This window comes from Serratia sp. JKS296, from assembly GCF_900215445.1.
Taxonomy (GTDB): domain Bacteria; phylum Pseudomonadota; class Gammaproteobacteria; order Enterobacterales; family Enterobacteriaceae; genus Serratia; species Serratia marcescens.
In genome coordinates, this window is sequence record NZ_OCMX01000001.1 from 1,989,485 (window position 1) to 2,047,155 (window position 57,671).

The 57,671-nt window shown below is 57.9% G+C and carries 46 protein-coding genes and 1 pseudogene (2 of these 47 running past the window's edge); 36 read left to right on the top strand and 11 right to left on the bottom strand.

The annotated features are described in order from the left end of the window. Positions 1-524, top strand: the 3' portion of a protein-coding gene (locus tag CRO23_RS09435) for a LysR family transcriptional regulator (protein ID WP_079449840.1). It extends 394 nt beyond the left edge of the window; 524 of the gene's 918 nt are visible here — the last part of the coding sequence; its start codon lies off the left edge, out of view; the stop codon is at positions 522-524. Between the two features lie 43 nt (positions 525-567). Here the strand turns inward: CRO23_RS09435 and CRO23_RS09440 are convergent, their stop codons facing one another. The 5 genes from CRO23_RS09440 to fliD form a co-directional block, all read right to left on the bottom strand. Beyond that, positions 568-1,863: a hypothetical protein gene (locus CRO23_RS09440; protein WP_016927316.1), complete on the bottom strand. Its 1,296-nt coding sequence runs from the start codon at positions 1,861-1,863 to the stop codon at positions 568-570. 706 nt (positions 1,864-2,569) lie between these two features. Beyond that, positions 2,570-3,418, bottom strand: coding sequence for a helix-turn-helix transcriptional regulator (locus tag CRO23_RS09450; RefSeq protein WP_028128106.1), 849 nt, complete (start codon positions 3,416-3,418; stop codon positions 2,570-2,572). A gap of 308 nt (positions 3,419-3,726) precedes the next feature. Further along, complete coding sequence (gene fliT / locus CRO23_RS09455; RefSeq protein WP_016927319.1) at positions 3,727-4,095, bottom strand: flagella biosynthesis regulatory protein FliT; 369 nt, start codon at positions 4,093-4,095, stop codon at positions 3,727-3,729. Beyond that, positions 4,095-4,505, bottom strand: coding sequence for a flagellar export chaperone FliS (gene fliS / locus CRO23_RS09460; protein WP_004934758.1), 411 nt, complete (start codon positions 4,503-4,505; stop codon positions 4,095-4,097). The genes fliT and fliS overlap by 1 nt, the downstream gene beginning before the upstream one ends. Positions 4,506-4,531: 26 nt before the next feature. Continuing rightward, the gene (gene fliD, locus CRO23_RS09465; RefSeq protein WP_097101841.1) at positions 4,532-5,932 is read right to left on the bottom strand and encodes a flagellar filament capping protein FliD; all 1,401 of its coding nucleotides are present in this window, start codon (positions 5,930-5,932) and stop codon (positions 4,532-4,534) included. A gap of 281 nt (positions 5,933-6,213) precedes the next feature. On the opposite strand from fliD, the gene CRO23_RS09475 reads away from it, so the two are divergent. From CRO23_RS09475 to tcyN, 7 genes are all read left to right on the top strand, one after another. Further along, positions 6,214-7,269: a flagellin N-terminal helical domain-containing protein gene (locus CRO23_RS09475; RefSeq protein ID WP_079451512.1), complete on the top strand. Its 1,056-nt coding sequence runs from the start codon at positions 6,214-6,216 to the stop codon at positions 7,267-7,269. 182 nt (positions 7,270-7,451) lie between these two features. Then, complete coding sequence (locus tag CRO23_RS09480) at positions 7,452-8,174, top strand: RNA polymerase sigma factor FliA (RefSeq protein ID WP_016927322.1); 723 nt, start codon at positions 7,452-7,454, stop codon at positions 8,172-8,174. A gap of 54 nt (positions 8,175-8,228) precedes the next feature. Further along, positions 8,229-8,738 (top strand): flagella biosynthesis regulatory protein FliZ, encoded by a 510-nt coding sequence (gene fliZ, locus CRO23_RS09485; RefSeq protein WP_004934751.1) that lies wholly within the window; start codon positions 8,229-8,231, stop codon positions 8,736-8,738. A 124-nt stretch (positions 8,739-8,862) separates the two neighbouring features. Further along, complete coding sequence (locus CRO23_RS09490; protein ID WP_016927324.1) at positions 8,863-9,855, top strand: D-cysteine desulfhydrase; 993 nt, start codon at positions 8,863-8,865, stop codon at positions 9,853-9,855. 115 nt (positions 9,856-9,970) lie between these two features. Continuing rightward, the gene (gene tcyJ / locus CRO23_RS09495) at positions 9,971-10,771 is read left to right on the top strand and encodes a cystine ABC transporter substrate-binding protein (RefSeq protein WP_016927325.1); all 801 of its coding nucleotides are present in this window, start codon (positions 9,971-9,973) and stop codon (positions 10,769-10,771) included. Beyond that, positions 10,771-11,433: a cystine ABC transporter permease gene (gene tcyL, locus CRO23_RS09500; RefSeq protein ID WP_016927326.1), complete on the top strand. Its 663-nt coding sequence runs from the start codon at positions 10,771-10,773 to the stop codon at positions 11,431-11,433. The genes tcyJ and tcyL overlap by 1 nt, the downstream gene beginning before the upstream one ends. Positions 11,434-11,436: 3 nt before the next feature. Next, entirely contained in the window at positions 11,437-12,189 is a 753-nt protein-coding gene (gene tcyN / locus CRO23_RS09505; RefSeq protein WP_016927327.1) for an L-cystine ABC transporter ATP-binding protein TcyN, read from the top strand. 326 nt (positions 12,190-12,515) lie between these two features. Here the strand turns inward: tcyN and putA are convergent, their stop codons facing one another. Next, positions 12,516-16,487 carry a trifunctional transcriptional regulator/proline dehydrogenase/L-glutamate gamma-semialdehyde dehydrogenase gene (gene putA, locus CRO23_RS09510; RefSeq protein WP_049299138.1) on the bottom strand — a complete coding sequence of 1,324 codons (3,972 nt, stop codon included), beginning with the start codon at positions 16,485-16,487 and terminating at the stop codon, positions 12,516-12,518. Positions 16,488-17,057: 570 nt separating this feature from the next. Between putA and putP the strand changes: the two genes are divergently transcribed. From putP to lpxO, 6 genes are all read left to right on the top strand, one after another. Further along, entirely contained in the window at positions 17,058-18,542 is a 1,485-nt protein-coding gene (putP, locus tag CRO23_RS09515; RefSeq protein WP_015378228.1) for a sodium/proline symporter PutP, read from the top strand. Positions 18,543-18,785: 243 nt separating this feature from the next. After that, positions 18,786-19,631 (top strand): iron uptake transporter permease EfeU, encoded by an 846-nt coding sequence (gene efeU, locus CRO23_RS09520; RefSeq protein ID WP_016927330.1) that lies wholly within the window; start codon positions 18,786-18,788, stop codon positions 19,629-19,631. Positions 19,632-19,651: 20 nt separating this feature from the next. Beyond that, positions 19,652-20,788, top strand: coding sequence for an iron uptake system protein EfeO (efeO, locus tag CRO23_RS09525; protein WP_016927331.1), 1,137 nt, complete (start codon positions 19,652-19,654; stop codon positions 20,786-20,788). 11 nt (positions 20,789-20,799) lie between these two features. Beyond that, complete coding sequence (efeB, locus tag CRO23_RS09530) at positions 20,800-22,098, top strand: iron uptake transporter deferrochelatase/peroxidase subunit (RefSeq protein ID WP_033640038.1); 1,299 nt, start codon at positions 20,800-20,802, stop codon at positions 22,096-22,098. 718 nt (positions 22,099-22,816) lie between these two features. Then, a complete protein-coding gene (gene phoH / locus CRO23_RS09535) occupies positions 22,817-23,605 on the top strand; it encodes a phosphate starvation-inducible protein PhoH (RefSeq protein ID WP_015378226.1) in 789 nt (262 codons plus the stop codon). 234 nt (positions 23,606-23,839) lie between these two features. After that, positions 23,840-24,742 (top strand): lipid A hydroxylase LpxO, encoded by a 903-nt coding sequence (gene lpxO / locus CRO23_RS09540; protein WP_097101843.1) that lies wholly within the window; start codon positions 23,840-23,842, stop codon positions 24,740-24,742. 36 nt (positions 24,743-24,778) lie between these two features. On the opposite strand, the gene chaA is transcribed toward lpxO, so the two are convergent. Together chaA and CRO23_RS09550 are read right to left on the bottom strand one after the other, a co-directional pair. Further along, positions 24,779-25,882, bottom strand: coding sequence for a sodium-potassium/proton antiporter ChaA (chaA, locus tag CRO23_RS09545; RefSeq protein WP_004934723.1), 1,104 nt, complete (start codon positions 25,880-25,882; stop codon positions 24,779-24,781). A 294-nt stretch (positions 25,883-26,176) separates the two neighbouring features. Beyond that, positions 26,177-26,995 (bottom strand): siderophore-interacting protein, encoded by an 819-nt coding sequence (locus tag CRO23_RS09550; protein ID WP_097101844.1) that lies wholly within the window; start codon positions 26,993-26,995, stop codon positions 26,177-26,179. Between the two features lie 130 nt (positions 26,996-27,125). On the opposite strand from CRO23_RS09550, the gene chaB reads away from it, so the two are divergent. The 10 genes and pseudogenes from chaB (at position 27,126) to CRO23_RS09600 (ending at position 38,266) form a co-directional block, all read left to right on the top strand. Further along, positions 27,126-27,353, top strand: coding sequence for a putative cation transport regulator ChaB (gene chaB, locus CRO23_RS09555; protein WP_016927335.1), 228 nt, complete (start codon positions 27,126-27,128; stop codon positions 27,351-27,353). Between the two features lie 252 nt (positions 27,354-27,605). After that, positions 27,606-28,301 carry a gamma-glutamylcyclotransferase gene (locus CRO23_RS09560; protein WP_016927336.1) on the top strand — a complete coding sequence of 232 codons (696 nt, stop codon included), beginning with the start codon at positions 27,606-27,608 and terminating at the stop codon, positions 28,299-28,301. Positions 28,302-28,601: 300 nt separating this feature from the next. Further along, a complete protein-coding gene (gene cbl / locus CRO23_RS09565; RefSeq protein WP_004934716.1) occupies positions 28,602-29,555 on the top strand; it encodes an HTH-type transcriptional regulator Cbl in 954 nt (317 codons plus the stop codon). Between the two features lie 174 nt (positions 29,556-29,729). After that, on the top strand, positions 29,730-31,298 hold the full coding sequence (locus tag CRO23_RS09570; RefSeq protein ID WP_097101846.1) for an ABC transporter substrate-binding protein: 1,569 nt from the start codon (positions 29,730-29,732) through the stop codon (positions 31,296-31,298). Then, positions 31,298-32,353, top strand: a complete 1,056-nt coding sequence (locus CRO23_RS09575; protein ID WP_004934713.1) for an ABC transporter permease — start codon at positions 31,298-31,300, stop codon at positions 32,351-32,353. Before CRO23_RS09570 ends, CRO23_RS09575 begins: the two co-directional genes overlap by 1 nt. Then, positions 32,350-33,219 (top strand): ABC transporter permease, encoded by an 870-nt coding sequence (locus CRO23_RS09580; protein ID WP_016927339.1) that lies wholly within the window; start codon positions 32,350-32,352, stop codon positions 33,217-33,219. The genes CRO23_RS09575 and CRO23_RS09580 overlap by 4 nt, the downstream gene beginning before the upstream one ends. Further along, positions 33,209-34,049 (top strand): annotated as a pseudogene (locus CRO23_RS09585) (ABC transporter ATP-binding protein). The gene CRO23_RS09580 and the pseudogene CRO23_RS09585 overlap by 11 nt, the downstream one beginning before the upstream one ends. Beyond that, positions 34,046-34,717, top strand: coding sequence for an ABC transporter ATP-binding protein (locus CRO23_RS09590; protein ID WP_097101848.1), 672 nt, complete (start codon positions 34,046-34,048; stop codon positions 34,715-34,717). Before CRO23_RS09585 ends, CRO23_RS09590 begins: the two are co-directional and overlap by 4 nt. A gap of 132 nt (positions 34,718-34,849) precedes the next feature. Further along, positions 34,850-36,424, top strand: a complete 1,575-nt coding sequence (locus CRO23_RS09595) for an ABC transporter substrate-binding protein (protein WP_079451508.1) — start codon at positions 34,850-34,852, stop codon at positions 36,422-36,424. Between the two features lie 231 nt (positions 36,425-36,655). After that, positions 36,656-38,266 (top strand): hypothetical protein, encoded by a 1,611-nt coding sequence (locus tag CRO23_RS09600; protein WP_097101850.1) that lies wholly within the window; start codon positions 36,656-36,658, stop codon positions 38,264-38,266. Here the strand turns inward: CRO23_RS09600 and CRO23_RS09605 are convergent. Continuing rightward, entirely contained in the window at positions 38,263-38,931 is a 669-nt protein-coding gene (locus CRO23_RS09605) for a prepilin peptidase (RefSeq protein ID WP_097101852.1), read from the bottom strand. The genes CRO23_RS09600 and CRO23_RS09605 overlap by 4 nt on opposite strands. Positions 38,932-39,360: 429 nt before the next feature. Between CRO23_RS09605 and CRO23_RS09610 the strand changes: the two genes are divergently transcribed. After that, the gene (locus CRO23_RS09610; protein WP_097103087.1) at positions 39,361-40,869 is read left to right on the top strand and encodes a YchO/YchP family invasin; all 1,509 of its coding nucleotides are present in this window, start codon (positions 39,361-39,363) and stop codon (positions 40,867-40,869) included. On the opposite strand, the gene narL is transcribed toward CRO23_RS09610, so the two are convergent. Both narL and narX read right to left on the bottom strand, forming a co-directional pair. Continuing rightward, positions 40,866-41,516: a two-component system response regulator NarL gene (gene narL / locus CRO23_RS09615; RefSeq protein WP_016927346.1), complete on the bottom strand. Its 651-nt coding sequence runs from the start codon at positions 41,514-41,516 to the stop codon at positions 40,866-40,868. The two genes, CRO23_RS09610 and narL, sit on opposite strands and share 4 nt — an antisense overlap. Positions 41,517-41,526: 10 nt before the next feature. Then, positions 41,527-43,311 (bottom strand): nitrate/nitrite two-component system sensor histidine kinase NarX, encoded by a 1,785-nt coding sequence (gene narX, locus CRO23_RS09620; RefSeq protein ID WP_097101854.1) that lies wholly within the window; start codon positions 43,309-43,311, stop codon positions 41,527-41,529. 349 nt (positions 43,312-43,660) lie between these two features. Here narX and CRO23_RS09625 point away from each other — a divergent pair, with 349 nt between their 5' ends. The 11 genes from CRO23_RS09625 to CRO23_RS09675 form a co-directional block, all read left to right on the top strand. Then, the gene (locus CRO23_RS09625; RefSeq protein ID WP_016927348.1) at positions 43,661-45,055 is read left to right on the top strand and encodes a NarK family nitrate/nitrite MFS transporter; all 1,395 of its coding nucleotides are present in this window, start codon (positions 43,661-43,663) and stop codon (positions 45,053-45,055) included. Between the two features lie 771 nt (positions 45,056-45,826). Then, complete coding sequence (locus CRO23_RS09630) at positions 45,827-46,726, top strand: winged helix-turn-helix domain-containing protein (protein WP_028127498.1); 900 nt, start codon at positions 45,827-45,829, stop codon at positions 46,724-46,726. 179 nt (positions 46,727-46,905) lie between these two features. Further along, positions 46,906-47,868, top strand: a complete 963-nt coding sequence (locus CRO23_RS09635) for an NAD-dependent epimerase/dehydratase family protein (RefSeq protein WP_016927350.1) — start codon at positions 46,906-46,908, stop codon at positions 47,866-47,868. Positions 47,869-48,042: 174 nt separating this feature from the next. Continuing rightward, positions 48,043-49,092, top strand: coding sequence for a UDP-N-acetylglucosamine--undecaprenyl-phosphate N-acetylglucosaminephosphotransferase (gene wecA / locus CRO23_RS09640; RefSeq protein WP_097101856.1), 1,050 nt, complete (start codon positions 48,043-48,045; stop codon positions 49,090-49,092). Positions 49,093-49,137: 45 nt separating this feature from the next. After that, the gene (locus CRO23_RS09645) at positions 49,138-50,271 is read left to right on the top strand and encodes a polysaccharide export protein (RefSeq protein WP_049299147.1); all 1,134 of its coding nucleotides are present in this window, start codon (positions 49,138-49,140) and stop codon (positions 50,269-50,271) included. 27 nt (positions 50,272-50,298) lie between these two features. After that, entirely contained in the window at positions 50,299-52,479 is a 2,181-nt protein-coding gene (locus CRO23_RS09650) for a polysaccharide biosynthesis tyrosine autokinase (RefSeq protein ID WP_097101858.1), read from the top strand. A gap of 4 nt (positions 52,480-52,483) precedes the next feature. After that, positions 52,484-53,782, top strand: coding sequence for a flippase (locus CRO23_RS09655; RefSeq protein WP_048795031.1), 1,299 nt, complete (start codon positions 52,484-52,486; stop codon positions 53,780-53,782). Further along, complete coding sequence (locus tag CRO23_RS09660) at positions 53,763-54,611, top strand: ATP-grasp fold amidoligase family protein (protein WP_028127496.1); 849 nt, start codon at positions 53,763-53,765, stop codon at positions 54,609-54,611. The genes CRO23_RS09655 and CRO23_RS09660 overlap by 20 nt, the downstream gene beginning before the upstream one ends. 6 nt (positions 54,612-54,617) lie before the next feature. Further along, on the top strand, positions 54,618-55,772 hold the full coding sequence (locus tag CRO23_RS09665) for a hypothetical protein (protein ID WP_028127495.1): 1,155 nt from the start codon (positions 54,618-54,620) through the stop codon (positions 55,770-55,772). Between the two features lie 3 nt (positions 55,773-55,775). Next, entirely contained in the window at positions 55,776-56,681 is a 906-nt protein-coding gene (locus CRO23_RS09670) for a glycosyltransferase family 2 protein (protein ID WP_033640053.1), read from the top strand. Position 56,682: 1 nt separating this feature from the next. Beyond that, positions 56,683-57,671, top strand: the 5' portion of a protein-coding gene (locus CRO23_RS09675; RefSeq protein WP_097101861.1) for a glycosyltransferase family 4 protein. The gene runs 67 nt beyond the window's last position; the window shows 989 of its 1,056 coding nt (coding positions 1-989); its start codon is at positions 56,683-56,685; the stop codon falls past the right edge of the window.

The following is a 57,671-nucleotide window of genomic DNA, read 5'->3' on the forward strand; positions in this document are numbered from 1 at the left end:
GGATCGATCTGATCGACGAGGGGTTCGATCTGGCGGTTCGCATTGGCGAGCTGGCGGACAGCGGCAGCCTGGTTGCCCGGCGCTTGGGCGAACACGGCATGCTGCTGTGCGCCTCGCCCGATTATCTGCAGCGCTGCGGCGAGCCGAGAACGGTAGAGGCGTTAAGCCGACATCAGGCGGTGGGGTATCTGCACGCCGGCGCCGTGCTGCCCTGGCAGCTTCGCGGCGAAAACGGCGAGCTGCGGCCTTTCAGGCCACCGGCCAAGATGATGATGGATGACATGCAGGGGATCGTCGATGCGGTGTCCGCCGGCGCCGGTATTGCCTGGCTGCCGGAGTGGCTGGTGCGCGAGCGCTTGATGGCGGGGACGTTGGTGGAGATCATGCGCGGTGAGTCCAGCCTCAGTTTCCCGGTGAACGTCGTGTGGCCCTATATGCCTTACCAGCCGCTCAAGGTGCGGCTGGCGGTAGACAAACTGGTGGCGGAGTTGCCTGGCAGGCTGACGCGGTTCGCGTCGGCCTGAGCGTGTATGTGGTGGCAAGCGGTCCAAGGGACGCTTGCCGATGTCAGAGCGCGCGCTGTTGCGTTGATCGTGGCATTGACGGCTGTGTTTTCCCTGTCAACAGGCAACTGAAAATAAGAACCCAAATGAACCCGTAAGAGTAATCGGGGTTGGCGGCGCAGGAGCCCAAAAATGCGGAGAAAAGCATAAATTTAAGCATGGAATGGGCTTCGTTGCCGGCGACGTTATATTGCGAACGAATAAGCTTGGATACGATAAAACCGACTAACAGTATCGTCCCCAATATTCCGAAGTTAGCAAGTAGGGACAGAGGCAGAGAAGATATTCTTGCGCTACCGATACCGACGCCCAAGCCAAAGGTATTATACATAATTTCAAGGGCATTGTAGTTGGAGGCGGAGCGCACGAGGTGAGAGATCGTTTGCGCTTTTTTATCCGCGTAATCGGTTATTTTCTCCAGGAAAAAGATGAATGTGAGCTTTGATACGATGACCAAAGCCAGAGAAAATAGAGCTTTTTGTATCAGGCTAAAACGCGTACTGAAAATGAATGTGCCGCACAGCGACGTAAGCAGGGTAAAATAGCCCGATGTAGAGCCGTTTTTAACCAAGAGCAGCACCATCAATAGAGCCACTAGCTTCAGTCGCAACCCCTTGGCAACCAAAAGAGGCACGATGGTTGCGCCGATAAAGATACCGGCGAATGACGGTTCACCGAAGGTACCGCTCAGTCTGGATTCAAAAATGGCATTGGCGTTATGCATGCTGTTATACATCAAAATCTGAATCGCATTCGCCAGCGGCCTGGCAAGGAGCCAAATCAGACAGTAAGCGGAGAAAACCAGCGTCGTGAAAATGATGGTTTTCAGTGCGTATTCAGGCGTGATTTCACGCCGCTTGACGTAAATGACATACAGCGTTATCAGGTTCAGCGTGATTAGAATCAGTTGCTTGATGTTGTTATTGCCCCACACAAGCGAGATACCTTTTTTGGCGTAATTATTTTCAAAGCTATAAGCCGGTGAATAAACTCTTACTCCTTCAAATAGGTGGGTTAACGCATAGGTGAAGAACCAAAAAAGAACAATTATTACCAGCGATTGCAGTAATACCCGGTGTTTTAAGTTCCAGACGGACGTGCTGTTTTTTGAAGTGAAAAAAAACCGGGTTATTAAAACCAGTTCGATAAAGTAAAATATAGGTAGGCTATTACTCCCTGTGTTAATAATAGCGCTTGATTGAAAGATGGATGCAAGAATCAACAGGGCGAAAATGGTTCTGTGGTGTAGGAAAAAAGTGGCGAAAGCAAGAGCCAGCCAAACAAAACTTAATATATTCACATTATATTCCCTAAGTTACTTATCCTATATGGCATCGTCTGGCTTCAGATTAAAGTAGTTATAAAAACCAGCGTATTTCCGCGCGCTATCATACAATAAGAAGGTGGGACGGTCTAGCTGCAAGGGTAGTATATTCAGGGGGTTATAGAATTAGACTGCAAGTATATGTCATTCTTATAATTAACGAGCTAATCAAGTCGCGCGGGTTTTGCGCTTGGGATAGTGACGATTGGCCCTCGGAATTTGCCGTGGCAGCAGGAAACAGGCCACCGGTGCAATTAATTCAGTAATAAAATAAATAAATAAAATTAATTAAAAATCACCGAGGAGCAACGACCATTGCAATGCGTAATAAAGCAGCAACAAGAGACAGCTGGCAAGCACCAGCTTTTCACCAGCTTGCTTAAGCTTGGCTTTAACGTTGTTCCTTTGTCGCATTTTTACGTTCTCGCTTTAGACAGTCAGATAGAAAAGCAGTATAGCAAGCAAATTTTAGGCGTCGGTCAAAATAGGAAAATACTTAATGCTTTGGTGGAGAACCGAGCAGTGGGTTGTGCGGGATAAATAGCCAGCGGCAAGAAGAGAACAACCAGGAAAAGGTGCCAGCGGTCGCTGGCGGATACGTCAAGATAGGTTGCTCGGCACGCCCACATCATGGCGATGCCATCGTTTATCCGGGCTAAATTGCCGTGTTTGCCGCCATTGATTAGCCGGAACCGTAATGCTGTTCAAAGGCAGGTTCCATTATTCTCTGATGACCGCGAATGGCGGTAGGGGCGAAACCGAAGCGTTTGCGAAAACGTTCGGCGAAACGCGAGGCGCTTTCATAACCCACATGTTGCGCGATGGCGGAGATCGGCCAGTCGGTCGACTGCAGCAGGGCCAGCGCGCTACTCATGCGCACGTCAATCATCAGGTTGCGCAACGCGGTGTTTTCCATCGACAGTTTGCGGCGCAACATCACTTCACTCATCGACAGGCTCTCCGCGACTTTGGCCGCCGTCCAAATGCTGTGCGGATCGGTCGCCAGGCAGCGGCGCACGCGCTGCGTCAGATCCTTGGCTTCGTTGTGAATAAAGCGAATGCCGAATTGGGCCAGCCACAACAGAATTTCCAGCATTTTGTGCCGCACGATGATGGTAGGAAAGCGTTGCCGCAGCGTCAGCGCCAGGCCGGTGGTTTCAAAGCTGTGCTTTAGGGCGCAGGGCAGGTTGCGCAGCGCCAGGACGGCATCGAACGGCATCGGCGCCGGCGTTTCCTCGGCCGGAGGTTGGACGGTGAGCAACAGGGGATCGCAGGTCAGCAGTTGGCAACTGAATACGCCGTCTTCGGACGGGCCGTTAATAATGTCCACCGTTTGCCCGCCATCGATAATCAACAGCTCGCCGGGATGAGCGACCACTTCGTGTTGTTGCCAGCGTACGCGCTTATGGCCTTGTTGTATCAGATACAGATGTGGTTGCTCAAAATAGACTGAAGGGAATAATAATTCAGTATACTGAATGATGTGCGCTGAGGCGCCAATTCCAGGACAGAGATTAATTGTACGTTCCATCGATATTCATTTCGCAGCCATTATCTGGGAATATCTTTACGCTTTGATCCGCGCTGGAGCAACATTTTTCCATGGGCCGTGAAACACAGCGGCGAGTTTTATCTATCAAAAATCAATTTCCTGCTGAACAGAAAACGTCCGTGTCGGGATGATGTTTATCCATTAAAGTGAGAGCCAGGCTCGAAGCGCGCATTTTACCAATTACCCATAAGCTGAATAATTCAAATGCCATAGATTAATATCCTAACGTAACCCGAGAGTAATAGCGCATAGTGCTATTTAATCCATTTTCGTCAGTATTGTCGATCTTATCGGACCTGTGGTTCCCCCAGCAACAGCGCACGATCATGAAACTGGCCGTAGGCATTGTTGACCACGTTCTGGCGCGTGGACTGTTCGATCAACATTTTCAGCTCATCCATACGCTGCTGTAACAGACGTTTGAGTTCGGTTTCGTTGTCGAGGATCTGTTGCAGCTTATTGCGCAACATCTCCTGCAGCGCCATGGACGGGCCGGCTTGCCCGGTAAAGGCGGCGGTTTTTTCCACCGCCGTCACGTAAGCGAATTCGAGCTCGACGAGCTCCTCCCAGCGCCCGGTTTGCGCCAGCGCGATCATCTGGCTGCTCAGGCTGTAAATTTGTTGATAAGCGGCTAACAGCTGCTGTTGACGTTCCATTACACGGCGTCCTGCGAAGGTTGGTAGTTAGGGCCAATCTGGCGCCAGGCGTCGGCGATGTTTTCCAGCAGTTTAACCACTTCGGCGATCGCCGCTTCGTCGTTGTGCAGATTGGCCTGCATCAGCCGACGCTTCATGTAGTCGTACAATGCCGCCAGATTTTCGGCGATCTCGCCGCCCTGTTGAGGGTCGAGGCCGCTTTTCAGGCCGTTGTCGATGATATTGATGGCTTTGGACAGCGCCATGCCTTTGCCGGCGATATCGCCCTGGTTCATCAGGATGCGTGCGCGAAGCAGGGCGCTGAGCGCCCCGTCGAACAACATCACGATTAACTGGTGCGGGCTGGCGCTCATGGCGCCGCTTTCCAGACTGACCTGTGCATAGGCCTGAGTGCCGCTACGGTTATACATGCTGTTTTCTTTACCTTGTTAAAGGGTTACTTGAACTGTTGAGCCAAATAGTTACTGGTGCCGTTCATTTTCGACATCATGGTATCCAGCTGAACGAACTGTTGTTTATAACGATCGATGGTGTTCTGAATGCTGGCGGTGACCGTCGTGATCTGGCTGTTCAGGCGATCGAGGTTGGTGTTGATGCTTTTGGTCGAGTTTTCGATGATGCCGCCGGATTTGATGTAGCTCTGGATCTCGTTGTGGATCTCGGTGGCCATGCCGGTGTCTTTGCCGTTACCGACGAAGAAGTTGCTGACTTGATCCGGCTTCTCATCCATCGCTTTCTTCAGCTTGGCGCTGTCGATTTCCAACTTGCCGGTTTTGGTGTTGGTGGAAATGCCGAGGTTGCCCAGGCCTTTCAACTCCGGGTTGTCCTGGGCTGCGCTCAGCGCGCTTTTGATCGACGACTGAACGCCGCGCAGGGTGTTGTCGCCCAGCAGCGGGCCGTTGGTTGGGTTTGGCGCTTCGCCGGTTTTCACCGGGGTGAACTTGGACAATGCGTTGAAGGTGTCCAGCAGGGAGTTATAGCTGTCGACCCACTCTTTGATCTTGTCGGTGGTGCCGGCGGTGTTGGTGCTGATCACCAGATGCTGTGGTTCATCGGTTTTGGTTTTGGTTTTCAGATCGATGGTGACGCCCTGCAGGGCATCGCTGATCGAGTTGGTGCTGCGTTTGATGGCCGTGCCGTTCACCATCAGCTCCGCATCCTGCGGCGCGACCGTCTGCTTCATGGCGGTGGAGGTGCCGCGCGTGGCGTTGTAGTTCAGGATATCGCCCAGTTTGTCGTCATTGTCGACCTGGAGGGAAATCTTGTTGTTTTCGCCGGTGGTGGAGGAACTGACCGCCAATTGATAATCGTTGTCGCCAACGCGCATGATGCTGGCGGTGACGCCGGCTTTGGCGCCGTTGATGGCGTCACGCAGCTCAACCAGCGAGGTTTGATCGTCACTGAGCGGGATTTTGGTTTCTTTCGGCGGGTTGCCGGCGGTGATGGTCAGGGAGCGGTCGGTGACGCCTTCAGCGCCTAATTTAGCGCCTTGATCGCTGACTTTCGCCTGCGTGGTCAGCGTTTGCGCCTGCGCCAGGTTTTTCACTTCCACCACGTAGTTGCCCGGCACCGCCTTGGCGTTGGTGGTGATCTTGAAGGCGTCGTGTTCGGTGGCGGTGGTGGCCTTGAAGAAATCTTCTTTCGCCATCTCTTTGCTGAGATTGTCGAATTTTTCCAGCGCGCCTTTCAACGTGCCGTAACCGGTCAGCTGGGCGTTGTAGCTGGATTGCTTGGTGGTGTAAGGGGTCAGACGCTGTTGTTCCGCTTTGGTCAGCTTATCCAGCAAGCCATTGAGGTCGAGCCCTGAGCCGAGACCTAATGAACTGATCGTTGCCATGAGTAATTCTCCTTGATGATGACTTTATTCGCTTTACGCGTTATCGGCCCAGTGGTGAAAAAGTTTACCGAAAAAAACAAAAAAACGATGGCGCAATAGAGGAGGGAAAAACCGCGTTATTTCCGCCATTGCAGCGGGCGCAAAAAATTTTAAAAAATTGCTAAAGGTTGTTAGGGGAGGGCCGATACCTGAGGGGACGGTGGTTGACGCCGTGGGCAAACAAGCCCGAACCTTTTAACCGTGTTGCGAAGAACGCAACTGACTCGTAAGGAAAGCAAACAATGGCACAAGTAATCAACACTAACAGCCTGTCTCTGATGGCGCAGAACAACCTGAACAAATCTCAGTCTTCTCTGGGCACTGCGATTGAGCGTCTGTCTTCCGGTCTGCGTATCAACAGCGCGAAAGACGATGCTGCGGGTCAGGCGATCTCCAACCGTTTCACCGCTAACATCAAAGGCCTGACTCAGGCTTCCCGCAACGCCAACGACGGTATCTCTCTGGCGCAGACCACTGAAGGCGCACTGAACGAAGTTAACGACAACCTGCAGAACATCCGTCGTCTGACCGTACAGGCGCAGAACGGTTCCAACTCTTCCAGCGACCTGAAATCCATCCAGGACGAAATCACTCAGCGTCTGTCTGAAATCAACCGTATCTCCGAGCAGACTGACTTCAACGGCGTGAAAGTGCTGAGCAGCGATCAGAAACTGACCATCCAGGTTGGCGCTAACGACGGTGAAACCATCGATATCGACCTGAAAAAAATCGATGCTAAGCAACTGGGCATGGATACTTTCGACGTTACTACTAAATCTGCAAAAGCGGGCGCTGAAATCGCTACTGGTACCAAGATCACTGTTGATAGTGATGCAACAAAACAGGCTGACGCTGATGTGACCGGCTTGGCTAAAGGCCAGACTCTGGTTTCAGGTACCGACGCAGACGGTAAATCAGCTTACTTCATCGCAACCAAAGATGACGCAACGGGTGATGTTGCTTACACCAAAGCTAAAGTTGCTGATGACGGTAAAGTGACTGATTCCGGTACTGACGCTGGTGTTAAAAACCCACTGGCTACCCTGGACAAAGCGCTGGCACAGGTTGACGGCCTGCGTTCTTCCCTGGGTGCGGTACAGAACCGTTTCGATTCTGTTATCAACAACCTGAACAGCACCGTGAACAACCTGTCCGCTTCTCAGTCCCGTATCCAGGATGCTGACTACGCGACCGAAGTGTCCAACATGAGCCGTGCCAACATCCTGCAACAGGCTGGCACCTCTGTCCTGGCACAGGCTAACCAGTCTACTCAGAACGTTCTGTCCCTGCTGCGTTAATCGTCTCTCCCGATTAACTGTCGCAAAGAAACCCCGCTTCGGCGGGGTTTTTTTATGCTCGCGCACCGCGCGGTTATTACATGGCGCAAATAAAGCCCGTTTTGTGCGACTGTTCTGCCGATTGGCATTTCGCCCCCTACGCATAATAGCGCTGACTCTCTTATCCGCAGGTTTAAGACATAGTGAGCGATCTGTATACCGCCGAAGGCGTGATGGACAAAAATTCTCTCTGGTTGCGCTACGTGCCGTTAGTGCGCCACGAGGCATTGCGCCTGCAGGTCAGGCTGCCCGCCAGCGTGGAGCTTGACGACCTGCTGCAGGCCGGGGGAATCGGGCTATTAAACGCCGTTGAGCGTTATGACGCCCTACAGGGAACCGCCTTTACCACCTATGCGGTGCAGCGCATTCGCGGCGCGATGCTCGACGAGTTGCGCAGCCGCGACTGGGTGCCGCGCAGCGTGCGGCGCCACGCGCGCGAGGTCGCGCAGGTGATGCGGCAACTGGAACAGCGTTACGGCCGCCCGGCGAGCGAAACGGAAGTGGCGCAGACGCTGAACATCTCGCTGGATGAGTACCGTCAAATTCTGTTGGACACCAATAACAGCCAGCTTTTCTCCTACGACGAATGGCGCGAGGAGCATGGCGAGAGCGCGGAACCGATGCTGGAAGGGCATGAGGAGGCCAACCCGCTGCATCACCTGTTGGAAGGCAGCCTGCGCCAGCGGGTGATCGACGCCATCGAGGCGTTGCCGGAGCGCGAAAAAATGGTGCTGACGCTGTATTACCAGGAAGAGTTGAATCTCAAAGAGATCGGCGCCGTGCTGGACGTCGGGGAATCCCGGGTCAGCCAACTGCACAGTCAGGCGATCAAACGGCTGCGTGCGCGGCTGGCGAACGATACCTGATGGCGGAGCGCCGCCCCCAACTCGATGACTCATGCGACAATCGGACTGCCCCTTATGCCAGGAATACTGTTGAAGAAACGGCCGCTTAGCCGTTACCTGAAAGATTACAAGCACAGCCAGACCCATTGCTCCCAGTGCGGCAAACTGTTGGACCGCATGGCGCTGGTGTTTCGCGGCAAGATAATCAATAAAGAAGCCATCGCGCGCATGGATCAGCCGATCGACGATGCGGTCTGGCAAAACGTGCAGCACGAACTGACCGCGCTGTGCCGCTTTTGCAGCGAGATTTCCTGCAACAGCCACCCGAGTTATTTCGACATTATGGCGTTCAAGCAGTATCTGTTCGAACAGACCGAGATGAGCCACAGCACCATTCGCGAGTATGTGGTGCGGTTGCGCCGACTGGACGAAATGCTGGTGGCGCGTAATTACCCGGCGGACAAATTCGCCAACAGCGCCAGTCATCAGCGCATCATCGACGATCTGCCTACCGCGGCGCACAACAACTACCGCATTGCGCTGCGCAAATACGATCAGTATCTCGCCTGGCAGCGCAGCTACTGAGATTTTCCCCGGCCGCTGGGCCGGGGTCTGCGGATCCCCCCGTGATAAAGGATGATTATTCAGTTCACATCTGCTAAATCTATCGGTTATCAGATGTTGATACTCGATTCCCTGGGGGGAAGTAGTGAACCTGCAACAACAACTGGCGCAATTTCCGCGTCTGGATCTGGTTGGCGTCGCCACGCCGCTGGAAAAACTGTCCCGTCTCTCCGATTATCTCGGCCGTGAAATTTACCTTAAACGTGACGATGTCACCCCTATGGCGATGGGCGGCAACAAGCTGAGAAAGCTTGAGTTTTTGGCTGCCGATGCGCTGAGGCAAGGCGCCGATACGCTGGTTACCGCCGGCGCCATTCAATCCAACCACGTGCGCCAGACGGCGGCGGTGGCGGCGAAACTGGGCCTGCACTGCGTCGCACTGCTGGAAAACCCTATCGATACCCGCGCGGAAAACTACCTGACCAACGGCAACCGCCTGTTGCTCGGCCTGTTCAACGCCGAGGTGGTGATGTGTGAAGCGCTGCACGATCCGCAGCAGCAACTGGCGGAACTGGCGACGCGCCTCGAGGCGCAGGGCTTCCGGCCTTACGTGGTGCCGGTGGGCGGCTCCAATGCCCTGGGCGCGCTGGGATACGTGCAGTGCGCATTGGAAATCGCCGAACAGAGCCGGCGCAGCAACGTGGCGTTCAGTTCGGTGGTGGTGGCGTCCGGCAGCGCCGGCACTCACGCTGGGCTGGCGGTGGGGCTGCAACAGCTGCTGCCTGAAACCGAGCTGATTGGCGTGACGGTCTCGCGCACCGTGATCGATCAACTGCCGAAGGTGGAGCAGATCCAGAAAGCCCTGGCCTGTTCGCTGAATATCGACGAACTGGCGCCGATCGCGCTGTGGGACGATTATTTCGCGCCGCAGTACGGCATGCCGAACGAAGAGGGCATGGCGGCGGTGCAGCTGCTGGCGCAGCAGGAGGGCGTGTTGCTGGATCCGGTATACACCGGCAAAGCGATGGCCGGTTTGATCGACGGCATTGCCCAGCGGCGTTTCCGCGACGAAGGGCCCATCCTGTTCGTTCACACCGGCGGTGCGCCGGCGCTGTTCGCCTACCATCCGCAGGTGTAAATACCGCTTGTTATTCCATTTTGAACTATATTTATAAGGTTATATTCCTTTATGCGGGCGGTTGCACTGTTAAAGTGCTGATATCAAAAAAGATAAACAACATACAGGGGTGTTTATGATGTTTGCAAAAGTTCGTCGCCAATGGTTGTTGGGCGTGGTGGGCGTTGCGTTGGCCGCCGGTTTGACGACTCAAACCTACGCCGCCGACAATCTGCTGCAGCAGGTGAAGCAGCGCGGCACGCTGATCGTCGGGCTGGAAGGCACCTATCCGCCGTTCAGTTTCCAGGGGGAAGACGGTAAATTGACCGGTTTCGAAGTGGATTTCGCCAACGCGCTGGCGGAACATCTGGGCGTGAAAGCCAAGCTGAACCCGACCAAGTGGGACGGTATGCTGGCTTCGCTGGATTCGAAGCGCATCGACGTGGTCATCAATCAGGTGACGCTCTCCGATGAGCGCAAGAAGAAATATGACTTCTCCACCCCTTACACCGTTTCCGGTATTCAGGCGCTGGTGAAAAAAGGCAACGAAGGCACCATTACCAAGCCGGAAGACCTGAAGGGCAAAAAGGTCGGCGTTGGCCTGGGCACCAACTATGAGCAATGGCTGCGCGAGAATGTGCAGGGCGTGGACGTGCGTACCTACGACGACGACCCGACAAAGTATCAGGATCTGCGCGTCGGCCGCATCAACGCTATCCTGGTGGATCGCCTGGCGGCGTTGGATCTGGTGAAGAAAACCGGCGATACGCTGGCGGTGGCCGGCCCGGCATTCTCCCGCCAGGAGTCCGGTGTGGCGCTGCGCAAAAATAACCCAGAACTGCTGGCCGCGATTGACCAGGCGATCGCCGAGATGCAAAAAGACGGCACGCTGGCGAAGATCTCCGAAAAATGGTTTGGCGCGGACGTAACTAAATAATGCACGAAAGTATTCAACTGGCGCTGGATTCAGCGCCATTTTTATTGAAGGGCGCCATACTGACGCTGCAGCTTAGCCTGGGCGGTATGGCGCTAGGCTTGTTGCTCGGTTTTCTGTTGGCGCTGATGCGCCTTTCGCCGCTGTGGCCGCTGTCGTGGCTGTCGCGCATTTACGTGTCGCTGTTCCGCGGCACGCCGTTGATCGCCCAGCTGTTTATGATCTACTACGGTCTGCCGCAGTTCGGCGTTGAATTCGATCCCTTCCCGGCGGCGCTGATTGGCCTGTCGCTCAATACCGCCGCCTACACCTCAGAAACGCTGCGCGCGGCGATTTCGTCGATCGACAAAGGGCAGTGGGAAGCCGCCGCCAGCATCGGCATGACCCGTTGGCAAACCCTGCGCCGGGTGATCCTGCCGCAGGCGGCGCGCACCGCCTTGCCGCCGCTGGGCAACAGTTTTATCGGCCTGGTGAAGGACACCTCGCTGGCCGCCACCATTCAGGTGCCGGAACTGTTCCGCCAGGCGCAGCTCATCACCTCGCGCACGCTGGAAGTGTTCACCATGTACCTGGCGGCATCGCTGATTTACTGGGTGATGGCGACCCTGCTTTCCGCACTGCAAAACCGTCTGGAAGCCCACGTTAATCGCCAGGATCAGGAGTAACGCATGAGTGCCATTGAAGTTAAGCAATTGACCAAGCAGTTCAAAGGTCAGACGGTGCTGCATGGGATCGATCTGGCGGTGGACGCCGGTGAAGTGGTGGCGATCATCGGCCCGAGCGGTTCCGGGAAAACCACCTTGTTGCGCTGCATCAACCTGCTGGAGGAGCCGGATTCCGGCACCATTCGCGTCGGCGATATCCTGATCGACGGCAGCAAGCCGCTGAGCAAACAGAAAAATCAGGTGCGCGCGCTGCGCCAGCAGGTCGGTTTCGTGTTCCAGAACTTCAACCTGTTTCCGCACCGTTCGGTGCTGGAAAACATCATCGAAGGGCCGGTTATCGTTAAAGGCGAGGCGAAAGCCATCGCCGAACAGCGCGCTCGTGCGTTGCTGGCCAAGGTGGGGCTGAGCGGCAAAGAGGCGGCTTATCCGCGTCGGCTGTCCGGCGGGCAGCAGCAGCGGGTGGCGATCGCGCGCGCGCTGGCGATGCAGCCGGAGGTGATTTTGTTCGATGAGCCGACGTCGGCGCTCGATCCCGAGCTGGTGGGGGAAGTGCTCAATACCATGCGTTCACTGGCGGAAGAGAAACGCACCATGGTGATCGTCACCCATGAGATGAGCTTCGCTCGCGACGTGGCCGATCGGGTTATCTTTATGGATCACGGCCGCATCGTCGAACAGGGCCCGGCCAAAGCGCTGTTCGCCAATCCGCAGCATCAGCGTACCCAGCAATTCCTCGATAAGTTCCGGAATCAATAAGGCGTCGGGGGCGTTTCCCCCGACCGCATTCACTGCGCTTTCAACCATTCATTGCGCGCGGCGGCGGCGAGAAATCCGCTGCGGCTGCCGTATCCCGGATATTACCGAACCCGAAAGTCAATACGTCTCGTAGCGCTCTGACGCGGCTTTCAAGCAGAGTAATCCGTCTATGTTGTTATCGTCCATGAGCGACGCCCCACCCTGTAAGGATAATAAGGCGCTAACGGCAGGTCGGCCTGCGGACAATAAAAAAACCCTGCACTCGTGCAGGGTTTGCGTAGCGGCGAGCAAATCAGGCGGCAATGGATTGCCGCCTTGAGGATGCGTTAACCGATGGTCATCAGGCTGGCGTTACCGCCGGCGGCGGCGGTGTTGACGCTCAGCGAACGTTCGATCAGCAGGCGTTCCAACAGGATGTTGGTTTCACCGTGGGCGAAGCCCTGCACCGAGACGATGGCGCCGCCGCGCTGCGCGATCTGCTCGCACAGGGTGCGCAACTGGTCGGCATCGCCGTGGTAGATGGCGGCGTCGAACTCGACCTTGTCCTGCTGCCAGTCTTTGCTGAAGGCGATGCGCGCCTGCACATCGTTCGGCAAGCGGCGGAACAGATTGCGTTGCAGTTCCGCTTCCGGCCACAGCGCGCAGCTGCCAACCGCCAGCACGGCGGCCAGCTGGATCAGCGCGTCGGTTTCGTTATCCGCCAGGCACAGCACGCGTTCACGCGGCAGCAGGGCATAGGTGTTGCGCTCGCCGGTCGGACCCGGCAGCGGACGTACGGTGCCGCCCTGGCCCAATTCCGCATAACGTTGCGCCAATGCCGCCAGTTCGCCGTGCTGGCTGGTGACCGCCCACTTCTCCAGCGATTGCAGCGCGCCCAGCAGCTGCGGCCGCGCGGTGGCTTCCATCGGGCGCTCTTCGTCCTGGCGGTGCAGCGTACGTTGCAGCGCGTCGTCCGGACGGTTGGCCAGCAGACGGTACAGGTACAGCGGGCCGCCGGCTTTCGGGCCGGTGCCCGACAGGCCTTCGCCGCCGAACGGCTGCACGCCGACCACTGCGCCGACCATGTTGCGGTTGACGTACAGGTTGCCGACCTTGGCGCGTTCGGTCACCCGGGCGATGGTTTCATCGATACGGGTGTGAATGCCCAGCGTCAGGCCGTAACCGGCGGCGTTGATCTGATCGACCAGCGCGTCCAGATTGTTGCGCTGGAAGCGCACCACGTGCAGCACCGGCCCGAAGATCTCTTTCTGCAGCTCGTCGAAGCTGTCGAGCTCGATCAGCGTCGGCTTGATGAAGGTGCCGCGCGCCCACTCTTTTTCATCCTGCGCGCTGCCTTTGGCGGCCTGGTACACCTTGCGGCCTTTGGCGCGCATTGCCTGGATGTGGCGTTCGATGCCGGTTTTGGCTTCGGCGTCGATCACCGGGCCCACGTCGGTGGAAAGGCGCTCCGGGTTGCCCATGCGGCATTCGGCCATCGCGCCGCGCAGCATTTGCAGCGTGTGCTCGGCCACGTCTTCCTGAATGCACAGGATACGCAGCGCGGAGCAACGCTGCCCGGCGCTGTCGAAGGCGGAAGCCACCACATCGGTCACCACCTGTTCGGTCAGGGCGGAAGAGTCGACGATCATGGCGTTCAGGCCGCCGGTTTCGGCGATCAGCGGCGTCGGCCGGCCTTGCGGATCGAGACGACCGGCGATGCTGCGCTGCAGAATGCCGGCGACGTCGGTGGAGCCGGTGAACATCACGCCGCGGACGCGGGCGTCGTTGACCAGCGTCGAGCCGACGGTTTCACCCTGGCCCGGCAGCAGCTGCAGCACGCCTTGCGGAATGCCGGCCTCCAGCAGGATGCGCACCGCCTGCGCGGCCACCAGCGGCGTTTGCTCGGCGGGTTTGGCCAGCACGCTGTTGCCCGCCGCCAGCGCGGCGGCGATTTGGCCGGTGAAGATCGCCAGCGGGAAGTTCCACGGGCTGATGCAGACCACCGGGCCCAGCGGGCGGTGGCTGTCGTTGGCGAAGTCGTCGCGCACCTGGCCGGCGTAGTAGTGCAGGAAGTCGACCGCTTCACGCACTTCGGCGATGGCGTTGTTGAAGGTTTTACCCGCTTCACGCACCAGAATGCCCAGCAGGCTTTGCAGCTGGCTTTCCATCAGTTCGGCGGCGCGTTCGAGGATCGCGGCGCGTTCCGTCGGTGGCGTAGCGAACCAAATTGGGCCGGCGGCCGCGGCGGCGTCGAGCGCGCGGCTGACTTCGCCTTCGGTGGCTTCACGCACGTAGCCGACCACATCGCCCGGCTCGGCCGGGTTGATCACCGGCTGCTCCACGCCCTGATCCAATTCGGCGTCGATAATCGGTTCCGCGCGCCACGGATGGCTGGCGCTGGTGAGCAGGGCGCTGGAGAGCGAGGCCAGACGCTGTTCGTTGGACAGATCCAGACCGCTGGAGTTAACGCGTTTCTCGCCGTACAGCTCGCGCGGCAGCGGGATGCGCGGATGCGGCAGGCCAATCTGGCCTTCGTTGGCCGCCAGCGCTTCCACGGCGCTGACCGGATCGGCCACCAGTTCGTCGAGCGGCAGGGTGGCGTCGGCGATGCGGTTGACGAACGAGGTGTTGGCGCCGTTTTCCAGCAGGCGGCGCACCAGGTAAGCCAGCAGCGTTTCATGGGTGCCGACCGGTGCGTAGATGCGGCAAGGGCGGTTCAGTTTGCCGTCGGCCACTTTACCCACCACCTGTTCGTACAACGGCTCACCCATGCCGTGCAGGCACTGGAATTCATACTGGCCAGGGTAGTAGTTGTTGCCGGCCAGGTGATAGATGGCGCTCAGGGTATGGGCGTTGTGGGTCGCGAACTGCGGATAGATCAGGTTCGGCACCGACAGCAGTTTGCGGGCGCAGGCCAGGTAGGAAACGTCGGTGTACACCTTGCGGGTGTAAACCGGATAACCTTCCAGGCCGTCCATCTGGGCGCGTTTGATTTCGCTGTCCCAGTAGGCGCCTTTCACCAGACGGATCATCAGGCGGCGGCGGCTGCGTTGCGCCATGTCGATCACCGCGTCGATGGCGAACGGGCAACGTTTCTGATAGGCCTGGATCACGAAGCCGATGCCGTTCCAGCCGGCCAACTGCGGCTCGAAGCACAGCTTCTCCAGCAGATCGAGCGAGATTTCCAGGCGGTCGGCCTCTTCGGCGTCGATGTTGATGCCGATATCATACTGACGTGCTTGCAGGGTCAGCGACAGCAGGCGCGGATAAAGCTCTTCCATCACGCGTTCGTACTGCGCGCGGCTGTAGCGCGGGTGCAGGGCGGACAGCTTGATGGAGATGCCGGGGCCTTCATAGATGCCGCGGCCGTTGGAGGCTTTGCCGATGGCGTGGATCGCCTGCTGGTAGGAAACCAGGTAGGCCTGCGCGTCGGCTTCGGTCAGGGCGGCTTCGCCCAGCATGTCGTAGGAATAGCGGAAACCTTTTTCTTCCAGCTTGCGCGCGTTGGCCAGCGCTTCGGCGATGGTTTCGCCGGTCACGAACTGCTCGCCCATCAGGCGCATCGCCATGTCCACGCCTTTGCGGATCAGCGGTTCGCCGCTCTTGCTGATAATGCGGTTCAGCGAACGGGACAGATTGGCTTCGTTATGCGTGGACACCAGCTTGCCGGTAAACAGCAGACCCCAGGTCGCGGCGTTGACGAACAGCGACGGGCTGCGCCCCAGGTGCGAATGCCAGTTGCCGTTGCTGATCTTGTCGCGGATCAGGGCATCGCGGGTCGGTTTGTCCGGAATGCGCAGCAGCGCTTCCGCCAGGCACATCAGCGCCACGCCTTCCTGCGAGGAGAGGGAGAACTCTTGCAGCAGGCCTTGCACCATGCCGGCGCGGCCGTTTGCACTTTTTTGGTTACGCAATTTCTCGGCGATGCCATAGGCCATTTTGTGAGTGGCCTGCGCAAGATCGGCGGGTAATCGCGCCTGTTCGAGCAACATCGGCACCGCTTCGGTCTCTGGGCGGCGATAGGCGGCGGTGATGGCGGCGCGGGTCACCGACTGAGGCAGAATTTGTTCGGCGAAATCGAGGAATGGCTGGTGTGACTCTTCCTGCGCTTGCGGCATAATGTCGTCCGCTTCAGGCTGGCCCGCTGCGGCCAGAGCTGGAATTTCAGGAATATCGGTACCGCTCTCGAGACGCTCGAGGTAATTAAAGATGGCCTGCTTGATGAGCCAGTGCGGCGTGCGATCGATGCGCTGCGCGGCGCTCTTGATCCGGTCGCGTGTTGCCTCGTCGAGTTTCACGCCCATTGTGGTAGTGCCCATGCCTGTCCAACTCCTGTGTTTAGAACCTATCCCATCAGGCTAGACAAACAGCAGGCCGGAAAGCCTGTTGGGATAGGTTCGTGAGATGTGTGGGTTAAGAATGCAGACAATATCCTGCATGTTGCAACTTTGTGCAACCTTGTTAAATCAGGCTGATGAGCGAAGTGTGAGTTTCATCGATTTTTTAACACGGGCAGTTGGCATGAATGTTGCGTTATTGAGCGAATGCGGCGGGGTTTATGATGCCGCAGGCGCTTTACCTTGCGGTATATAAGGGTAATAGCAAGGTGCAACTCATTTTGCTTGTCGTGAGTGCAACCTTTGAGCCCGGTAAATGTGACGCAGGGTAAACTTTGTGTAACTTTGTTGTTAAATATCTTGTTGGTTGATGAAAGGCTCATCTAGGATAACCGACGGTCAACAATTACGGGCAGAAACTATTTTACCTGCACTTGCTCGCAGGCTGCGCCACGTTCCGGCGCGGCGGCCAGTGAAATGCATTGCGCGTGGGTTTACCGGCGCCGGCATGGCCGGAGCGAAACGCGAATAATAATGAAAGTGGAGAATTAAATGACAATGAGCACACCTATGCTGGTGACCTTCCTGGTGTACATTTTCGGGATGGTGCTGATCGGCCTGCTTGCCTACCGGGCAACCAATAACTTTGATGACTATATTCTCGGCGGCCGCAGTTTGGGCAGCGTGGTGACCGCGCTGTCCGCCGGCGCTTCCGACATGAGCGGCTGGTTGCTGATGGGCCTTCCGGGCGCCATCTTCCTCTCCGGCATCTCTGAAAGCTGGATCGCCATCGGCCTGACCATTGGCGCTTACCTGAACTGGAAGCTGGTGGCAGGAAGGCTGCGCGTGCATACCGAAGCCAACAATAACGCCCTGACGCTGCCGGACTATTTCACCAGCCGTTTTGAAGACAACAGCAAGCTGCTGCGGGTGATCTCGGCCATCGTCATTCTGGTGTTCTTCACCATTTACTGCGCCTCCGGCATCGTGGCCGGCGCGCGCCTGTTCGAAAGCACCTTCGGCATGAGCTACGAAACCGCCCTGTGGGCCGGCGCCGCGGCGACCATCCTGTATACCTTTATCGGCGGTTTCCTGGCGGTGAGCTGGACCGACACCGTACAGGCCAGCCTGATGATTTTCGCGCTGATCCTGACGCCGGTGATCGTGATCTTCGCCGTCGGCGGCATCGATACGTCGATGCTGGTGATCCAGGCGAAGAACCCGGCCAACCTCGATATGCTGAAGGGGCTGAACTTCGTCGCCATCCTGTCGCTGCTGGGTTGGGGCCTGGGCTACTTCGGCCAGCCGCACATCCTGGCGCGCTTCATGGCGGCTGATTCTCACCGCACCATCCGCAGCGCGCGCCGCATCAGCATGACCTGGATGATCCTGTGTCTGGCCGGGACCATCGCCGTCGGTTTCTTCGGCATCGCTTACTTCGCCAATAACCCGGATCAGGCCGGCAACGTGTCGCAGAACGGCGAACGCGTGTTCATCGAACTGGCGATGTTGCTGTTCAACCCATGGGTGGCGGGCGTGCTGCTGTCGGCGATTCTGGCGGCGGTCATGAGCACCCTGAGCTGCCAACTGCTGGTGTGCTCCAGCGCGATCACCGAAGACCTGTACAAGGCGTTCCTGCGCAAGGGCGCCAGCCAGCGTGAGCTGGTGTGGGTCGGCCGCGTGATGGTGCTGGTGGTGGCGTTGATCGCCATCGCCTTGGCGGCCAACCCGGAGAACCGCGTACTGGGCCTGGTGAGCTATGCCTGGGCCGGTTTCGGCGCCGCCTTCGGCCCGGTTGTGCTGATCTCGGTAATGTGGTCGCGCATGACCCGCAACGGCGCGTTGGCCGGTATGCTGGTCGGTGCGGTGACGGTGATCGTCTGGAAACAGTACGAATGGTTGGGCCTGTACGAAATCATCCCTGGCTTCATCCTGGGTTGCCTGGCTATCGTGGTGGTGAGCCTGATGGGCCGCCAGCCATCCTCAACCATGACCGAACGTTTCGATCAGGCGGAAGCCGAATACAAAACGGTATAACGCCGTTCGATGTCAGTCGGCAAGGGGCGCGCAGAGCGCCCCTTCTTTTTGCCTGTTTGCCCGTCATTCAGCTGTAACACCTGGCGACATTTGATTAGAAAAAATCACGCTTGCGCCTCTTGTATTTCTTTTTGCCAGAATGATAATCACTCTCGTTGTATTTTACGTTTCTTTACATACTCGCCGCGGCTCATTTCGAGCCGGTTTGCTCTGCCGCCGCGGTCTTTTCAGGGGTGATTAGTTATGTTCGTTCCCTTTCTTATCATGTTCCGTGAGGGGCTGGAGGCCGCGCTGATCGTCAGCCTGATCGCCAGCTACCTGAAGCGCACGCAGCGCAGCCAATGGCTGGGCGCGGTGTGGATCGGCGTAATTGTCGCTGCGGCGCTGTGTCTGGCGCTCGGCATCTTCATCAATGAAACCACCGGCGAGTTCCCGCAGAAGCAGCAGGAGCTGTTCGAAGGCATCGTGGCGGTGGTGGCGGTGCTGATCCTCACCTATATGGTGTTCTGGATGCGTAAGGTGTCCAAATCGGTCAAGGTGCATCTGGAAGGGGCTATCGATCAGGCGCTCAGCGCCGGTAAAGGGCAGGGATGGGCGCTGGTGGCGATGGTGTTCTTCGCCGTGGCGCGCGAAGGGCTGGAGTCGGTGTTCTTCCTGCTGGCGGCGTTTCAGCAAGACGTGGGCGCCGCGGCGCCGATCGGCGCGGTGCTCGGCCTGGTGGCCGCCATCGTGCTGGGCATGATGATTTACTGGGGCGGGGTGAAGCTGCACCTGGCCAAATTCTTCAAATGGACCAGCCTGTTCATTCTGTTCGTCGCCGCCGGCCTGGCCGCCGGGGCGATCCGCGCCTTCCACGAAGCCGGTCTATGGAACCACTTCCAGGACATCGCCTTCGATTTCAGCAGCACCCTGTCGACCCATTCGCTGTTCGGCACCCTGCTGGAAGGCATTCTCGGTTACCAGGAAGCGCCGACGGTCAGCGAAGTGGCGGTCTACTTCCTGTATCTGATCCCGGCGCTGATTTTCTTTTTCCTGCCGCAGCGCGCGGAGCCGGCAGCGGCCCCGGCGCAACGTAAAATCAATCATTAATGTTTAATAGGGAATCTCGTATGTCTACTCCGTTATTTCGCCGCAAGGCGTTGCACGCAGCATTACTGGCTATCCCGGCGTTTGCGCTGAGCCTCGACGCCTTGGCGGCGGACGTGCCGCAGGTCAAGGTTACGGTTAACGACAAGCAGTGCGAACCGATGCAGCTGACGGTCCCGGCCGGCAAGACGCAGTTTGTGGTGCACAACACCAGCCAGAAAAACGTCGAATGGGAAATCCTGAAAGGGGTGATGGTGGTGGAAGAGCGCGAGAACATCGCGCCGGGCTTTACTCAGAAAATGACCGCCACGCTGGAAGCGGGCGAATATGACATGACCTGCGGGCTGCTGAGCAATCCGAAAGGCAAACTGATCGTCACCGCAGCGGCCAACGGCGCCACCGACGGCAAGCCGAACGCGCTGGACTTGGTTGGCCCGATCGCCGAATACAAGGTTTACGTCACCAAAGAAGTCGATGGGTTGGTGAAACAGACCAAGCTGTTTACCGACGCGGTGAAGGCCGGCAACGTGGAGCAGGCGCGCAAGCTGTATGCGCCGACCCGCCAGCACTATGAGCGCATCGAGCCGATCGCCGAGCTGTTCTCCGATCTGGACGGCAGCATCGACGCCCGCGAAGACGACTACGAGAAGAAAGCGGCGGACCCGAACTTCACCGGCTTCCACCGTCTGGAGAAGGCGCTGTTTGCCGACAACTCGACCAAAGACATGGGCAAATATGCCGATCGTCTGTATCACGACACCGTTGAGTTGCAAAAACGCGTGAGTGAACTGACCTTCCCGCCGAGCAAGGTGGTGGGCGGCGCAGCTGGGCTGATCGAAGAAGTGGCGGCCAGCAAGATCAGCGGTGAAGAAGACCGTTACAGCCGCACCGATTTGTGGGACTTCCAGGCCAACGTCGACGGCGCGCAAAAGATAGTCAATCTGCTGCGCCCGCTGCTGGTTAAGGCCAATAAGCCGCTGCTGGACAAGATCGACGCCAACTTCAAAACCGTGGACACCATTTTGGCGAAGTACCAAACCAAAGAGGGTTATGAGTCCTATGAGAAGCTGACCGATGCCGATCGCAATGCGTTGAAAGGGCCGATCACCACGCTGGCGGAAGATCTTTCCCAGCTGCGCGGCGTATTGGGTCTGGACTGAGGCATACGGTTATGAGCAACAAGGCAGGCCCGCATAACGGGCCGCATCCGCAATCGCAGGGGGCGGCATCGCCTTCGCGACGCCGTTTGCTGCAAGGGCTGGGGCTGGGCGCGCTGGCGCTGGGCGGCAGCCGCCTGGCGCAGGCGGCGGGCAACGCGGCGGAGCCGTTGGCGACGCCGCAGGATGAGCGCTGGCAGAAACAGCCGTTTTATGGCCGCCATCAGGCTGGGGTGCTGACGCCGCAACAGGCGGCGATGATGCTGGTGGCGTTCGATGTGCTGGCGACCGACAAAGCGGGGCTGGAGCGCCTGTTCCGGCTGCTGACCGATCGCATCGCCTTCCTGACTCACGGTGGCAAGGCGCCGGAGGTAGACGCCAAGCTGCCGCCGCTCGATTCCGGCATCATGGGGCCGGAGATTTACCCGGACAACCTGACCATCACCGTGTCGGTCGGCGCATCGCTGTTTGATGAACGCTTTGGTCTGCAGGCGCAAAAACCGCTGCGGTTGCAGAAAATGACCCGCTTCCCCAACGATGCGTTGGACGCCGCGCTTTGCCACGGCGACCTGCTGCTGCAGATCTGCGCCAACACCAACGAAACGGTGATTCACGCGCTGCGCGACATCATTAAGCATTCGCCGGATCTGCTCAGCGTGCGCTGGAAGCGGGAGGGGTTCATCTCCGCGCACGCGGCGCGCAGCAAAGGCAAAGAGACGCCGATCAACCTGTTGGGGTTCAAAGACGGCACCGCCAACCCGAAAACCGACGACAAACCGCTGATGGATAAGGTGGTGTGGGTCGGCGACAACGTCGGTGAGCCGGCGTGGACGGCGGGCGGCAGCTATCAGGCGGCGCGCATTATTCGTTTTCGCGTCGAGTTTTGGGATCGCACGCCGCTGCAGGAGCAGGAAACCATCTTCGGCCGCGAGAAGCACAGCGGGGCGCCGCTGGGCATGAAGCATGAACATGACGAGCCGGACTACGCGAACGATCCCGACGGCAAGGTGATCCCGATGGATGCGCACATCCGGCTGGCTAACCCTCGCACGCCGGAAAGCCAAAGCAACCTGATGCTGCGGCGCGGCTACAGTTATTCCCTTGGCGTCTCCAATGCCGGGCAGCTGGAAATGGGGCTGCTGTTCGTCTGCTATCAGGCCGATCTGGAGAAAGGCTTCCTGACGGTGCAAAAAAGGCTGAACGGCGAAGCGCTGGAGGAATACATCAAGCCGATTGGCGGCGGGTATTTCTTCGTGTTGCCGGGCGTGAAAGAGGGCGGCGATTATCTGGCCAGCGGCCTGCTCAAGGCCTGAAGCAGGAATGACGAGGCGGGATCTTCCGCCTCGTTTTACGTTGACTTGCCTATTGTGCGGGACATTAAGCGACGGAGTTCAATTCAATCCGTCGTCTGCGGATTAAAAAATCTGAAGGGCACGCCGACTTTTGGTTGTGCAAAATTTAATCAGGAAACCAAAGTGTCATTCGCGGTTTTTAATTGTAATTCGTTGAAATTTATATGTTAAAAATTTTTATGGTATGACGTGTCGCGCGTGATATAGTGTTTTAGCGATAACTAAAAACAAAACATATAAAATTTTTTTACATTTTAGTAACGCGACGGGATTGAATGTCATTATACTGTAATCATCTGGCGGTAGTTTTCACACGGTGCACAGCTTGAAGCTGTAAATATCACTGCGGGGATCGCTAATGGTAAAGTCCTTGGTTGGGCTGGAAAGAAAAAATAACACATCTCCCCTGATTTCTCGTTGTAACGAGGGTTCTCTCTCCGACTCTCTTTTACCGGCAACTCCGCACTCTTATCGCTACCGAATCTCATCGCTTTTTACTCCACGTTTATTGATGCAGTCCGCGTTGTCCCGTGAAGACACGGCGCTTAAGCGTTGCCGTCGATTCACTTTGTCCCTTGGCTCTTATTGGCTCGGAGGAGGCCAAAACCTAATACGTGTGTGAAACATAATCGCGCGGCCTGGCCGTTGCGGTAGGTGAAACAAACTGTAAGGTGCCACTATGGGTAGACAGAAAGCAGTGATCAAAGCACGTCGTGAAGCGAAACGCGTTATTCGTCGTGACGCTCGTAGTCATCGCCAGCTGGAAGAAGAGTCTGTGACCTCGCTGGTGCAAATGGGGGGAGTCGAGTCTATCGGCATGGCGCGAGACAAGCGCGATAGCTCACCCATCGAGGCTAGAACCGAAGCTCAGGGTCATTACTTATCAGCCATAGAGAATAAGCAGCTGATCTTCGCCACTGGCGAAGCCGGCTGCGGCAAAACATTTATCAGCGCCGCCAAGGCGGCGGAGGCGCTGATCCATAAAGAGGTGGATCGGATTATCGTTACCCGTCCTGTTTTGCAGGCGGATGAAGACCTCGGTTTCTTGCCGGGGGATATCTCCGAGAAGTTCGCGCCTTATTTCCGCCCGGTGTATGACATTCTGGTGCGCCGTTTAGGGTCTTCCTTTATGCAGTACTGCCTGCGCCCGGAAATCGGCAAGGTAGAGATTGCGCCGTTCGCTTACATGCGCGGGCGCACCTTCGAAAATGCGGTCGTTATCCTGGATGAAGCCCAGAACGTGACCGCCAGCCAGATGAAAATGTTCCTGACCCGCCTGGGGGAAAACGTGACGGTTATCGTTAACGGCGACGTGACCCAGTGCGACCTGCCGCGCGGCGTGAAATCCGGCCTCAGCGATGCCCTGGAGCGCTTCGAAGAGGACGAGATGATCGGCGTTATCCGCTTTGAAAAACAGGACTGCGTGCGTTCCGCTCTGTGCCAGCGCACGCTCAACGCTTACAGTTAACCTATCCGCTAATGGAAAGGCCGCTTCGGCGGCCTTTTTTATCTCCGCAATTTCCTCTCTCGTTTAACCTTTGTGTAAATTATTGTGGTTTTCTGTATAGATTTTCGTTGAGTTAGCGTTAATGATTAATGGGTTCCAGATTGGCGCGCAATTTGCCTGTGCCGCCAAAAGGACATTATCTGGGGTGTGCGCCGCGCGGCGCATAGCGTGTGGGTTCCTTGATGCGATTCAAACATGAAATACATCATTCTGCTTTTGCTTATTTTATGCGTCGTCTATGTGCATTACCGCGGGCGGGTGCGCTACAACGTGTGGCGTCAGCTGTCTGACCATTCCACCTTTACCGCACCGCTGAACGTCTTCATGTATCTGTTTTCCCGTGTGCCGACCACGCCGTACCTGAAGCCGGAGCAGTTTCCTGAGCTGACGGTATTGAGAGATAACTGGGAGGCCATCCGCGACGAAGGACAGAAGCTGATGGAGATCCAGCAGATCAAGGCGTCCGATCAATTCAACGACGCCGGTTTCAACTCGTTCTTCAAGACCGGTTGGAAGCGCTTTTACCTGAAATGGTATGAGGACAGCCATCCGTCCGCCATGACCCTGTGCCCGCAGACCACGGAACTGCTGCGCAGCCTGCCTTCGGTCAAGGCGGCGATGTTTGCCGAACTGCCGGATGGCAGCCGGTTGCCGCGCCACCGCGACCCTTACGCCGGTTCGCTGCGTTATCACCTGGGGCTGATTACCCCCAACGATGACCGCTGCTTTATTGAGGTGGACGGCGAACGCTACAGCTGGCGCGACGGTGAAGGCGTGATGTTCGATGAAACCTATCTGCACTACGCGGAAAATCAGAGCGGGCAGAATCGTCTGATCCTGTTCTGCGACATCGAACGGCCGATGCGCTACCGCTGGGCGCAGGCGGTTAACCACTGGCTGGGGCGCAATCTGATGAGCGCCGCCACCGCGCCGAATGAAGAGGGCGATCGTACCGGCGGCGTCAACAAGATGTTCAAATACATCTATGCGATACGCCGGGTGGGGAAACGCCTGAAGGCCTGGAACCGTACCGGTTATTACATCATCAAGTGGATTTTGTTCGGGGGGATCGCCGCGGCGATATTCTTCTCGGTATAACGAAGGCAGGGGCGCACAGAGTGCGCCCCTTTTTGATCAGGCGAAGATCGTCATCATGTAGGCGGCGAACAGCGCCAGGTGAGCGGTGCCGTTCAGCACGTTGGTGCGGCCGGTCGAGAACGACAGCTGGCACAGCAGCAACACCGTCAGCATCACCACGATATGCGGCGTTTGCAGGCCGAAGATCAGCGTCTGCCCGGTCAGGGTAGCGATGATGGTGACCGCCGGCACCGTCAGGGAGATGGTCGCCAGCACCGAACCGAAGAACAGGTTCATGGCGCGTTGCACCTGGTTGTTCAACACGGCGCGCAGCGCGCCCAGGCCTTCCGGCGACAGGATCAGCAGCGCCACCAGGAAGCCGGTGAACTGCGCCGGCGCATTCATCTTGGTCAGCAGGCCTTCCAGCGGATTGGCATTGAACTTGGTGACGGCGATAACCGCGATCAGGTGCACGATGAGCCAGGCGGCGTGCCAGGCGCTGCTGTGCGAAGAAGGCTTGCCGTGGTGCGGGTCGCCATCGTCGTCTTCATGCTCGTACACGAACAGGCTCTGGTGGGTTTTGGTCTGGATCACCAGGAACACGCCATACATGGCGGCGGAAATCAGCGCCACCAGCAGCGCTTGCCCGGTGCTGAAGTTGCCGCCCGGCAGCGCGCTCGGGAACACCAGCACGATCACCGCCAGCGGGAAAATCGCCATCAGATACTGCTTTATGCCGCCGAGGTTGACGTACTGGGTGGCGAACTTGCGCCCGCCGAGCAGCAGCGCGAAGCCGACCAGGCCGGCGGAAACGATCATGATGATGGAGTACAGCGTGTCGCGCATCAGCGCCGGCGCGGCGTCGCCGGTGGCCATCAACGCCGAGATCAGGCTGACTTCGAGGATCACCACCGATAGACTGAGGATCAGCGAGCCGTAGGGTTCGCCCAATCGGTGGGCCAGCACGTCGGCGTGGCGCACCACGCTGAAGGCGCTGCTGAGGATCCCCACCAGCGCGAGAATATTGATGCCGACAATCAGCGGAAAGTTAGCGGTGCTGCCCCATAAATTCAACACCACCAGCGCGGCGATGGGGAAGATCAGCGAGTATTCGGTGTGGCGAGACTTGGTGGATCGGCCAGGATCGTGTTGCGACTTCATGAGGGTGGCACTCCTTCTCAAACAGCGTAGCCCGTCAGCGCCGGTCGCCGTGATGCGGCAACTCTGCGTTTCCAGTAGGTATTTTATATTAGGATACACCCGCGGCGCCGGTGTGATGTTGTTTTTATCTGAGAAAGCAATTGCTTGCTTTATGTGATCAGGGTAACAAAAAAACCGCACGGGGTGCGGTTTTATTTACTTACTTTTACGCAATAACGCTAATTTTTAACGTTAGATTTGAGAAAAGTCGTGTTTACTTGTTTAGTGCTCGGTTAATCAAGGAGAATGAGACGGTCAGTCGTCAATATTATCCATGATTTCATGCCGTTTATTGTGGTAACCCTCTTCATTTAGCCCCTCACGCCAGTAAGGCACGGCATAAAGACGATTACGATCGCATTGACGTTCGCGCCGCAGGTAACGGCGCAACTCTACTACCAGGCGATCTTCACCGGCGAGCCAGAAATGCGCTTCACCCTGCGGCACGGACTGCGCGCGGAACCGAGCGATCAATTCGTCGGTTTTCTCTGTGCCGCCGACGACCCAATTCACCTCAACGCCGGTAGGCTTTTTCAGGTCAATCACGTCGGCAGTGCTATCGACGCGGACGAAAGCGCGCCCGGCACCGTGCGGCGGCAGGTTTTCCAGCAGCGCGGCCAACGCCGGCAGCGAAGAAGGATCGCCCGCCAGGCAGTAGAAGTCGGCGGCCGGCAGCATCGGTTTGGGGCCGCCTGGATTGCTGATGCCGATTTTATCGCCGATTTTCGCCTGGCGCGCGAAGTCGACCGCCGGTCCCTGGTGATCGTGAATGGCGAATTCGATGTCCACTTCCGCCTGTTCCGGGCGCACGGCGCGAATGGAATAGGTGCGCACGATCGGGCGCACGGCATCGGCAGCCCAGCGCGGGCCGTTTTCAGTCAGCGTCGGCAGATCCGGCTGCGTTTGGCCGGCGAGCGGCAAAAAGACCTTGATGTGCGCGGCGGCGGCGTTGGCCGGGTAGTAGCGCAGATCGGGCGCGGTAAAGGTGATGCGGCGCAGGTGCGGCGTAATGTCCTGTACGGCGCTGACGGCGATCAGGTAGGGGGCGCGTGAGCGAGGGGCTTCGGTAGTCACGGGGATCTCCTTATAGGTCGTTTGGCGGTGAGTATACCATGCCGTTTGATAATGAGAATTGTTTGCTCATTGAGGCGTAACCGCGTGTGGGCTAGGCTTAAGGTTCACGCAATACGCACGGGAGGATGTGATGCCATACCAAGACACGAACGACTTGCCGGACAATGTGAAGCATGTGCTGCCGGAACATGCGCAGGCGATCTATAAAGAAGCGTTTAACAGCGCCTGGCAACAATACCGGGATCCCGACGATCGGCGCGGTGACGACAGCCGGGAGGAGACGGCGCATAAAGTAGCCTGGGCGGCGGTCAAGCAAAGCTATCGCAAGGGCGACGACGAACGCTGGCATAAAAAGTAACGCCTCTATGCCCCGGTAAGAATCGCGCAGACGTTATGCTGACCTCGGCAATTAATATTGTTGCTGCTCAGTACAAATACTTTTCCACGTTAACGCCGCTTTGCAACTTGATTGCGCGGCGGGAAAAGAATATGGTCATTATTAATCGGCGCGGTTATTGAATTAATAAAATTCCGCACCAAAAAATAAAATTGCAAAGGTTCAGTAGTGGCGAGGGAGGACGAGAAATCGTATTCCCGGGAGGTTGTAACAGTGTTAACGCGAGATTTTCTGCAAAAAGCGGATTGCAAAACCGCCTTTGGCGCTATTGAGGAGTCGCTGTTGCTGACGCCTGAACAGCGCGCAGCCTCGTTGGAATGCACGCTATCGCGCCGGCCGGATCACAGCCCGGTATGGGTATTCGGTTACGGTTCGCTGATGTGGAATCCGGTTTTCGAATCTGAAGAAGTGCGGCCCGCCATGCTGCAGGGCTGGCATCGGGCGTTCTGCATGCGTTTGACCGCCGGGCGCGGCACGCTGCACCAGCCGGGGCGCATGCTGGCGCTGAAAGAGGGCGGCCAGACCACCGGATTGGCGTTTCGTCTGCCGGAAGGCAAGCTGCGTGAAGAGCTGGAGCTGCTTTGGAAGCGCGAAATGGTGACCGATTGCTACGTGCCGACCTGGTGTGAACTGCAGTTGGATGGCGGAGAGACCGTCACGGCGCTGGTGTTCGTGATGAACGCGCAGCACCCGCTGTTTGAAGCAGACACCAGCCACCAGGTGATCGCGCCATTGATCGCCAGCGCCAGCGGCCCGCTGGGCACCAACGCGCAATACCTGTTTGCGCTGGATAACGAGCTGAAGCACCACGGCATGCAGGATGATTGCATCGGCGATCTGGTGCGCTATGTACAGCAATGGTTGCAGCAGAACCGCACCGGCGGCATCGGCAGCGAGGCCACCGCCTGAGGCTGCTGCGGGAATGCGAACGGTGAGGGGCTCAGCATGCTGGGCCCTTTTTTATATCTAATGCCTCTATTTAATAACTTTATTCTGCATGATGACTTAAGTCGCTTTATTTGTGTGGTTATTTATCTCTTTATTTTTAAAGCCATTCATCATTTTCCCCCGTCCTCATCACCCGAGAGCCACGATAAATAATTCACTTAGTATTAAATTGCATAAGTAAAGGTTATTTCTTATTTGTTCAGTCCCGCAGGACTCCGTATCAATATGGCAGACGCTACTGCAAGAAACAGGGAGACGGGGATGAACTTTCAACAATTAAAAATTATTCGCGAATCGGCACGCTGCAACTACAACCTGACCGAGGTCGCCAATACCTTATTTACTTCGCAGTCCGGCGTTAGCCGGCATATTCGCGAGTTGGAAGAAGAGCTGGGCATCGAAATATTCATTCGCCGCGGCAAACGGCTGCTGGGCATGACCGAGCCCGGCAAAGAGCTGCTGGTGGTGGCGGAGCGCATTCTTAACGACGCGAACAACATCCGTCGCCTGGCGGATGTCTTCAGCAGCAACGATTCGGGGCAGCTGCATATCGCGACGACGCACACCCAGGCGCGCTATAGCCTGCCGGGGGTGATCAAAGAGTTTCGCGCGCTTTACCCACGGGTGCGGGTGGTGCTCAATCAGGGCAGCCCGGAGGAGATCGTCTCGATGCTGGCCGCCGGTGAAGCCGACATCGGCATTGCCAGCGAACGGCTGATGAGCGACGAGTCGCTGGCGGCGTTCCCTTACTACCGCTGGCATCACACCATTCTGGTGCCGGAAGGGCACGAGTTGACGCGGCAGCCGCAGGTGACGCTGGAGATGCTCAGCACCTTGCCGCTGATCACTTACCGCCAGGGCATTACCGGCCGCGCGAAGCTGGATGCGGCGTTCAAATCGGCGGGCCTGACGCCGGACATCGCGCTCAGCGCGCAAGATTCCGACGTAATTAAAACCTATGTCGAGCTGGGGTTAGGCGTGGGCGTGCTGGCGGACATGTCGTATGAAAAAGAGCGCGATCGCGGGTTGGTCAGCCTCAACGCCGAGCATTTGTTTGAACCCAATACGGTCTGGCTGGGCCTGAAACGCAGCCAGCTGCAGCGCAACTATGCCTGGCGCTTTATTCAGCTGTGCAACCCGACGTTGTCGCTGACCGAAATCAAAGACAAGGTCTTCTCGTCGCAGCTGGATGCGGTGATTGACTACCAGATTTAATCGATAGCGGCAGGCAATGCCTGCCGCACATGCTGCATCGCCTGCCTAATAATCAAAATCCCATCTATATACATAAAAAGAATATCTATAGTGATTTAAGTACCTTCAGCTGCCGATCGTGCTCGCATACACTCGCAAAATTATTATAAATTCCATCCGCTTGGAGAGTTTCAGATGAAAGCGCTCGTTCCTTCTTTGCTGTTTTTGGCCATGGCGGCCAGCGTAAACGCACAGGCGGCGACGCCGGCCAACACGCTGGTGATCGCGCAATCTATCGATGACGTGGTCAGCTTTGACCCGGCCCAGGGATTTGAGTTAACCACGGTGCAGTCGTTCAACAGCCTGTATCAACGTCTGATCCAGTCAGATCCGCACAATCCCATCGATCTTAAACCAACCCTGGCCAGCAGCTGGCAGGCCGGCGCCGACGACCGCAGCCTGACTTTCAGCCTGCGCCCGGACGCCACGTTCGCCAGCGGCAATCCGCTGCGGCCGGAAGACGTGATCTTCTCGCTTTCACGGGTGGTTAAACTCAATCTCGAACCGTCGTTTATCCTGACGCAGCTGGGCTGGAACGCGAAGAACGTGGAGCAACACCTGAGCAAGGTGGACGAGCACACGGTAAAAATCAGCTGGAGTGAGAACGTCAGCCCGGCCTTCGTGCTCAGCCTGCTGTCGGCGCCGGTATCCTCGATCGTTGACGCCAAAGAGGCGCTGGCGCACCAGCAGGGCGACGATCTGGGGCATCAATGGTTGAACAGCCACTCCGCCGGCAGCGGCCCTTACAAAATCCGCACCTATGTGCCGCACGAAGTGGTGGTGCTGGACGCCAATCCCGGCTCGCCGGAAGGGGCGCCGACGCTGAAAACCATCCTGATCAAAAACGTGCCCGATCCGGCGGCGCGCCGTTTGCTGATCGAGCAGGGCGATGCCGATATCGCCCGCAACCTGGGGGCGGACCAGATGGCGGCCCTGAAGGGCAAGCCGGGCGTCAAACCGTTGGCCATTCCTTACGCCTCGCTTTATTTCCTGCAGTTCAACGCCAAGGCGTCGCCGGCGCTCGGCAATCCGGCGTTCTGGGAGGCGGCGCGCTGGCTGTTCGATTACCAAGGCATCGCCGACGATCTGCTGAAAGGGCAATTCCAGAGCCATCAGGCATTCCTGCCGGACGGTTATCTGGGCGCGCTCAAGGATCAGCCGTACAGCTTCAATCCGCAGAAAGCCAAAGAAATACTGGCCAAAGCGGGGCTGAGCAACGTCAGTTTCCGCCTGGACGTCAACAACCAGCCGCCGTATCTGGATATCGCCCAGGCGCTGCAGGCCAGTTTTGCCCAGGGCGGCGTGAAGGTCGAACTGGTGCCGGGCATCAGTTCGCAGGTCTCCACCAAGGTGAAAGCGCTTAACTACGATGCGACGCTGACCTCCTGGGGGCCGGATTACTTCGACCCTAACACCAACGCCGCCGCCTTCGCCTACAACCCGGAAGACGGCAGCAAGACGCTGGCCTGGCGCGCCAACTGGCAGATCCCGGCGCTGAGCAAGCTGACGCTGGCCGCCACCGCGGAAAATGACACCGCCAAACGGGTGGCAGACTACCAGCAACTGCAAAAACAGGTGCAGCAAAGCTCGCCGTTTGTCATCGGCCTGCAGGCGCGCAGCCTGATTGCGGTGCGTGACAACCTCAAGGGCTATGTGCAGGGCATCAACCCTGACATGGTGTTCTACAGCAAGGTCAGCAAGTAATGGCCGCTGACCTGTCCGCCGGCGCCGGGGCGGCCCGGCGGTATTGGCGCTGGGGCGGGCGGCTGCTCGGCGGCGCGCTGTCTCTGGCGCTGACGTTGCTTGGCCTGCTGCTGTTCACCTTCATGCTGTCGCACCTGGCGCCGATCGATCCGGCGCTGCAGGTGGCGGGCGATCACGCCAGCGAAGCCACCTATGCGCAGGTGCGGCACGAGCTGGGATTGGATCAGCCGCTGCCGGTGCAATTTTGGCGTTACCTGGTGCACCTGGCGCACGGCGATTTGGGCATTTCGCGTATTACCGCGCAGCCGGTGTTGAGCGATCTGTTGCGCACCTTCCCGGCGACGGTGGAGCTGGCCACCTGCGCCATTATCCTCGGCGCCCTCGGCGGCATTACGCTGGCGTTTCTGGCGGTGCTCAAACCGGGCAGCTGGCTGGATAACGCGGCGCGTCTGCTGTCGCTGATCGGTTATTCGGTGCCGATTTTCTGGTTGAGCCTGCTCGGACTGTTGCTGTTCTACGCCACGCTGCATTGGTCGGCGGGGCCGGGGCGGCTGGACGACATTTACTTGTACAGCATGGAGCCGCGCAGCGGTTTCGTGTTGATCGACAGCTGGTTGTCCGGCGATCGTGAAATGTTCTACAACGCCATCGGCCACCTGTGGCTGCCGGTGGTGGCGTTGGCGCTGCTGTCGATGGCGGGCATCACCCGGCTGCTGCGGGCGGCGATGCTGGAAGAGTGCAACAAGGAATACGTGACGCTGGCGCGTTCCAAGGGCGCCGGCCGCCTGCGCATTCTGCTGCGCCATGTGTTCCCCAACGTGTTGGGCACGCTGATCACCGTACTGTCTCTCTCCTACGCCAGCCTGCTGGAGGGCGCGGTATTGACCGAAACGGTGTTCGCCTGGCCCGGCGTCGGGCGTTACCTGACCTCGGCGCTGTTTGCCGCCGACACGCCGGCGATCCTCGGCGCCACGCTGCTGATCGGCACCTGTTTCGTGCTGTTGAATGCGCTGGCCGACGCCTTGACCTATTTAGTGGATCCGCGAACCCGATGAGCCAATATCTCTCTGAACACGAACCGCAAAGCGAGCCGGCCGTCGGTTACCGCCGCGGTCGACGTCTGACCACGCTGACGCTGGGCGCGGCGCTGGTGGCGATCCTGATCGTCACCGCGCTGCTGGCTCCGTGGCTGGCGCCTTTCGATCCCAATCTGCAGCATATCGAGCTGCGGTTACTGCCGCCTTCGGCTGCACATTGGCTGGGCACCGACGGCTTTGGCCGCGATTTGCTCTCCCGCGTGATTTACGGCGCGCGGCCGACGCTGATCCTGGTGTCGCTGATTCTGGTGTTGACCATTCCCATCGGCCTGCTGGTCGGCATTTGCGCCGGTTACCTCGGCGGCTGGGTCGAGCGCATTTTGATGCGTCTGACCGACATTTTCCTGTCGCTGCCGAGTCTGGTGATCGCGCTGGCGTTCGTGGCGGTCATGGGACCGGGGCTGATGAACGGCGCGCTGGCGCTGGCATTGACCAGCTGGCCGGCCTTTGCCCGCCAGGCGCGGGCCGAAACCCTGGCGCTGCGCCGCAGTGACTACCTGGCGGCGGCGCGCATGCAGGGCATCAACGGGTTGCGGCTGATGGTCGGCCACATTTTGCCTTTATGCCTGCCGAGCGCGGTGGTGCGTGCGGCGCTGAGCCTGGGCGGCATCATCCTGTCCGCCGCCGGTCTGGGGTTCCTCGGCATGGGCGTCGCGCCGCCGACCGCCGAATGGGGATCGATGGTGGCCGAAGGCAGTAAAGTGATTTTCGACCAATGGTGGGTCGCCGCCGCACCAGGCGGGGCGATCCTGTTCGCCAGCCTGGCGTTTAACCTGCTGGGCGATGGCCTGCGCGACAAAATGGATCCTCGTCATGGGCACTGATAACACGTTATTGACCGTTGAACGGCTGGCGATCGGCGTGCCGGGGCCGCAGCCGGCGGCGCTGGTGAAGAATATCTCGTTCAGCATGCGGCGGGAGCGGCTGGCGCTGGTCGGCGAGTCCGGCTCCGGCAAATCGTTGACCGCGCGCGCTGATGGGGCTATTGCCGCCGCCGTTGCAGCTGCAGGCGCAGCGCCTGACGCTGGGCGACGAAGACTTGACGCGCCTGAGCGAGCGCCAGTGGAGCCGCCTGCGCGGCGACCGGGTGGCGATGGTGATGCAAGATCCCAAGCATGCGTTGAATCCCAATCAGCCGATCGGCCGTCAGGTGGAGGAACCGCTGGTGTTGCATGCCAAGCTGAGCCGCGCCGAGCGGCGTGAAAAAGTGCTGGAGATGCTGGCGGCGGTGGGATTGCCCGATCCGGCGGCGCTGTGCGGCCGTTATCCGCATCAGCTCTCCGGCGGCATGGGGCAGCGGGTGATGCTGGCCATTGCGTTGATCAACGATCCGCAGCTGTTGATTGCCGATGAACCGACTTCGGCGCTGGATCACCAGATGCGCGATCAGGTGCTGCAACTGATAGACAATCTGGTGGCGCAACGCAACATGGGGCTGATCCTGATCAGCCACGATTTGCAGCAGGTGGCGCACCACTGCGAGCGGGTGCTGGTGATGTACAAAGGCGAGCTGTTGGATCAACTGCCGGCAGCCGAGCTGGCGCAGGCCACGCATCCTTATACTCGCACGCTGTGGGCGTGCCGGCCGAGCCGCGAGACGCGCGGCAAACCGCTGCCGGTGCTGGACCGCGCGCTGTTGGAGACGTTGAAATGAGCGTAATTGCACTGGAGAACCTGAGCGTCAGTCACCGCCAGGGCTACGAGCTGCGCACCGTGGTGCATGAGGTTAACCTGCACATCGAACCGGGTGAGTGTTTCGGGCTGGTGGGGCCTTCCGGCTGCGGCAAGTCCTCGTTGCTGTGGGTGCTGGCCGGGCTGAATAGCAGCTGGCAGGGCGGTTTTGAGCTGCTGGGGCGGCGGCTGCAACCGGGGCAGGCATTTACCGGCGAGTTGCGGCGCGAGGTGCAGATGGTGTTTCAGGATCCCTACGCTTCGCTACACCCCAAGCACCGGCTGTTGCGTACGCTGTCGGAACCGCTCAAATTGATGCAGGAAAGCGACATCGAACGCAAGATCAGCGCGGGCTTTCGCCAGGTGGGGTTGGATCCGCGCCTGCTGGATCGCTACCCGCATCAGCTGTCGGGCGGCCAGCGGCAGCGCGTGGCGATCGTGCGCGCATTGTTGCTGCGGCCGAAGTTGCTGCTGCTGGATGAACCGACTTCGGCGTTGGACATGTCGGTGCAGGCGGAGATCCTCAATCTGCTCAACGAGCTGAAACAGGCGGGCGATCTGACTATGGTGCTGGTCAGCCACGATGCGGACGTGATTGACCACATGTGCGATCGTTCGGTGGCAATGGCGCACGGCCGCATCATCGTTTGACCCAATGCCCGCCAATGCGGCGGGCATATCCATCTTGGTAATAAATAAAGCAATTTATCGTCGTTCTTCTGTTAATTCTTACCCCCTACACTCGAAAAACAACGCAACCGCGTGATTATGGAGAGTGTATCGATGAAACGGTTAATCCCAACCTTATTGTATGGCGCGCTGGCGGCCGCTTTCGGTGCGCAGGCTGCCACCCCGCAGGATACCTTGGTGGTGGTCAGTTCGTTGGAGGGCATCATCAGCCTCGATCCGGCGGAGAGCTTTGAAACCGTCAGCTCGGCCAATCTGGTCAACCTCTATCAGCGCCTGGTGGCGCCGGATCGCGCCGCGCCGCAAAAGCTGGCGCCGGATGCCGCAGGCAGTTGGCAAGCGGGCGCCGATGGCCGCAGCCTGACCTTTACCCTGAAACCGCAGCAGCGTTTCGCTTCCGGCAATCCGCTGCGGCCGGAAGATGTGATTTTTTCGCTGGTTCGCGCGGTGAAGCTGAACAAGGCGCCGTCGTTTATTCTCGGCGAGTTTGGCTGGACGCCGGATAACGTTGAGCAGCAGCTGAAGAAGGTGGGAGATAACCAGGTGCAACTCAGTTGGCCCGCCAACATCGGCAGCGAATTGGCGCTGCGGCTGCTGACGGCGAATGTGGCTTCGATCGTGGATGAAAAGCTGTTGAACGAGCATGCGCAGCAGGGGGACTACGGTAACGCCTGGCTGCGCAGCCATTCCGCCGGCGGCGGCCCGTATCGGGTGAATAACTATGTGCCGCATGAAGCGCTGCTGTTTGGCCGCAATGAGTACGCCCCGTCGCCGGCAAGGTTGAAAACGGTGTTGTTCAAGAACGTCAGCGACGCCGGCACCCGCCGTTTGCTGTTGCTGAAAGGGGATGCCGACGTGGCCTACGATCTGGGCGCCGACCAGTTCGACTCACTGCGCAACGCGTCTGGCGTGCGCATCGAGCAGGCCGATGCGCCCCGGATCTATTACCTCGGTTTCAACACCGGCAGCAAAGACAATCCGGCGCTGGGCAATCCGGCGTTGTGGCAGGCGGCGCGCTGGCTGGTCGATTATCAGAGCATCGCCGAGCAACTGCTGAAAGGGCAATATCGCGTGCATCAGGCCTTCTTGCCACAGGGATTGGACGGGGCACTCGACGATCGGCCGTTTAAGCTCGACGTGGACAAAGCCAAACAGATCCTGCGCGATGCCGGCATCGCTGAAGGTACGCGCATCGATCTTATCGTCATCAACCAACCGCCGTATACCGACATCGCGCAGGCGCTGCAGGCCAGTTTTGCGCAGGCCGGGCTGCGGTTGGATATCCATCCGGTGGTAGAAAGCGATCTGTGGGGCAAGATGCGCGGCCGCGATTTTCAGGCGATCTTCACCTACTGGGGCGCCGACTACCTGGATCCGAACACCAACGCCAGCGCCTTTGCCTATAACGTGCCCGGTGGGCCGAAAACCCTGGCCTGGCGCACCCAGTGGGGCATTCCCGCCATCAGCGCGGAAACGCGCGCCGCGGCTGCGGAGGGGAACAGCGCCGCGCGCAGCGCACGTTACGTCACGTTGCAACGGGAATTGCAGGCCAGCTCGCCCTATGTGGTGGCGCTGCAGGGGCAAACGCTGGTGGCATTGCGGGACAACGTCGAAGGTGCCCGGCTGGATATCGCCAACAGCATGCTGTATCTGGATCGGGTCAGCAAGTAGCGGCAACGCCGCGCGCCAGGCCGAGCTTTCTGTCGCACCAAAGGCCAACAGCGAGTGAAATCGCTTGCTGTTGCCACCTCGAATCGCGAGATGTTGTGTCAGGGTGAAATAAAATGAAATTTCATAACGCGCTCATATGACGGTGATAGATTGGCACTGAAAGGCGGCGTTGTTTACGCCTTTCACCGCGGTCGTCCGCAATGATGCGGACACATCACGTCAGGAGATATTATGGACAATAACGAAAACGTTTCAGGAGCGCGCGCAGCAAGCTTGCTCGCCACCGGTGAGGTTGTTACGCCGGAACAGTTTTATCAGGACAGCGACGGAAGCAACTGGGGGCCGGCGATCAACAAAGCGGCGGCGGCGGCGCTGCAAGCCGGCGGTACGCTGTCCCTGGGGAAGCGGGTGTATACGGTCGCCGGACACGTACTCATTCAGACGACAACGGACATCTACGGCGGCATCGGTTTGCGGGTGGTCGGATTGGGGCGGGCGACCAAAATTGTCAAGACTGCGGACAGCAGTTACACCAACGAACAGGGCGAAACGAAGAAAGCGGTGATCGTGGTGAAAGGCTTCGCCAATCTGACGCTGCACGGCTTGACGCTGCGGGATGATACCGGCGTAGATGACACCCACGGCGTGTGGTTCAGCGATCGCAACATGACGAAGTTTGATATTCGCGACATCTACACCAAGGTCGGCGGTTATTCGCTGTTTGTCTCGGGCGACATGTTCATTAACTGGCTGGTGAACGTGCAGATGGAGGCAAACGCCAATCGCCCGGGCGATGGGGTGCTGTGGATGGACAAGTCCGGCACCACCAATTTTATAGACGGCCTCTACGCCGCTCGCGCCAAGGGGACTGCGTTCAGAATTTCAGGGTTTTACTCTACTATCGGCTCGTTGGCTGCGGATGACTGCATCGGCGATATCTACTCTTTCAAAGATTTTAACGGCACGATCAATTCGTTGGGTTGCGAGAACCGCAATACGCAGCGCGCCGCCAATGTCAGCGTGTTGTCCACCAACTTTGCCCAGGGCACGATAGGCAATATCAATATCCAGGACGCGCAGAATGTGGAGAGCGGGGGCGTGTTGTGCCGATTCATCAACGAATCTCGTTGGGATATCGGTCAGTTGACTCTTTACAGCGGTTCTAAGACGCCTTTCCTGGCGGCGATCGCCGCCTGCAGCAACAATACCGAGGTAACCTTCAGTAACGTATACAACGGCGGCGTCCCGGTGGCCGGCAAAAGCACCGTCGATGTGACGTCGTTTTTAAGCGGGGTCGAAGCGATGTACAGTCTGGGCGAGCGGGGAATTGCCCCTTCCGCCACCAGCAACCATTTGCCGCGCAATATCTCGAAACAGCAATCGTGGACTTTTTTAGGCACCCTGACCGCGCCGGATCGGCAACCTACAACGCGCATTACTCTTCAACAGGGCGTAAGCACCAAGGTGCTGGCGTGCGATTTATATATCACGTTCGATCTGTCTTCGCAGGCGACCGCCTTTGTCGTCAATAAAGGCAGCTATAGCGCGAAAGGCGCCTTTATGTTGCGGCGCACCGGGCCGTTGAGCTGCGAAATATATTACCGCGTCGAGAAAGATTTCGGCTTTGGCAGTTATCAGGTGCAGACTACGCGCGGCAGTTACTGGCGGCCGGACGGCGTTTCATTGAGCACACCCCCCTCCGATGCGTTGGAAATCCGCAGCGATGAGGTGTTATCCACGACCAGGCTCGCGGTGATCCAGCCACTGGCCAATCCGACAACGGCCAGCACGGCGGAAGTGGCCGGATTGCTCAATCGGCTGATCGAGACACTGAAGAACTAACCGAATAACGCCGGCGCGTTCTGGCCGGCGTCCATCAAGAGCAACAGCCAGCCGGCTGCCGCCAAGGCGATGCCGAAAGGTTGCCGTGTTCGCCAGGCGCGGCGGTTGCGTCGGCCGCGGGTCAATGCCATGCCTAATCCGAACATGGCCGCCAGACAGACCAACAGCGGCAGCATCGTCCAACCGAGCCAGGCGCCCAGCGCCGCCAGCAGTTTGAAATCACCCTGGCCGATGCCGTCACGCCGCCGCACTTTCCGATAAAGCGCGTTGAGCAGCCACAAACCCCCGTAGCCGGCGGCGGCGCCGATAACCGCGTCGCTCAGCGTCGCCCAGCGAGCGTCAAGATTGCACAGCATCCCGCCCCACAGCAGCGGCTGGGTCAACCGGTCCGGCAGCCACCGGTGGCGCCCGTCTAGCCAGGCCAGGGCGATCAGCAGCGCCGCGGCCGGCGGCAACCACAGCCGGTGCGCTGCCGGCAGGTCGAAGGGCAGCGCCGTCAACGCCAAACCGAAGGCCGTCAGCAGCAGGCTGCGGCGGCGCAATCTCGGTGGGCTGGCGCGCACGGCCGCCGTTCGCTCCAACCGGGTGATGAGCGCGAAGGCGACCATACCTGCCGACAGCAGCGCGGTGAAAAACAGCGCGGGCCACAGTAAGGAAAGAAACATCGAGACTCCGTCAGTCGTGAAATAGATGTTTAAAATAACGGCAAAATGCGTATTTCATCGGGGTGAAATGCGGTGAGTGGTGAGGAATGCGCAGTCGTACGCATCGCCACTTCACGTATTGCAGAGTGATGCAATGTCATGCGCGGAGGCGCGCAACAGTGGGGTGTTGCGTTGTTTATCGGCAAAATCGGCGCTGAAATAGTGTGAATTCACCTGGCGGCCGGAATGGATCGGTAAATGGCGTAAGTGACGGCGTCACTGGGGAGTGATTGGGGTTTATCCTATTGTTTCTGTTCGTCAAGCCGTTAGGCTTTAAGGGAGAGGCGCCCCGGTCTTGATGGGGCGTAGGGTATACAGATCTGCCGCGGGAAAGGCGACAGCAAAGCAGTGGGTTGGCATGCTCCAGGAGGGAGGGTGGCCAACGGTGCCATGAAAGACGAAATTCAGGCGGGACTCATCAAAACCAAAAAACGACTCTGGCACAGCCGCCAGACGGTGTGGCTGACCGGGACGCTGGTGTGGCTGGCTGGCGCGCCCGCATGCGCCGAATCCCCGCCGGCGCCGGCGAGCGTTGTCTCTTCCGAACCGGCCGCCGCAGATCCGGCCGCGAATTTGCCCGAACTGGGCGGCGCGCCCGATGACGCCGCGCGCGAGAAGCAGTGGGCCGAGATGGCCAAGCAGTTCGGCGAAAAAGATCTGAATAACGTTTCCCGTCAGCAGATGCGCAGCCGCGCCGAGGATTATCTGCTGGGCCAGGCGACCGGCGCGCTGCAACAGCAGGCGCAGGCGCTGCTGTCGCCGCTGGGCACCGCCCGGTTATCGCTGAAGATGACCGGTGAGGGGGACTTTACCGGCAGCAACGGGCAGTTATTCAGCCCGCTGTACGACGTCGACGGATTGCTGACCTATAGCCAGATCGGCTGGTTGCAGCAAAGCGCCGGGGCGCTCGGTAATTTCGCGCTGGGGCAACGCTGGATCGCCGGTGACTGGCTGCTGGGCTACAACACGGCGCTCGACAGCGATTTCGCCCGGCAGCGCAATCGCGGCAGCGTCGGCGCGGAGGCCTGGGGAGACTACCTGCGTTTCTCCACCAACTATTACTACCCGCTGTCGGCGCTGGCGCAACAGCCTGGCGATGGCGTGTTTTTCAGCCGCCCGGCGCGCGGTTACGACATCACGACGCAAGGCTATCTGCCGTTTTATCGCCAGATCGGCGGTTCGCTCAGCTATGAACAGTATCTCGGCGATAATGTCGATCTGTTCGGCAGCGGCAAAAAACAAAACGATCCGCGCGCGATGCAGCTGGGGCTCAATTACACCCCGGTGCCGCTGGTGACGATGAAGGCGCTGCATAAGATTGGCGCGGGCGGGCAGAGCCAGGATCAGATCGAGCTGGCGCTGAGCTATCGGCTCGGGGTGCCGTTGGTGAAGCAGATTTCGCCGGAGTATGTGGCGCAGGCCAAGTCGCTGCGCGGCAGCCGCTACGATCCTATCGAACGCAAGAACGTGCCGGTGCTGGAGTTCCGCCAGCGCAAAACGCTGCAGGTGTTCCTGGCCACGCCGCCGTGGAGCCTGCATGCGGGGGAAACCGTGCCGCTGGTGTTGGAAATCAAGGCGCTGAACGGCATCGCTCACGTCAGTTGGCAGGGGGATACGCAGGCGCTGAGCCTGACGCCGCCGCACAACGCCAACGATCCGCAGGGCTGGACGGCGATCGTGCCGCCGTGGGACGACGCGCCGGGCGCCGCCAACAGCTACCGGCTATCGGTCACGCTGGAGGACGATAAACAGCAGCGCGTGACGTCCAACTGGATAGAGCTGAAAGTGGCGCCGCCGCTGACGGCGACCGCCGGTGATGACGCGGGCCTGCCGCCGATCAAAACCCTGACGCCGCCGCCGATCCCGGCGCAAACCGGGCCGCTGTACGGCGGCGATTAACCGTTTTTACCCTGCAGCACCCACACGGCGGCCTCGACGCGGGATTTGAGCTTCATCTTTTTCAGCAGGTGTTTGACGTGCACCTTGACGGTGCTTTCGGTGATGGTCAGGCGGCGGGCGATCAGCTTGTTCGGCAGCCCTTGGGCGATCAGCTTCAGGATATCCCGTTCGCGCGGCGTCAATTGCTGAATATCGCGATCGGCGCTGGGGCGGTTTTCCCGCAGGCTGGCGGCGAGGATCGGTGTCAGCGTTTCGCTGAGCACCATCTGCCCGGCCGCCGCCTGATGCAGCGCCTTCAGCAGATCCTCCGGCTCCATGTCTTTCAACAGATAGCCGTCGGCGCCGCGTTTGAGCGCGCTGACGACGTCGTCTTCATGGTTGGATACGCTGAACACCACAACGCGCCCCGACAGGTCGGTCTGGCGCAGGCGATCCAGCGTTTCCAGCCCGTTGATGCCGGGCATGTTGAGGTCGAGCAGGATCAGATCCGGATCGTGCTGCTCCGCCAGCGTGACCCCTTGTTCTCCGTTGCTGGCTTCGGCGATGACCTGCAGGCGAGCGTCCATGCCAATCAGCTGTTTTACGCCGTTGCGCAGCATCGGGTGGTCGTCGATCAGTAAGATTGTGGCGGCGGTTTCTGTCGTCATGGTGTCTCCGTTAGTCGATGGCGTGGTTATCCGGCGTGAAGCTGACCCGCACCTCGGTGCCGCCGCCGCTGCGCGGTAAAATGTCGCAACGGCCGTGCAGGCTCTTGGCGCGATCGCGCATGATGATCAAGCCGTAATGGTCGGGGCGGGATGTTTCGGCCGGCAGGCCGCGTCCGTTGTCGCATACGCTCAGGGTCACTTCGCCCCGTTTGTTGATGACCTGAATGCTCACCTCGCTGGCTGCGGCATGCTTAAGGATGTTACTGAGCGCCTCGCGGGCGATCTGCAGCAGATGAATGGCCTGATAGGCGGGCACCGTGCGCGGCCCCAGTTGGTAATCGAGGCTGATGTTCAGGCCCAGTTTGGGATTGAACTCCGCTACCGTCGATTGCAGCGCCGCCAGCAGGCCCGGTTCGGTCAGCTGCAGGCGGAAGGTGGTCAGCAGCTCGCGCAACTGGCGATAGGCGCCGTTCAGCTCTTCGCGCATCTGCTGCACCAGCGCCTGGCTGGCGGGCGAGAGCGTTTCGCCCTGCATCTGCAGGCAGGCGATCTGCATTTTCAGGCAGGAGAGCGATTGGGCGATGGAGTCGTGCAGCTCGCGGGCGATCGCCGCCCGTTCTTCCATCAACATCAGCTGCTGCTGGTGGTCTACCTGACGTTCGATGGCCAGCACGCTGGTCAGTTGCTCCACCAGAGTGTTGACCAGCTGGCGGTGCTCCTCGTTCAGCGGCTGTTGCGGCGCATGTTGCGCCACGATCACGCCGTAGTCGCCAAGCTTGTCGCTCAGGCTCCAGCTCAGCGACGGGCTGTCGGGATGCTGGCGGTCGCTGTCGTGCAGGCAGGCGCTGCACACCGGATTATGGCAATGCTCCGGCCGCAACGGCTGGTTGCCGCTCAGCTGCAGCAGCGGCTCCCGGCTGTCGTTTTCATACAGCCGCACCTGAATGGCGCGCAGCGGCGTCAGGATTTGCAGTTGGTTGAGCAGCGGCGTCAGGCGGCTGCACAGCGGCTCGCTGGCGTGCAGCAGGCGGCTGGCGCGATAGAGAAAACTCAGCATCTGATTTTTTTGCTGCAGGTCCGCGGTCTTCTCGGCCACGCGCTGCTCCAGCCCGCTGTAGGTGGCCGACAGTTCGTCGGACATGGTGTTCAACGCGCCGCCGAGCGACGCCATTTCATCCTGATGGCCGCGCTGCGCGAAGCGGCGGCTAAAGTCGCCGCGGCCCACCGCCAACGCCATTTCCACCAGCTGTCGCCACGGATGCAGCAACCGGCGGCGCAGGTAGCAGGTGGTGCCTATCAGCAGCAGCAGGGTCAGCGCGATAAAGCCGGCCTGCACCAGCGTCACCATCAGCAGGCGGCGCTCGGTTTGCCTGTCGATATCCGACACCAGCTTATCCAACAGCTGCACGAAGTGCGCCACCTGCGGCGCGGCGTCGGCCGGGCGCTGCGCGCTGCGCAGGCGAGGTTGCAGGGTCTGTTGCCAGTAGTCGCGCAAGGCGTCGAAAGGTTGCGTCAACCCTTCCTGTTCCACCGAACGCTGCAGGTCGGGGCTGTTTTCGTCGCGCTCCAGTTCGCGGATCAACGCTTCATGCCGTTCATCCAGCGGCACCTGCGCCAGCAGACGGTAGCTTTGCATACGCAGCGAGCCGGCCTTGTTGATGGCATGCGCGTTGCCCTGAATGCTTTGCGACATCCAGGCGGAAATCCCCATGCCGGCCACGCCCAGAATGCCCGACAGCAACATCAGCAGGGCGACCTGATTCACGATCGAAAGCGGGGCCAACAGGCGTTTCATAAGCGCGGGTTCCTGGCATTTGGCGCCGCTGAAGCTCAGGGGCGAAGGCGGCGACGGGGTAAACAAGTAACGATTCAGCCGTATTTTTGATTATCCCTGAGCATAACCCCATACCTCGAATGAAGTACCCATTAGTTTCCAGGGGGGCGGCGAAGCGGTGAGGATGACGAAGTGCTTCATTCTAATTTATTGATTGTAAATGATTTAATTTTTATGCAGAACGTACCCCTAAGGGGATGAAGGCGCTATTTGTGCCGCCAACTACTTGCATTCGGGTTGATATACATCAACTTTGCCGCCGGGACCGCCCCCTAGGGTGTCGGAATAATCCCCCGTGTCTGAGGTTTTTATGTCGCAACTTGCAACGCCTTCATCAAAGAAAACCGGTGCGCTGATTCAGGATTGGCATCCTGAAGACAGCGCCTTTTGGCTGCAGCGTGGCCATCGCATCGCCACCCGCAACCTGTGGATTTCCATTCCCTGTCTGCTGCTGGCCTTCTGCGTCTGGATGCTGTTCAGCGCCGTGGCGGTCAACCTGAACAAGGTTGGCTTCAACTTTTCCACTGACCAATTGTTCCTGTTGACAGCGCTGCCGTCGGTCTCGGGCGCTATTTTACGCGTGCCGTATTCCTTCGTGATCCCGCTGTTTGGCGGCCGTCGCTGGACCGCTATCAGCACCTGCTTCCTGCTGGTGCCGTGCCTGTGGCTGGGATTCGCGGTGCAGGACAGCAGCACGCCGTACAGTGTATTCGTCATCATTTCCCTGCTATGCGGTTTTGCGGGCGCCAACTTTGCCTCCAGCATGGCCAATATCAGCTTCTTCTTCCCGAAAGCGCGTCAGGGTGGCGCGTTGGGTCTCAACGGCGGGTTGGGGAATCTGGGCGTCAGCGTCATGCAACTGGTCGCGCCGTTGGCGATCTCTTTCAGCCTGTTTGGTCTGTTTGGCGGCACGGCGCAAGATCAGGCAGAAGGGGGACAGCTGTGGCTGGAAAATGCCGCCTGGATCTGGGTACCGTTCCTGCTGGTCGCCACCTTGGCGGCCTGGTTCGGCATGAACGATCTGGCGGCGGCCAAGGCATCGCTGCGCCAGCAACTGCCAGTGCTCAAACGTGGGCATTTGTGGATGCTGAGTTTGCTGTACCTCGCGACCTTCGGTTCTTTCATCGGTTTCTCCGCCGGTTTCGCCATGCTGTCGAAGACGCAATTTCCGGAGGTCGTGATCCTGCATTACGCTTTCTTCGGGCCGTTCCTCGGTGCGCTGGCACGGCCGGTCGGCGGCGCGCTGTCTGACCGTTTCGGCGGCGTGCGGGTGACGTTGATCAACTTTGTGGTGATGGCCGTGTTCGCCGCGCTGTTGTTCCTGACCTTGCCGGCAGCGGGCGAGGGCGGTTCGTTTATCGCCTTCTACGGCATCTTTATGGTGTTGTTCCTCACGGCGGGGCTGGGCAGCGGATCGACTTTCCAAATGATCGCCGTCATTTTCCGTAAAATCACTGTCGATCGCGTGAAAGCGGCCGGCGGCAGTGACGAGAGCGCACAGCGTGAAGCGGTGACGGACTCCGCCGCCGCATTGGGCTTTATCTCGGCGATCGGCGCCGCAGGCGGTTTCTTTATTCCCCAGGCATTCGGCACCTCGCTGGCGCTGACCGGTTCGCCGGCGGGGGCAATGAAAGTATTCCTGGTGTTCTATATCTTGTGTGTGGTCATCACCTGGGCGGTGTATGGCCGCAAGAAAAAGGCCTAAGTATCAAACCGCTTTCTCAATCCCTCCCGACAAGGGAGGGATATTTCTCTCATTCCGAGTCATCTCTCCTCGCCTCCTCAGTGAAATTTTCTGCCTTTAGGTAAAATTCTCATCTTCGCTTGCCGTTTTTTTCTTTTTTTATAGCACTATCTCTCAATGTGGGAATATTTTCGCCAAAACGGATTATATTATTTGCACGTTTTTTTCGTTTTATTGAGAGTATTCTTACATTAAGACGTTAATGTCTTTTCGCAGATTAAATGAAATTTCCGGGAGGGGAAGGCATAATTAGTGCGATTGTTATAAAATCAGTAATAGGGTTTTGTCTTAGATGCTGCACACGCCGAGTGGAATGTGTGACGGGGTTAAATCAGATAACTCTCATTCTGTTTTTTTCGGCTTTTTGTAGTCTATCTGACAATCAGATTAGGTGGGAAAACACAATGAATTCACGGATAGGAATGAAATTTCACAATTTCATTCGATTAACAATCGAACAACATGGTTAGTTTTTCCTTTTTAAATCAATGAGGTGTTCATTTGAATTTTACGGTGACCATGAAAGAAATCCATGTTGCCAGCAGGGAAAAAGAGTCATTTGGATAAACGGAACATCCTTAATATGGCCTAATGTAAAAAATGAAATCAGAAAATTTTTATAAAGGCCAATATCCGATGAATGCAACCTGTTGAGTTTACATTTAATTTCTTGAACATTTTTTGATATTTCTATACAAAGTGTGCAGGACAGGCACGCTAAGGAAATTAAAAGTGAATCTTGATAAAAGAATAAAGATTAGGAATCTCGATGTTCTGACTCCTGCCGGGGAGAAATTTCGTCTGCGTTGGAAGGAGTATCAAATTCTTTCGCTGCTTGTCGCCAGATCACCAGAACTGGTTACCCGAACGGAAATTATAGAAAATATCTGGAAAGGAACCTATTGCTCAGATTCAACGATAAATCAAACAATTAAATCTATTCGCCAAAAGATTAGCGACACGGAACACACGCTTATCAGAACCATTCCTCGTTTGGGTTACAAGGTGGAAAATCAAGCGGCTTTTCACTTTATATCCGAGGATGAAGACTACGCTGATGATGATATATTAAATGGCGGTGAAGATATTGGTGTTGATATTCAAGCGGAACTTTCTGAAAGTGAAAGTGAGTCGTCTGAAACAAACGATGAAAAAATAGATAAGCCGCATAAATCGACGCTGGTTGCTGCGCCTGTTGCAACGGTGGAGTCATCCAAAGAACCGGTGCGTGAAAAAAAGTCGGCGGCGGTGCGTCGCTTTTTCAGCATACCCGCCAGCCGTGTAGTGAAATACCTGACGGTATTCGCCTCTTTGCTGGTTATTTCACATTTTTCATATGTGCTCGGCAACCAAACCCGCCCCCCGGTGATCAATGATATTCAGAACAACACGCGCGTGGTGTTGACGCTGACGCTGAATAACCCCCATACCAACAGCCCGCAAACTCTGCTCTGCCTTTACCAGGGAGAGAACATGGATCAAGCCACCATCGAATGTGTCGATCCTAAGCAAGGGCAGCTTAAATTGCCGGTAAAATATGAGACCTCTTCGACGCCCGGCAAAGGTCGGATTAATCTCATATTGCCGAATAAAACCTTGCAATATCAAGTTGCTTACGATGTTAAAAATTAGCGCTGAATGAGGTTTTATCTTTAGCGATAATTTTACATTTGATGAAATCTTTTATTTCATTATTTGTTATTTGAAAGCCAGGTTCGATTTGTCCAGTCTGGAACTCATTACCTAACGCGTATTAGCGTCCTGTCCCAATGGGGCGACAGGAATAATGAGAACCTGCTGAGTGACAAATTATGGATAAGCGTAAAGTAGCTATTATCGGGGGTTCCGGTTTTATCGGAACACGCCTGGCGAAACGTCTCAGTGCGCGCGATGATCTGACGTTGGTCATCGTGGATAAGCAACCCAGCGCACATTTTCCCGCGCTCTATCAGTATGGCGATGTGACGCAACCTCAGACTTTGCAAGAACCGCTGACGGGCTGCGACGCCATCATTAATCTGGCGGCGGAACATCAGGACAACGTCGATCCCATTTCGCTCTATTATCAGGTCAATGTCGAAGGCGCGCGGCATGTCTGCATGACCGCCTCCGCTCTGAATATCCGCCAAATCATTTTCACCTCCTCCGTCGCTGTTTACGGCTTCGTCAAACAGGAAACCGGCGAAGAAGGAAGTTTCGAGCCTTTCAACCATTACGGCAAGTCCAAGCTCGAGGCGGAATACGTTTATGAAGCCTGGCGCAAGGCCGATGTGGAAAATCGGTTGACTATCATCCGTCCAACGGTGGTATTCGGCGAAGGCAACCGCGGCAACGTGTATAACCTGTTCCGTCAGATCGCCAGCGGACGTTTCGTGATGATTGGCAGCGGCAATAATATGAAGTCGATGGCCTACGTTGAAAATATTGCCGCGCGGCTGGAACATGCGCTGGATCAACAGTCAAGTTATCAGGTCAGCAACTACGTCGATAAACCGGACTTTACGATGAATCAATTGGTCGACGTCATTTCCTCTTCATTGGGGAGAAAAAATAAGACAATTCGCATTCCTTATGCCGTAGGCATATGCGGCGCAACCGCATTGGATGTTGTGAGTAAAATAAGTCGAAAGAAATTCCCAATAAGCCGCGTCAGAGTACAGAAATTCTGCGCCAGAACGCAGTTTAAAAGTAATGTGCAAAATAATTTCGTGGCGCCTGTTGAACTTGATTCGGCAATCGAAAGAACCATTAAACATGAGTTTTCTGATAGATAACTTAACCGCACGCTGACGTTATTTACTTATTTCCGCCGACAAGCGGATAAATCTGTATTTTTCAGGATTAATTCATGCTGACTTATATCCTGGCAGGATCAATTTTGTTTTTGTTAATAGCGCATTGGGAGCTGTAACTCAAGGGCGGTAGCGTGCTTATTCGCTGGAGGAACGATGTTATATCAACTGAGCGTGATATTTGTGCTGGCGGTCGCGTGGATCCTTATTGCCCGCCGGGTCGCCTTGACGGTGGGATTAGTGGATAAGCCCAATGCGCGCAAGCAACATCTGGGACATATTCCGTTGGTCGGCGGCATCGCCGTGTACCTGACGCTGATGCTGATGGCGCTGTGGCAACCCGCCTGGCTGCCCGACAGCACCGTCTATCTGCTGTGCATTACGGCGCTGGTGGTGTTGGGCGTGCTGGATGACCGCTTTGATCTGCCCGTGGCGCCACGCGTCATGGTGCAGGGAGGGATCGCGCTGGCGATGATGCTGGCGGCAGGGATGCAGCTTTCCTCATTGGGCCATGCCTGGGGCCATCAGGAAGTGATGCTCGGTTATGGCGCGTTGCTGCTCACGCCGCTGGCGGTATGGGGGGCGATCAACGCCTACAACATGGTGGATGGCATCGACGGGCAACTGGGCGCCTTGTCCTGCGTGACCTTCGTTGCGCTGGCCATCGTGTTCGGACTGGGTGGCCGGGGAGATCTGGCGCTGTGGTGCCTGGGCGTGATCGTCGTGCTGGCGGCTTATCTGCTGTTCAACCTGAGCCTGTTCGGCGCGCGTAACAAAATCTTTATGGGAGACGCCGGCAGCATGGTAATCGGCTTCAGCGTGCTGTGGCTGGTATTGCTGGCGACGCAGGGGCAGCAGGCGGTAATGCGCCCGGTCACCGCGCTGTGGCTGATCGCCATTCCGCTGATGGACATGGTGACCGTGATGGTGCGCCGCCTGTTGCGCCGCCAAAGCCCCTTCAAAGCGGGCCGCGATCATTTGCACCATATTCTGATGCGTCGCGGACTCAATGCGCGTCAGGCACTGGCGATGAGCACCATGCTGGCGGTGACGCTGGCCTGCATCGGCATTTGCAGTGAAGTGTTGCAACTGCAGGAAAGCCTGATGCTGGTGGCGTTTCTGTTCTGTTTTTGCGGTTATTTCACCATGTTGCGCGAACCGCGTCAGGCGACGATGCTCAGCGATAATCCAACCGTCGGGCGTTAATCCTCTCACGGGCTGCGGCAGCAGCCCGTTTATCACGGTACTTCCATGAATTTTCATTTGCCTCTTTTGATGCCGTTGGCCTTCACCTCCGCGTTATTGAGCGGTTGTACGGTGGTTCCCGGCTCACATTTACCGACCAGCGGAAAAGCCATCGTCGTGCAACAAGACGACGATTTCGATTTGAACAGCCAGGTACAGGTCTACCGCATGTCACCGATGCTGCTGCAGAAAATGCGGCGCGTTGAACCGGTCGCCCAGCCGAATCCGGCGCTGGACCAGCGGTTGCAGAGCTACCAATACCGTATCGGCGTCGGCGACGTGTTGAACGTCACCGTCTGGGATCACCCCGAGTTGACCACGCCGGCCGGGCAATATCGCAGCGCCAGCGACACCGGTAACTGGGTGCATGCGGATGGCACGATCTTTTACCCCTATATCGGGCGCGTGGCGGTGGTGGGTAAAACCGTCACCGAAGTGCGCAGCCTGATCGCCGGCCGTCTGGCGCAGTATGTGGAAAGCCCGCAGGTGGATGTCAGCATCGCCGCGTTCCGCTCGCAGAAGGCTTATGTGACCGGTGAGGTGAAAACCTCCGGTCAGCAGGCGATCACCAACGTACCGCTGACCATTCTGGATGCGATCAACGCCGCCGGCGGCCTGACGGACAATGCCGACTGGCGCAACGTGGTGCTGACGCATCAGGGCAAAGAGCGGGCCATCTCGCTGCAGGCGCTGATGCAGCGTGGCGACATCAGCCAGAACGCGCTGCTGCAGCCGGGCGACATCCTCTACATTCCGCGCAATGACAACTTGAAAGTGTTCGTGATGGGCGAGGTGGGCAAGCAAGCGACGCTGAAGATGGATCGCAGCGGCATGACCCTGACCGAAGCCCTCGGATCTTCCGAAGGGATCAGCCAGACGGTGGCGGATGCGACCGGGGTGTTCGTGATCCGGCCGAGCGGCGGCAACCCCCCGCAGCGGCTGGCGACGCTGTATCAGTTCGATCTCTCCGACGCCAGCGCGCTGGCGATGGGCGCTGAATTTCAGCTGCACCCTTACGACGTCGTGTACGTCACCGCGGCGCCTATCGCGCGCTGGAACCGTTTGATCAGCCAGCTGGTGCCGACCATCAGCAGTTTTAACGATCTCAGCGAGGCTACCTTGCGCGTGCGCAACTGGTAACTCCGCAGGGTGAATAAGGAACAGAAGATGAAAAACAATGCGCTGTCCGTGATGGTGGCCGAACAAGATGAAAAGCTGGAGTGGGAGCGTCTGGTAGGGCCGCTGTGGGATAACCGCTGGCGGATCGCCGTCGTGACCGGCGTGGCCGGTGCGCTGGGCGTCGCCTACGCCCTGTTGGCTACCCCGGTGTATCAGGCCACGGCGGTGGTGCAGGTGGAGAATCAGCTGTCCGGCGATTCGCTGCTGCGTGAAACGCTGGACAGTTCGCTGGGGCAAAATTCGACGACGCAGGATGAGGTGACGCTGGTCAAGTCGCGCTACGTGCTCGGCAAAACGGTGGATGCCCTCGGCCTGACGGTGCGCGTCGAACCGGACTATTTCCCGGTATTCGGTAAAGGTTTCGCCCGACTGAGCGGTGAAAAGACGCCGGTATTGGACATCGGTACGCTGACAACGCCGGCGGACATGCAGGGCGAAGCGCTGACGCTGACGGTGCGCGATGGGCAACATTACGAGCTGAGCCATGACGGCGCCAAATTGTTCAGCGGCGTGGTTGGGCAACCGGTGGCGCAGGGCGAGTGGAGCATGACCGTTTCGGCGCTGGATGCGGCGCCGGGCACCCGTTTCACCGTGGTTAAAGTCGCGCGTCAAGAAGCGGTGGACGATCTGCGTAAATACCTGGGCGTAGTGCCGAGCGGCAAGGACAGCGGCATCATGACGTTTACGCTGCCGAGTGAAGATCCGCAGCGTGCCGAGGCGGTGCTGAAGAACATCACCGATAACTACCTGCAGCAGAACGTGGATCGCAAAACGGAAGAGGCGCAGAGAATGCTGGCCTTCCTGCAGGAGCAGCTGCCGCAAACGCAAACCTCGTTGAACAACGCCGAAAACCAGCTCAACCAGTTCCGCCAGCAAAACGATTCGGTGGATCTGTCGCTGGAAGCCAAGTCGGTGCTGGACACTCAGGTGCAGCTCGAAGCCCAGCTCAACGAGCTGACCTTCAAGGAGGCGGAGATTTCCAAGCTTTATACCCGCGTGCACCCGGCTTACCGGGCGCTGATGGAAAAGCGCGCCACGCTGGAGGCGGAAAAGGCGCGGCTCGGCAAACAGGTACAGACGCTGCCGAAAATGCAGCAGGAGATCCTGCGTCTCACCCGCGACGTGCAGGTGGATCAGCAGGTTTACATGCAACTGATGAACAAACAGCAGGAGCTGAGCATCAGCAAGGCCGGCACGGTGGGCAATATTCGCATCGTCGACGAGGCGGAAACCGCTATCCGACCGATTCAGCCGCAAAAGATGCTAATCGTGTTGTTGGCGTTGATACTGGGCGCTGCGGGCACCGCGGCCGTGGTGCTGCTGCGCACGGCCTTCCATCGCGGCATCAATGATATCGATACGCTGGAGAAGCGAGGCATCAACGTCTACGCCACCGTGCCGCTGTCGCCATGGCAGGCGAAACGCAATCGCGAACAACGCCTGCTGTTGCCCAAATCCGGCGGTCGTCGCCTGCCGATCCTGGCGGTGGTCGAGCCGGCGGATCTGTCGGTGGAGGCCATTCGCAGCCTGCGCACCAGCCTGCATTTCGCCATGCTGGAGGCCAAAAACAACATTTTGATGGTCTCCGGTGCCAGTCCGGAAAGCGGCAAGAGTTTTACCAGCACCAACCTGGCGGTGGTGGTGGCGCAGGCCGGGCAGCGGGTGCTGTTGATCGATGCGGATATGCGTAAAGGATTTTTGCATCGTTGGTTATCGGACGACGCTCATCAAGGGCTGTCCGACATGCTGGTGGGCAAAGTGATGACGGAACAGGCGGTGCGGAAAACCGCCATCGCCAATCTGGACTTCGTGCCACGTGGTCAGGTGCCGCCGAACCCGTCCGAGCTGCTGATGCATCGCCGTTTCGCCGATTTCCTGCGCTGGGCCGGGCAAAACTACGATCTGGTGCTGATCGATACGCCGCCGATTCTGGCGGTGACGGACGCGGCCATCGTCGGCAATCACGCCGGTACGTCACTGTTGGTGGTGCGTTTTGAGGTGAACACCGTCAAGCAGATCGAAACCAGCATGCGCCGTTTCGAACAAAATGGCGTGGCGATCAGAGGCGTAATCCTCAACGGCATCGTGAAAAGGGCGGCGACCGACATGAGCTATTACAACTTCGCCTATCCAAGCCATCGGGAAGATCAGCGGCAGGCAGAGGAATAAGCGGGTGAAGGCCATTATCACCAATGCCCTGTGGCTGATGCTGGAACGCGTTTCGCTTAGCCTGTCCGGCATCTTCGTCTCCATTTACGTTGCGCGCTATCTGGGGCCCGCCCAGTTTGGCGCTCTCAACTATCTGTTGGCGACGATCGCCATCGTGGTGCCGCTGGTGCAGCTGGGCGCCGACAGCATCATTTTCAACCGCGTCGCCCGCCGCCCGCCGAGCGGCATTCGCCTGATGTTGGCTTCGATGCGTTTGCGCCGCCGGCTGTTCCTGGTGGTGGCGCTGCCGATGCTGATATGGAGCTATTTCAGCCAGCCGCCAGCCGGTCAACTGATGACGCTGTTGCTGCTTATCAGCGCCTATTTCTCGATTCAGGACGTGTACAAAATTTATTACGATGCCCGCCTGCAGTCGAAACGCAATACGCTGATCAACAACCTGGCGCTGCTGTTGTCGATCGGACTGCGGCTGGCGCTGGTGAGCGCCGCGCTGCCGCTGGTGTGGTTCGCGGTACCCTACATCCTCAGCAGCGCCGTACCTTATCTGGTGCGCCTCTGGCTATTTCGTGGGGAAGCTGCGGCCTCGCCGCGGGTTACGCCGCGCCAGGCCGGGCGCTATGGCCGTTATTTGCTGAAAGTGGGCCTGCCGTTGGCCATCTCCAGTCTGGCGATAGTGATTTATACCCGCATCGATCAAATCATGCTGGGCAATCTGGTCGGCGAGCAGGCGGTGGGCTGGTTCAGCGCCGCGACCACCCTCAGCCAGGGGTGGGTTTTTGTGCCGATGGCGCTGATCACCTCGTTGATGCCGGGTATTGCCAACTGTCGCGACCCGTTGGAGCAGGAGTACCGCATCCGGGTGCTTTATCTGGTGGTATTGGGCCTGTCGTTGCCGGTGCTGCTGGGTCTGTGGTGGTTCGCCCACCCGGCTATTGCGCTGCTGTATGGCGCCGCTTTTCAACCGGCTGCCGACATCCTGGCTATTTGTACGCTGACCTCGCTGTTCTCAGTGATGGGGACGGTTTCGTATCGCAGCATCGTGCTGTTCGCCGGTTATCGCTTTATCGCCATCAAGATGCCGTTGGTGGCTCTGCTGAACGTGGCGATGAATCTGCTGCTGATCCCGCGTTACGGCCTGACCGGCGCTGCGGTGTCTACGCTACTGGCGGAATTCATTTCGTTCTTCGTTCTGAACAGTTTATTCCGTGGCGGGAAAATTACCCGACTGCAGCTGACCTGTTTTTACTGCCTGCCGCGTCTTGTCAGCAAATTAAGGAGAGAGCATGTTAAACACCCTGGTTAAAAGCATTTCCAAGCGCCTGCCCGATGCCTGGCACCATCAGGTTAAATACGCGCTCTATTTCAAAAAATTGCCGCACCTGTCAAAACCGACCGGCTTCAGCGAAAAGATCATGCGCCGCAAAATTTATCCGCGCAGCATCTACACCACCTTGTCGGACAAATACAAGGTCCGCGAATTTATTGCCGGCCTGTGGGGCGAAGAGTATCTGGTGGAGCTGTATGCGCATGGCACTGAACTCAGCTACGACACGTTCAGGCAGTTGCCAGACGCCTTCGTGCTGAAGGCCAACCATGGCAGCGGCTATAACCGGTTGGTGTTCGACAAGCAACAGGTTAGCTACGCGGAATTGTACGATCTCAGCAGTTCGTGGATGCGCAGCAACTTTTACGAGCAGAGTCGCGAAAAGCATTATCTGGACATCGAACCCTGCATCATGGTGGAACGCATGTTGCTGGATGGTGAGCAGGTGCCGAACGATATCAAATTTCATTGTTTCAACGACAACCATGAAATTCGCATGTTTATCCAGGTGGATTACCAGCGTTTCGGCACCCATCGGCGCGATATTTTTGATCTCGACTGGAACCGCACCGAAATCCGCATCAACTTGCCGAATGCCGACGAACCGATGCCGCGACCTACGCGGCTGGAAGAAATGACGCGTTTGGCTCGCCAGGTTGCGCAGCAGTTCTCTTATGTCCGCGTGGATTTCTACCAGGTCGGTGAGAAGGTCTATTTCGGTGAATTGACGTTTACGCCTGGTGCGGGATTAAGCAAGCTTAAGCCGGAAAACATCGAGCAGGAATGGGGCAGTTATTTTACTGAGTAAACGCTTATGCAGAGAGTCGCCTCCAATTTTCACATGCATGCCAATGTTGGTTATAATCAGTCGCGGGATTTGGTCAATCAATCAATCATATTGACCTTCCTGTTAATCTTTTTCGTGAAAACTTTCCTGACCTCGGGATCGTTCAACAGCGAGCTGATTAATAAAACCGTGATGGGGCTCAATGCCCTGATGTTGCTCTATGTCGGCTATGCATTTTTCATCGCTACGATGGCGGAAAAAGCGGTTGCGGGTTTTTTGGTTCTGCTGTTTCTGGTTAATATCGCCACCGGACATGGTGATTACCTTTTTGGCGCGGTATTCAGCTCTGCGGTGATAATTTTATTCCGCCGCATCGAGATGGTGCGCGGCGCTGAAATGTTCGCTATCGCTTTTGTGGTTGCCGGGCTGTTGATGGTTATCCCTTATACCTTTTACACCAATGGATTTGTTTACCTTGATGAGCGCTATGGCAACAGATTAACGCTGGGTTTCGATAACCCGAATACCTTGGCGTATTATTCTTTTGCCTTGTTCGCCATGCTGCTGTGCCTGATCGACCATGCGAAATTAACGCGTGGAATGAAAAATATCGCCTCACTGGCGGTGTCGGCGTTAATTATCCCGGTGCTGATGTATTCCTATTCCCGCACCTGTTTTATGTTGGCACTGTTGATGTTGTTGCTGTTTTGGCTGGCGCCGCTGTTGCGTTTTACCCCCAATAGAAAAGTCTGCATTGCGCTGACGTTGGCCATCGTAGGCTTCCAGTTCGCCAGCGTTATACGCTGGGGGAGCAATCCGGCATTGGATGCGCTGTTGAACCAGGCGTTGACCGGGCGCATCTGGTTCTCCTGGCAGATGTTTCAGGCGGTGGGGCTACCCAATCCGCTGTTCGGCATGAATATCGAACCCTATAAGCCGGTCGATTTCTTCTTCATCGCCATGTTTTATTCGGCTGGTGGGATCGCCTCTGTTGTCATGCTTTTTTGTTATTTTCACCTGTTGGGTAATATGCGCAGGCTGAGTCGATTCATGCGCTGGGTGGTGGTTGTTTTTCTGCTGACAACTTTTACGGAAACCTATTTTTTGGTCCCGGTATTTAACGTGTCGTTATTGCTGCTTTGCCGTGGAAAAGAAATGATAAATTCTAAGTTGGAGGGTTAAGAAATGGATTTCTCGATCGTGATCCCTATTTATAATAGTGCGCGTTACCTGCCTAAAACTCTGAAGCGGATTTTCAGCGCTTGCCAAGGGTTCGACTATCAGGTGATTTTGGTTGATGATTGCTCTGACGAGGATGATATCAAATATATTCGCCAGATAGCGGCGACTAATAGCAACGTGATGCTACATGAGAAAAAACAGAAGAGCAATGCGGCGGTATCGCGCAACCTGGGCGCCAATTTAGCGCAATCGGAGATCGTGTTTTTTCTCGATTCGGATGATTACTTTACTACCAACTATATTATTCGCCGCATGAAGAAGCATGAAGATCGCCATATTGATATTATCTTCGGTAATTATGCAGAGGTGAGCGGTGATTCGGTACGCGACTTCAACTTTCACTACAAATCCGGTTCTTCCGGCGAGGATTTTCTTTTTCTGGAAATGGGCGATATTCGGTCATCCACCATCAGCATGCGTAAAAAAAGCGATCGCCGCTTTTTATTTCCCGAGTTTCTCAACAAGCATCAGGATTGGGGCTTTCTGGTCAACGCCACCAATTTGGGCGCGCAAGTGGCGTATGACGCCGGTGGCGGGGTGTTTCTCGACGTGGGGCGTTACGGACGCATGACGGCGAAGCTTAATCTGGAGGCCAGCGACCGCTTTATCAATACCTTCCTCAGCCCCAGCGATCGCCATATCAGCGGATTCGCCTGCAAGCACCTGCTGGCCTCGCTGTATTCGGAAAACGCCCAGGCGTTCAATTATTACTCGTCGCGCATCGTGCGGCACAGCCTGAGCGGCAAGTTCAAGATGATCAAATGGTATGGCGATTGTCTGACGCGGCTGGGGTTGTTCTCGGTTGGCGGCCGGCTGTTGCGCAATGTGCGCCAGGGATTCAGGAGATGATATGCAAGCACGCAAGGTAATCATCGTCATCGAAAATATGGCGGGCAAGGGCGGCACTGAACGGGTCGCCAGCGGTTTGGCCAATGCGCTGGCGCGTCTGCCGAATTACGAGGTGGCGGTGTTTTCGCTGTGTGGCGAGCGGAGCTTCTTTCCGCTGGCGAGCGACGTCCGGCTACGCTGTGGCGGCGGCGATTCGCTGTTCTGGCCATGGCGGCTGGCGTTCGCACTGCGGCGTGAACGCGCGGACGCGATCATTACCGTTTCCATGGGAAAACTGTCGGTGGTGATGACGCCTTTTCTACGTTTGTTCTGTGCCCGCAGCCGGCTGTTATTGAGCGAGCACGTCAGCTTTCACCAGTATCCGCGCGTATTTAAATGGCTGAAGTTGTTGGTTTACCGGTTGGGCGATCGCGTGATTTTCCTGACGCGGCAAGATCGCGACGCCATCGCTCGCTGGGTGGGCGCCGGGAAATGCCGGGTGATCGAGAACGTTTCGCCGTTCGGCGCACAGGCGCCGACGCCGGCGCTGCAGGAAAAGGTGGCGCTGGCGGTGGGGCGGTTGAGCAATCAGAAAGGCTTCGATCGTCTGATCGCGCTGTGGCGCGGGGTGGCGGCGCAAATGCCGGATTGGCGGCTGTTGATTATTGGCGACGGCCCTGAGCGTGACGCACTGCGGCGGCAGATTGAAGGCGCCGGGCTGGAGCGGCAGGTGAGCCTGCTGCCGGCCACCGCCGACGTGGCGGCCTATTATCGCCAGGCCAGTCTGTATTTGATGACGTCGCGCTATGAGGGGTTGCCGATGGTGCTGATCGAAGCCATGAGTTTCGGCCTGCCGTTGGTGGCCTACGATTGCAAGACCGGCCCGGCCGAGCTGATAGACAACGGCGTCAACGGCTATCTGGTGCCCGATGACGATGCCGCCACCTTCAGCGAAGGCGTGCTCGAACTGATGCGCGACCCGGACCTGCGCGATCGCTTTTCTGTCGCCGC

Excerpts from the sequence above, each read along its gene's own strand:
- CRO23_RS09670 (WP_033640053.1), top strand. The coding sequence starts at position 55,776 with ATGGATTTCTCGATCGTGATCCCTATTTATAATAGTGCGCGTTACCTG.
- tcyN (WP_016927327.1), top strand. The coding sequence starts at position 11,437 with ATGAGTGCCATTGAAGTTAAGCAATTGACCAAGCAGTTCAAAGGTCAG.
- CRO23_RS09475 (WP_079451512.1), top strand. The coding sequence starts at position 6,214 with ATGGCACAAGTAATCAACACTAACAGCCTGTCTCTGATGGCGCAGAAC.
- efeU (WP_016927330.1), top strand. The coding sequence starts at position 18,786 with ATGTTCGTTCCCTTTCTTATCATGTTCCGTGAGGGGCTGGAGGCCGCG.
- efeB (WP_033640038.1), top strand. The coding sequence starts at position 20,800 with ATGAGCAACAAGGCAGGCCCGCATAACGGGCCGCATCCGCAATCGCAG.
- fliT (WP_016927319.1), bottom strand. The coding sequence starts at position 4,095 with ATGGAACGTCAACAGCAGCTGTTAGCCGCTTATCAACAAATTTACAGC.
- tcyL (WP_016927326.1), top strand. The coding sequence starts at position 10,771 with ATGCACGAAAGTATTCAACTGGCGCTGGATTCAGCGCCATTTTTATTG.
- fliD (WP_097101841.1), bottom strand. The coding sequence starts at position 5,932 with ATGGCAACGATCAGTTCATTAGGTCTCGGCTCAGGGCTCGACCTCAAT.
- putA (WP_049299138.1), bottom strand. The coding sequence starts at position 16,487 with ATGGGCACTACCACAATGGGCGTGAAACTCGACGAGGCAACACGCGAC.
- narL (WP_016927346.1), bottom strand. The coding sequence starts at position 41,516 with ATGACGACAGAAACCGCCGCCACAATCTTACTGATCGACGACCACCCG.
- phoH (WP_015378226.1), top strand. The coding sequence starts at position 22,817 with ATGGGTAGACAGAAAGCAGTGATCAAAGCACGTCGTGAAGCGAAACGC.
- CRO23_RS09625 (WP_016927348.1), top strand. The coding sequence starts at position 43,661 with ATGTCGCAACTTGCAACGCCTTCATCAAAGAAAACCGGTGCGCTGATT.
- CRO23_RS09610 (WP_097103087.1), top strand. The coding sequence starts at position 39,361 with ATGAAAGACGAAATTCAGGCGGGACTCATCAAAACCAAAAAACGACTC.
- putP (WP_015378228.1), top strand. The coding sequence starts at position 17,058 with ATGACAATGAGCACACCTATGCTGGTGACCTTCCTGGTGTACATTTTC.
- CRO23_RS09590 (WP_097101848.1), top strand. The coding sequence starts at position 34,046 with ATGAGCGTAATTGCACTGGAGAACCTGAGCGTCAGTCACCGCCAGGGC.
- efeO (WP_016927331.1), top strand. The coding sequence starts at position 19,652 with ATGTCTACTCCGTTATTTCGCCGCAAGGCGTTGCACGCAGCATTACTG.
- fliZ (WP_004934751.1), top strand. The coding sequence starts at position 8,229 with ATGCCAGGAATACTGTTGAAGAAACGGCCGCTTAGCCGTTACCTGAAA.
- CRO23_RS09570 (WP_097101846.1), top strand. The coding sequence starts at position 29,730 with ATGAAAGCGCTCGTTCCTTCTTTGCTGTTTTTGGCCATGGCGGCCAGC.
- CRO23_RS09645 (WP_049299147.1), top strand. The coding sequence starts at position 49,138 with ATGAATTTTCATTTGCCTCTTTTGATGCCGTTGGCCTTCACCTCCGCG.
- narX (WP_097101854.1), bottom strand. The coding sequence starts at position 43,311 with ATGAAACGCCTGTTGGCCCCGCTTTCGATCGTGAATCAGGTCGCCCTG.
- cbl (WP_004934716.1), top strand. The coding sequence starts at position 28,602 with ATGAACTTTCAACAATTAAAAATTATTCGCGAATCGGCACGCTGCAAC.
- wecA (WP_097101856.1), top strand. The coding sequence starts at position 48,043 with ATGTTATATCAACTGAGCGTGATATTTGTGCTGGCGGTCGCGTGGATC.
- fliS (WP_004934758.1), bottom strand. The coding sequence starts at position 4,505 with ATGTATAACCGTAGCGGCACTCAGGCCTATGCACAGGTCAGTCTGGAA.
- chaB (WP_016927335.1), top strand. The coding sequence starts at position 27,126 with ATGCCATACCAAGACACGAACGACTTGCCGGACAATGTGAAGCATGTG.
- CRO23_RS09580 (WP_016927339.1), top strand. The coding sequence starts at position 32,350 with ATGAGCCAATATCTCTCTGAACACGAACCGCAAAGCGAGCCGGCCGTC.
- lpxO (WP_097101843.1), top strand. The coding sequence starts at position 23,840 with ATGAAATACATCATTCTGCTTTTGCTTATTTTATGCGTCGTCTATGTG.
- CRO23_RS09450 (WP_028128106.1), bottom strand. The coding sequence starts at position 3,418 with ATGGAACGTACAATTAATCTCTGTCCTGGAATTGGCGCCTCAGCGCAC.
- CRO23_RS09665 (WP_028127495.1), top strand. The coding sequence starts at position 54,618 with ATGCAGAGAGTCGCCTCCAATTTTCACATGCATGCCAATGTTGGTTAT.
- CRO23_RS09600 (WP_097101850.1), top strand. The coding sequence starts at position 36,656 with ATGGACAATAACGAAAACGTTTCAGGAGCGCGCGCAGCAAGCTTGCTC.
- CRO23_RS09575 (WP_004934713.1), top strand. The coding sequence starts at position 31,298 with ATGGCCGCTGACCTGTCCGCCGGCGCCGGGGCGGCCCGGCGGTATTGG.
- CRO23_RS09605 (WP_097101852.1), bottom strand. The coding sequence starts at position 38,931 with ATGTTTCTTTCCTTACTGTGGCCCGCGCTGTTTTTCACCGCGCTGCTG.
- CRO23_RS09660 (WP_028127496.1), top strand. The coding sequence starts at position 53,763 with ATGTTAAACACCCTGGTTAAAAGCATTTCCAAGCGCCTGCCCGATGCC.
- CRO23_RS09635 (WP_016927350.1), top strand. The coding sequence starts at position 46,906 with ATGGATAAGCGTAAAGTAGCTATTATCGGGGGTTCCGGTTTTATCGGA.
- CRO23_RS09650 (WP_097101858.1), top strand. The coding sequence starts at position 50,299 with ATGAAAAACAATGCGCTGTCCGTGATGGTGGCCGAACAAGATGAAAAG.
- CRO23_RS09595 (WP_079451508.1), top strand. The coding sequence starts at position 34,850 with ATGAAACGGTTAATCCCAACCTTATTGTATGGCGCGCTGGCGGCCGCT.
- tcyJ (WP_016927325.1), top strand. The coding sequence starts at position 9,971 with ATGATGTTTGCAAAAGTTCGTCGCCAATGGTTGTTGGGCGTGGTGGGC.
- chaA (WP_004934723.1), bottom strand. The coding sequence starts at position 25,882 with ATGAAGTCGCAACACGATCCTGGCCGATCCACCAAGTCTCGCCACACC.